Origin of the sequence: Marinibactrum halimedae (assembly GCF_021234875.1) — a bacterium.
In the GTDB taxonomy this organism is placed as follows: domain Bacteria; phylum Pseudomonadota; class Gammaproteobacteria; order Pseudomonadales; family Cellvibrionaceae; genus Marinibactrum; species Marinibactrum halimedae.
The window spans coordinates 57,672-115,342 of sequence record NZ_JAJQVM010000007.1; the positions used below are offsets into that span (position 1 = coordinate 57,672).

Below are 57,671 nucleotides of genomic sequence, written 5' to 3' on the forward strand. Positions count from 1 at the left end.
CTCGAACGCAAATGATGGGGATGAGTATGAGTTAAGTGCTGAGGTTATCAACCTCATATCTGGTAAAGAGCAAAAAGTGATTAACTATCGGATGTTCGTTGAGCCCGGTGAAGAAGTAGTATTAAACCAAGACCCAGTGATTATCTTCTTATGTGAAAGTAAGGGCCAATATTACTGGCCTGGTGTTGGAGCAGAGTTCCCTGCCACCGAAGCTTTTCTCAAGACGGTTGGCAAAGCTGCCAAAATAAAGTCACGCCAATCTCCCAGTGAAGTAGACCGTCATTGTGAAAACTAAGCATGACTACTTGGCGCGAAAATAAACAAATTTTTAAAGATGTAGAGAAGGTCTAGTTTGGGTTTTTCTACAGTCTCATTACTACCTCTTCTATTTTTTCTCCAGCTATCTTTTTTATTGATGTGCTTTCAGGCACTTTATGGGGTGATTGTTGTCACAGTCGCGTTGTAAAGTCAGTGGTTAACCATCGGCTTTTAATGGTGATAGTGATTGACACACGCCAAGGGTGTGGGATTAAAACGCAATTGATAATGCTCAGTAATTGAATGGCTCAATAAAAAAGGGTAACGATTGAATGAACGTAATGATAAAAACAATGATGATGACTGCCGGTGTGGCGGTGTTGAGTAGTGCGATGACTTTGCCAGCTTGGGCGGGCAAAATGGAGCCTAAAGCGACCATTGAAAAGGCGCTAAAAGCGGACGTTCGAACCGATAAAGAGCGCAAACGGGATGCTGAGCGCTTGCCACTGGAAACATTAACCTATTTTGGTTTAGAGCCGGATATGACGGTTATTGAACTCATGCCGGGCCGTGGTTGGTACACTAAGATTTTAGGTGATGCTTTAAAGGACGAGGGTAAGCTTTATGTTGCGCTTGGTTTGGGGTATTTGGGTGACGGGTTAAAAGAGTGGGGTTACGACCATGTTGGCGTATTGGCTAAAGATGCCAAATTCACTCGCACCGAGAGACGCGGTGTTTCGGATTTGGAAAACGTTAAGTTTGGCGTCAAAAAAGTGGATATGGTGTTAACTTTCCGCAATGCCCATAATATTTCTGCTGAAGGCCGTGCGAATTTGAATAAAGCGGTATTCAAAGCGCTTAAGAAAGGCGGTGTTTACGGTATTGTAGATCACACCCGTCGTCATATGGAGGCAGATAATGCCGATAACTGGCGTCGTGCAGATCCGGTGCAAATTATCAAAGAAGCGTTGGATGCGGGCTTTGTATTTGAAGGTTACACCGACATGCATGCACAGTCTGAAGATACTTTGGCTTATGATACTCGTGATGAGCGAATGAAAGCAGCGGATAGTGATCGTTTTACGCTTAAGTTTCGTAAACCGAAGTAATGGCTATCTATGTAGTACTGATGAAGTAGTAGTGACTATGAAGTAAAACAGACCTGAGAGGGAATTAATTTTCCCTCTCAGACCGATGAATATCCAATACATAAGAACTGCTAAGTCTATCGTGAATTAAGTTGCCTCGAAGAAAGGCATTAATCCAAAAGATAAACTTAGACAGCGGTAAGGTTAAGGTAAAAATAAACGTTCGCCACAAGCAATGAACCCAATTTAAACGCTTGAAACGTTTGTTGGTGACTTTTAATCCAAATAAGGATTTCCCCGGCGTGGCTTGCATTGGGGAGGCTTCAAATAGAAAAGCGCCGATGAGATAACCGATGATAATGCCCATAAATTCTTCTATTCCCGCAACAGGAGTAGCCCCATCGGTAGCGTGAATTTTTTTCCACATCATCATGGTAGTAACCACTACGGTAGAGGTGAGTAAGAGATCAATACTCCCTGCTAATAATCGTTTCCAGAGGCTGCCGAAATAATAAACCGCCAGTGGTTGATTGTTTCGACGTTTTTTATTCACCAGTTTGCCGCCACGCAAACCGTCCTCGGCCAATTGCGTTTCGTTTGCGTGCCGATGATGGTCGGGGATATATTGAAGTACTAATTCAACCGTACTTTTACCCAACACTTCTTTGAGTGGTGTTTCATATTCACACCATTGCAAAATGGAGTTTAAATAAATAATGCTGGCGGGGCTAACGTGATGTCGTGCTTTTCGATTATGGTGGTGCTGAGCAATGCGCTGCAATATGGCTTGGCTGAGCGCCCAATGAAAATCCGAATCCAATAAAAATTGTGTGTGCTGAATAAATTCCCACTGGGCTGGGTCATTTTTTTTCTTACTCTGTGTGAGTAAGTGGTCGGTATTTTTCAGCAGTGCCTCGAAGATAATCTTTCTCTCCGATATTGATGGCACTAATGCGTCTTGAGCGTTTGCATCACCATTGCCTGAGGTTTCTTCAGGGGGCTTTTCATCTTCAACGATGGTGTCCAGCGTTGTATTGACCTCACAGCTTTTTTCTCCCATGGTTTCTTCAAGCAAGGTATAAACACGATTAGAGAGGGGTTCTTCTTCTGGGTAAGGTGCTTCCTCTTCTTGATTTGGTATTTCTTCTTGTTGCTTTGACGAAGGTACTTCCGCTTCTGTGCATTTGATAACGTCATTTGAGTCATTACAAGCACCGGCGTTCTTCTCTATTGTTTGAACGGGTGTATCGGCTTGAACGGGTGTTTCGATGAGAGAGCGTTCTTCTACGGTGTGCTCTTTCGTTTGCTCGTAGGCTTGTTGCTGTTTTGCGTACGCCAGCGCATTTTCTTTTGCTTGATAAAGCGCTTGAAACTCTTGCGGTTTTTCATCGGGCTTGTTTTGTTTGAGCTGCTTGGCGTACGCGCGTTTAATGGCACGCGCGTCGCTGGTAGGCTCAATGCCCAGTAAAGTCCACATTTGATTGTTCCACATTGAGGTCACAGCCAATCCTCATTGTCTAAATCGTCCAAGATTTGGCTGAGTTTTTTGCGCTCTTGCTGAATTTCAATGGGATTTTGCCGTTCAAGCACCGCATCAAATGCCTTAAGGATTTGCGCGATCCATTCTCGTTGTTCTCCAATAAAGGATTCGTATAGGCGTTCCCCTTTGGCAACTAAGGCTTTATTTTCTTCTTGGTCTCGTGGATGGAATTTTAGTTGAGCCAGTTTTTCTCGGCATTTTCCGATTTCTTCTTCACTGAGGCTGCCTGGCGCGTTGTGAATGACTTTATTGACTTTTTCGCCCGTGCTGACCACTTCCACATCGATTTCTAGTAGACCGTTCATGTCATAGCTATAGCGAACGTCAATGGCTTCCTCTCCGGCCTTTTTCTTGGGGACTTTTACATCTAGGTCACCGAGAAAGATATTTTTATCAACGGTACGGTTTTCCCCTTGGTATACCCTTACGTTAACAGACGTTTGATTATCTTCAGCGGTGTATAAGCGCTTTACAATGCTGATGGGAACAACGGCGTTGCGCTCAATAATCGGGAAAAAATACCCGGCTTCTTTAGTATTCGAATTGTGAATGGCGGTGCCCAAGGTATACGGGCAAACATCCGTTAAGACCACATCATCAAGAGCGGCGTCTTTGGCGACTAAACCGGCTTGTACGGCAGCGCCTTGTGCCACCACGGTATCTGGGTCGATATTGGCCGATGGAAAACGGCCAAACATGCGGCCAATGGTATTGCGGAATAATTTCATGCGAGTGGCGCCACCCACCAAAATAATATCATCGATGTCGTCAGCGCGCGTTTTGGCATCGCGCATGGCTCGCTCAATGGGAATTTTGGCTCGCAACAATAAAGGCGTTGAGATTTTTTGAAACCAGTCGGCAGTGGGAGTCCACTCTACGGTGTGTTTCCCTAAATTAAAAGAAAAGGGTGTACCGTCTAGCACATCCACTCGGCGCTTGATGGTTTCCATTTGCATATACAGGCTGTTGAGCTGGGCTTTATTGAGGGTGCTGGATTTTACTTCTTGCTGCTGTAAGAAGTCGTTCACCATGGCGGTAACGAAATCTTCTCCGCCTAAGAAGTTATCGCCAGCACTGGCGTGGACTTCCATAATGCCGTCAAAAAATTCAAGAATGGAGACATCAAAAGTGCCGCCGCCCATGTCCAATACCAAAAATGTGCCTTCTTGTTTTTCATGTAAACCATAGGCAACGGCAGCGGCGGTGGGTTCGTTAATTAAACGATTGACCTCAAGCCCGGCTAATTCCCCGGCCAGCTTGGTGGCGTGGCGCTGGTTGTCGTTAAAGTAGGCCGGCACGCTAATCACGGCGGCGTCCACTGTGGCGTTTAAATGGGCTTCCGCATCTTCTTTTAAGGCTTTGAGTATTAGGGCAGATAATTCGATGGCGGAAAATTCTTTTTTCCCTAATTTGACTTTATGATTGGACCCCATTAACCGTTTAAAGACTGCAACGGTCAGGTCGCTGTGGCTAATTAAACGCTCTTTTGCCCGGCGTCCGACGATGACTTCTCCGGTATCGTCGAGCCCAACAACGGAGGGGGTAAGGGTGTCGCCAAGGCGATTTTTAATGAGAGAAAGTTCGCCATTAGCCCAAATGCCACAGGCGCTATTGGTGGTGCCGAGATCGATTCCTATTATTGCCATTCCTATACTGCCTTACGTTTTTCGTTCTAAAAATTACCCTCTTAAAAATCATCTTCTAGGAGGGCTTTATAACAATTGTCATTATAAAAACTACGACTACAAAGCCCTTGTTATAAAGGTCTATGCAGTAAGAATGATTATTGTGACAAATATTGTTGTGAAAGTATTTGTTGTGAAAATTGTTGCCGTAAAAAAGAGATTCTAACGGGACTGGCGGCAATGAGGAAGAAATGAATGAGACGATTTACACGCCAATATCTTCGTTCCAAAGGGCAGGCTTTTCACGAATAAATTGCGCCATCATGTTGATGCAGGTGGTGTCGTTCAATACTGTCACCGTTACGCCGCGAGATTGCAACCAGTCTTCTTCACCCTGAAAATTTTGGTTTTCGCCAATGACGACATGTTGAATGCCGTACAAAATAATGGTGCCACTGCACATGGGGCAGGGCGAGAGTGTGGTGTATAACGTGCTGGCACGATACACCGCCGCACTTTGGCGTCCGGCGTTTTCTAGCGCGTCCATTTCGCCATGCAAGACAGTGCTGCCTTTTTGAACCCGCTGGTTATGACCCCGGCCAATAATGTTTCCGTCATGGACCAACACTGAACCTATAGGAATACCACCATGGTCTAGTCCTTTTTGTGCTTCATCAATGGCGGCTTGTAAGTATTGCTGATGATTCACGGTCATGGTGGCTCCTATGGTGTTATTGGGCTTATTTCGTTCTTTATTTTTTCATTAAGTCCAGCAAGGCATAAACCGTGGCGGCGACGCCTGCTTTAACGGACGATTCTGGCTCAATTTTAAATAGAGGAGAGTGGTGGCTGGGTACGGGAGGGCCGCCAGCTTTTGCTCGCTCAAAATCGGCTTTGGGTGTGCCCCCGACCTGAAAATACACACTGGGGATGTACGGCTCTGTGGTAAAGAAAGGGTAATCTTCCGCGCCCATGCCTTTTATGGGGTGCTCGGTTAGGGCATCGGCGCCCATTTTATTCGTCCACACCGTATGTAGGCGTCGGGCCAGTTTGGTGTCGTTAATGGTGGGTGGTACGCTTTCTTCGGAGACCACCACTTCAGGTAGTTTATCGTCGGGCAGGCCAGCGGCGCGACCGAGGTTTTCGGCAATTCGCTTAATACCACTGAGTAGCGTTTCGCGGGTCTCGAAACTGGTGTTGCGTACGGTCAGCTGCAACGTGGCTTTGTCGGAGATGATGTTGTGTTTCGTACCGGAATGGAAAGAGCCGATGGTAACGACACCGGGGTCTCGGGGTGGCAGCTCGCGTGAAACCAGTGTTTGCAATGCCAGCACTATTTGAGAACCCAGTACGATGGGGTCTTTCCCGGCGTGCGGGTAGGCACCGTGAGCCCCTACACCATGAATGGTAATATCAACCGTATCGGCACCGGCAAAAGGGCTGTCTTCGGTGACGAAAATTTTACCGGCTTCGATATTGGACGAGACGTGCAGCGCCATGGCGTAATCGGGTGTCCCGAAGCGCTCCCAGAGATTGTCTTCCATCATTGCTTTCGCCCCTAATACACGTTCTTCCGCCGGTTGGCCGATCAACATGAGCGTGCCCGACCATTGATCTTTCATGGCGGCCATTTGACGTGCGGTGCCGACTAGGCTGGTGATGTGCATGTCGTGGCCACAGGCGTGCATAACGGGTACGACGTTACCGGTAATTAAATCTTTTTGGGTCGCTTTTGAGGCGTAGTCAAGGCCCGATTTTTCTTCCACAGGCAGGCCGTCCATGTCGGCACGCATCATCACCATGGGGCCGTCGCCATTTTTCATTATGGCCACCAAACCGGTGCCCCCCACGCCCTGTGTCACCTTAAAGCCCGCCGCCTTTAATTCTTTGGCGAGGCGTTTGGCCGTCTTGTGTTCTTGCAGGCTCAGCTCAGGATTTTTATGAAAATATTCGAACAAGCCATCGAGGTGTTTGTTGTAATCTTTGGCAATGGCGGCATTAATCTTGTCGTCGGCAAATACCGAATACGACAGTGACGCGCAGGTGGCCAGTGTTGCAGCTTTGGCCCAGTGGGAAAATTTCAATTTCATTGTGACCCTCTTTTATTTGTTATTGCATTACTTTTTATTGCATTCGTTGTTTGTGGTGTTCGTTGTTTATGGTGCTCATTGTTTATGGTACTCATTGTTTATGGTGATATTGGCAGGGGCAGGGTATGGCTACCATAAAAAAGCAGCTTTGATACATACTATGCTCAAACCATTGGTTGAGACCAATTATTACTCAACACTTCTGCTTGTTGTAAACATAACTCAACGGCTTCATCCGCTCCATCTGGTGGATATTTCCACTTTCTTAATGCGCGTCTAACCAGGTTTCGCAATTTCGCTCTTACACTATCCCGTATTTGCCAATCGACAGTGGTCGACTTTCTCAGCTGCTGTGTTACGTATTTGGCTAGGTCTCTTAGGGTATTGTCACCTAATTCACGTACCGCCGATTCATTTTGAATTAAGGCTCTATAGAAAGCGATTTCATCCGCGTTTAAACCTGATTTTTCGGCAAGTTCCGCATCGTTAGCCATATCCTTGGCCATTTGAATCATTTCTTCGATAACCTGCGCTGTTTCAATGGCACGGTTGTGGTACTTTCTAAGAGATTCTAATATTCGATCTGAATATTTCTTCTCGGAAACCACATCGTTTTTCATACGCGCTTTTATTTCATCACGCAGTAACCGCTCTAGGAGATCAACAGCGAGATTTTTCTCTTTCATGTTGGCAACGTCTTCCATAAATTCCGGCGAGAGTAAACCGACGTTTGGTTTATCTAAGCCCACCATTTCGAAGATGTCATCCACGCCTTCAGCAACGATGGCGTTATCAATAATCTGCTTTAAAGCCGAATCTTTTTGGTCTTTATTCAGTTTTTTGTCGACATTTTCTCGCTTTCTAAACGCCGTATTAATCGCATCAAAAAAGGCAATTTCTTTGCCGTAGGCTTTGGCTTCTTCCATAGTGGAACACAAGGTAAAAGCGGTGCGAATATTCGCGAGAATATCGCAGAAACGCTTTTTACCCTCTAGCTCACCATTACTTGGGTTGGGTAATGACAAAATATGGTTCATCACCCTTGGCATTAATTGCAGTGCGTTATCTTCGTAACCGGAATAGTCACAACCATGCATCAGCGCGTGGAGCTTTTCGATGTTCTCTAATAAAACCGCGAAGGCTTCTCGCGTATCGACGGTGGGTTGCCCTTTACCATTAGAATTGGTGTACGTTTTTAAGGCCGCTTTTAATTCGTTAGCAATACCAATGTAATCCACCACCAAGCCACCGGGTTTGTCTTTAAACACCCTATTTACCCGCGCAATGGCCTGCATTAAGTTATGGCCTTTCATGGGTTTATCGATATACATGGTATGGCAATTGGGCGCATCGAAGCCGGTTAGCCACATATCCCTTACAATCACGATTTGCAATTCATCGTTGACATCTTTAAAGCGTTTTTCAAACGATTTTTTTACTTCTTTGTTATAGATATGCGGTTGCAATTTTGACTTATCAGATGCTGAACCGGTCATGACAATTTTTACTGCACCTTTGGCCGAATCTTCTGAGTGCCATTCGGGTTTAATTGCCGTTAACGCATCGTACATTTCGACACATATATCTCGGCTCATACACACTACCATCGCTTTACCGGGCATAGTGGCAGTGCGTGCCTCAAAATGGGCAACCAAATCTTTAGCCACTTGCTGTATTCGCGGCTCACTCCCCACGAGTTTTTCTAATGTAGCCCACTTGGATTTGGTTTTTTCCCGCTCGGATACATCCTCTTCATCTTCAATTACTTCGTCTACATCGTCGTTGAGGGAATCTATTTCGGCTTGCTTAATATCCAACTTTGCCAAACGGGATTCGTAGTAAATCGGTACGGTGGCGCCATCGTCTACGGCATCTTGAATATCATAAATCGATACATAATCACCAAATACCGCTCGGGTGTCTTTATCGGCACTGTCGATAGGCGTACCGGTAAACCCAATAAATGACGCTTCGGGCAACGCATCGCGCATGTGTTTGGAATAACCGAACGTGTACTTGCCCGTCTTTTGGTTAAATTTAGCTTTATCGCCGTATTGGCTGCGGTGGGCTTCATCACTGACAACCACAATATTGTGTCGATCACTTAAAACAGGGTGTCGCTCTTCCTTTGCCCATAGCGCGAATTTTTGAACGGTCGTAAAAATAATGCCGCCCGACTGACGCGACGCGAGAATCTCCCTGAGGTCGTCTCTATCTCCGGCTTGCACAGGCGTTTGTTTAAGGGTATCTGCCGCCATCGAAAATGTATTAAACAACTGACCATCCAAATCGTTACGGTCGGTCACGACAACAATGGTCGGGTTATTCATTTCAGGTTGGGCCAAAAGCTTCCCAGCGTAACACACCATAGAAATAGATTTACCCGAACCTTGTGTGTGCCAAACCACACCCGCTTTACCAGAACCGGGCTCGACCCTTTCTCCATAATTTGCGCGAGGTTCAGCAATGGTATTTTCTGGTGGCCGGTATGCGGCAATCACGGTTGCTTTTACCGCTTCACGTACCGCATGAAACTGATGATACCCGGCGATTTTCTTGATGGTTGCGCCATCGCTTTCTTCAAATAAAACAAAATGGCGGATATAATCTAAAAACAACTCTGGCTTAAAAAAACCTTTCACCAACGTTTCTAAAAAAAATTCAAATAGCGGTTTATCGTTTTCATTATTCACCACTCGCCAAGGTAAGAAACGTTCTTTATTCGCGGTAAGCGAGCCCACACGGGCATTCCAACCGTCACTCACCACCAAGGCTTCGTTAAAAATAAATAAATCCGGTATTTCTTCTTTGTAGGTTTGTAACTGATCAAAAGCTTTCCAAATATCCGCACTTGCATCCGCCGGATTTTTCAACTCCAGCACCGCTAACGGCAAACCGTTAATAAATACAATCACATCTGGGCGGCGTAAACCTTTACTGCCAGAAATGGTGTATTGATTGACCACCAAAAACTGGTTGTTGCTGACATTGGAAAAATCGATTAACTGAACGTAATCGGTCTTTTCCTCTCCATCGTCTTTGTATTCAACCTTTACGCCTTCCAATAACCATTGGTGAAAGGCTTTATTGTTTTTAATTAGAACAGGAGATTCAGGCTTGGCGATTTGCTGGGTAATTTGCTCAAGAACAGAGACGGGGGTATTAGGGTTGATTTTTTGTAGGCTATTTAACAAACGATCATTCAGTATGACTTGGCGATAATCGCTTCGTTCTGGAGAGATTCCGTCTGGAGCAATATCATACCCGTTTAAGTAGCTGTATCCAGTTTGTTCAAACCATGCAATACATGATTTCTCTAGCAAGTCTTCAGAAATCATTCTACACTATCCTCCATTCCTTCCTCCCATTCTTCAAGAACACTTTGATACATATTCGGAGCCACATTAAAAAGAATCTCAGAAGGAAGATATGTATCTTCGTATATAACGACAGAATCAAACTCAGAGTCCAAGAACTCGTCAAATCCTGAGTTTTTTACTGGCTCTGATTTCGGCTCAGCGGTTAGATACGATTCTCTTAAATCGAAAATAAATCCAACTATTGAATCTGCTTGCTTTGCAATAAACTCAGCATAATGCATATCGAGCGGTATATGGTCTGATGATTTACCATGAGCTAACGGACAAAACTCATTTCTCAACTCCCCAATCCCTTGAACAGCTGTTTCAAAGTGGTTCGTAGCACTACTTATAATTTTTTTAAAAGCTTCTACTGTTTTTCCCTCTTTCTCAACACCTTTAGCGAGACTAAAAATGCCAGCAGTTTTTTTAGCCAGATTAGCAATCTTAATATCCGCCGCATATTCAACACGATACTCATCCAACATCGATTTACATACGCTTTCAATTAACGCTTTAGAATGACCAATCACTAGGCCAGATTCTTTTTCTTCTATTGCTGCTTCAGCAGCAATAAGTGTTCTTTTTAATCGATATCGGTCAGCAGTCCTTTCAACTATGTCATTTGTCTTGACAAACATCAAAGTGTCCACTTGTCATTAGCCTTAATCCCATATTTTCCACTTAGTAACTTTGGCAGCAGAGAATCACGAATATTAGAAAGGGTTTCGTTCTCATTAGATAAATATTGTATTTTCTCAAAAAATGGAAATACAAGTGCCTCAAATTCACCGACTAAATCAGCACGCGGAGACAAAACGGTTACTTTACGTAGTTCTGACTGACGTATTCCGACCACTGTAGTGCCAGTGGCTCTTCCTTCCAAATCTGATTTTGCTTTGGCACTTTGCAACCAAAGGTATAAAAAGCTACTTCTAGTCTTTTCTAGATTTGGTCTCAGCGCATAAAGGCGCTGACTTAGGCAGTACTTAGTATTGTTAGCCAATAAGAATAATTCCCCCATTGGTCCTTCAGAAGTTAAAAGAACATCACCTTTAACAAGCTCTTCCTTCATCCATTTTTTATACAATTCTTCATCGACAAATCGGATACTTTGTTTATTAATAATATTTCCGGATTTAACATTTTTAGCCGAAACAGCAGGATAACCTTCATCGCTCCAATCGCCCCCGAGTTTCTTTGGGGTTTTACCCCTATGATCAATAATTAAAGACGTTACACTACTTATATCAGAAGCACCCCACCCCTCAGGAATCTCCCCCAACTCCGATTCAACCAACGCATCAGGAAATAAATCGGCGGTGGTTTGGAGTTGTTCTAGGGTCGCACTTGCCTGTACGTCATCATCCGCTTCTAGTGCTTCAACCGACTTTCCGGCAATGGCGGCCATGGCGGCGCGTTGGATGTATTTGGCTTCGGCGTTTTTGTCGTTTCTTTCGGACGCGTTTTTATTGGTCCATTCTTGTTTGGCTTTTATTTTTGCGCGGGTGGGTTCGAAATCGACAAACCAGCTTTTGAATATGGCTTGGGCTATTTGTTCTAGGGTTTGGTTGATTTGGCGGTTTAGTTCGATTTTGTCGTCGAGAGAAGTCAGAGCCTCTTCAATTCGATCTTGAAATTCTAACGGCGGCAGTCTGAACTCAATACCTTTTAATGATGTTAATGGCTGGCCTATTCCAGGTGTACCAACTTGCGAAGCATTTTTTAGTAGTTCATGACGACCCAACCGACTCTTGAAAAAATAATACAAAAACTTCGGATTAACTTTCGATCTATCGCAAGTCAATTTCATTAGGCTAGAAGATAAAACATAGCGTTCATTTTCTAGAATTATCCCTACTTCACCAATTGAGCCTCTATGTGGGAAAACTAAGTCATACTGATACACATTACTGGAACCGAGCGTATCTGCTTTTTCTTCAGTTATATAGACGAAGTCACCTTCAAATGTTGGCCCTCCCGTGATGTTCGTACCACGAATGACTGGAATACCTTCATCAACGTAGCAATCACTCTTCATTCTCGACCCAAAAGGTCCGATAGCAATAGAGCCTTTACTATCAGCTTTTATCTCATCAATAGTAACAAGCGGCCAATCAGATGCCATAACCCAACCCCGTCAAGTTCTTTTTAATCTCCGCTTCTAATCGATCTGATTCTTCAAACTGTGTTTTTAATTGCGATGTTAACCTTGCCATTTTTTCGGCAAAGGGTTCGCCATCGTCTTCTTCCGCCGCCGCGCCAACATAACGGCCGGGGGTTAACACGTAATCGTGTTTTTCTATTGCGGCTAAATCGACACTGGCGCAAAAACCGGCTTCGTCTTCATAGCCTTTGCCTATCTGCCAGTTATGGAACACCTCAGTAACCTGATTTAAATCGTCCTGAGTAAAATCCCGTAATACACGGTCTTTCATGTAGCCTAAATTACGGGCATCGATAAACAGCACTTTGCCTTTTCTGTCGCGGAATTTTCTACCGGCGGCACTGGTGCGCTTGCCTTTATTGCGGGTTAAAAACCAGATACAGGCGGGAATTTGGGTATTGGTAAACAGTTGGCCGGGTAAGGCAACCATACATTCCACCAAGTCGTTTTCAATAAGCGCCCTTCGTATACTGCCTTCATTGTTAGTATTGGAACTCATGGAGCCATTGGCCAATAACAAACCCAAGCTGCCGTTGGGCGCCAAGTGGTAAAGCATATGTTGCAACCAGGCGAAATTGGCGTTGCCACTGGGTGGCGTGCCGTATTGCCAGCGGGGGTCGTTGGTGGCGACGCCCGCATCCCACTCTTTCATGTTAAAGGGTGGGTTGGCCATCACGAAGTCGGCCCGTAGGTCTGGGTGTTGATCGTTGGTGTAAGTATTGGCGGGTTCTTTACCAAAGTTAAAATCGATGCCGCGAATGGCCATGTTCATGGCGGCCAATTGCCAAGTGGTATGGTTGTATTCCTGCCCGTAAATAGAAACATCTTCAATGCGGCCTTGGTGGGCGCTAATAAAATGTTCCGATTGCACAAAAAACCCACCAGAGCCCATGGCCGGGTCGTAAACACGGCCTTTAAAGGGTTCGAGCATTTGCACAATTAAACTGACGATGGATTTAGGCGTGTAGAATTGGCCACCCTTTTTGCCTTCGGCCAAAGCGAATTGACCGAGCATGTATTCGTACACATGGCCGAGAATGTCTTTGGAGTTAAGGCTGGCGTGGTTGAATGGAATGGTAGCGATTAAATCGATCAACTCCCCCAATTTGGCTCGGTCGATTTGCAAACGGGTGTAGAGTTTATTCAGTACGCCTTTCAATTTCGGGTTGGCGACTTCGATGCTTTCTAAAGCATTATCGATTAACTGGCCAACGGAGCTAATGCGTTTGCACTTGCGTTTTTGCTCTTCGTCTGCGGGGGCTTCGAGTAACACGTCGCCTTCTGGCGTAATCCAGATAGTGCCGTTGATCACGACTTTGTTTTGGTTTTGTAGAAATACCCAACGGGCCACACTGGGCACCCAGAAAGTGTTGGTTTCTAGATAGTAGTCGCGCACTTCCAGTTCGTAAGCAACATCCTTTTCGTATTCTTCGCCTTCACCGCCAAAATCTTCCGGGTCCATGTAGTATTCGTGGTCAGGGTCACGAAACTGGGTATCCAGTTCTTTGTGGCGAATATCAAAGGCATCAGAGACGTATTTTAAAAAAATTAGGCCCAGCACGGTATGCTTGTATTGTGCGGCATCTAGGGTGGAGCGGAGCTTATCAGCTGCTACCCATAGTTTTTTGTCTAAATGGTTAAGAAATTGCTGTTCTTCTTCGTGGGTCATAGATAAATCGTTTTAATATTTTTTGTGTAGGTGCCAAATTAGATAAAAATTCATACAAATTGGCATCGATAACTTTTATTTGTCTCTATATGTTATAGGTGCCAAGTAAAATAAAGGTGGTCAGTCTTACAATGATCAAAATGCCATCATTTGCAGGGCTTTTCCCTCTTGTTTCACGAGAGCGTAATGGAAAAGTGGGGCAGGGACAATGTAGCGAGGAGCCACTCGATTTTTGAGTGATCAATTAGGCCTCAATAGAAAGGGTTCCTTGAAGATAATCCACCGCCGAACCCGTCAGAATGACTCGATCACTTCGCACTTCACAACCCACCATGCCGGTTCGTTGGGATAATTGCTGCGCGATTAAATGTTTCTTATTGAGTCGTTGACTCCAGTAGGGTGCAAGCTCGCAGTGGGCAGAGCCGGTTACTGGGTCTTCATTGACTCGCAAGCTTGGGAAAAAACAGCGGCTAACAAAATCTACTGACTCGCCTGGTGCGGTAATCAGTACGCCTCGATAATCCAATTTCGACATCAGCAGAAAATTCGGTTCAACCTTTCTGACTTGTTCTTCGTTCTCAAGTACAACAATATAATCGAAGGCAAGTAGAGTTTCCGTTGGAGAGACGCCTATGGCTTCTAACAGTGTATTGGGTGGCTCAATGACTTGCGGGAGTGTGGCAGGAAAGTTCATTTCGTAACCGGAATCGGATTGTGTTACCACCAATTCCCCGCTACGGGTGGAAAACGTTATCGCATCATTTTGATAATCGAAGTGTTTAAATAGTACATGTGCAGTAGCGAGTGTGGCGTGCCCGCAAAGATCGACTTCTTCTTCAGGGGTGAACCAACGCAATGAATAATGCTCGCCTTCGCAAATAAAAAACGCCGTTTCAGACAAATTATTTTCTTCGGCAATGCTTTGCAGAGTGGCATCGGATAACCACGATTCTAACGGGCAAACAGCAGCGGGATTGCCTTCAAAGCTTTTGGAGGCAAAGGCGTCGACCTGATAAATGGGGAGTTTCATTGTTTTGCCTCTAGTCAGTGAGAGAATGCCAGTATTGTATTCTTGAATAACGAGAATACAAAAGGGTTACAATGATCACCCTAATAAAATCTGATGACTTTTCGCGCGTAAAAACTGAACAGCGCCGTAATAAAGACAATAACCGTAATAAAGACAATAAAAAGGAGCCATTAATGAAGTTGAGAACCTTGGGCAAAAGTGGGTACAGTATCTCTGAAATGGGTATCGGCTGTTGGCAGTTGGGCAATGACTTTGGCCCGATGGAAGACGAACGTGCCACCGCGATATTGCAAGAGGCAGATCGTCAAGGAATGAATTTCTGGGATACCGCTGATGTGTACGGCGGTGGCGTGAGTGAATCGCGTATTGGTGGATATTGTCGTGAGAATCCGTCAGATCGATTTATTGTCACGAAGGTGGGGCGCGACGGGACGTTGTATCCAGGGGCTTATACTAAACAAAAAGTGCGAGCCAATATTGAGGGTTCTCTTAAGCGTTTGCATGTGGAGGCATTGGATTTAGTCCAATTGCATTGTATTCCCACTGAGGTATTAAAAGCGGGAGATATGTTGGCGTGGATGGAAGATTTTCAACAAGAAGGATTAATCAAACATTTTGGTGCCAGTGTCGAAACGATGGATGAGGCATTGTTTGCCATAACGCACCCGCAGTTAACGTCCATTCAAACGATTTTTAATGTCTTTCGCCAAGATCAGGTCAATGAACTGTTCCCTAAAGCCATCGAAAATCAAGTGGGTATTATTGTGCGCTTACCACTGGCCAGTGGTGTTTTATCGGGAAAAATGCAAAAAAACCATCAGTTTGCTGAGAGTGATCACCGACATTATAACCGTGATGGCGCGTTTTTTAGTGTGGGAGAAACGTTTTCCGGTATTCCTTTTGAGCAAGCGGTGGAGTTTGCTGAGACTCTAAAAGCGTGGTTGCCAGAAGGGATGAGCTTGGCACAAATGGCAATGCGCTGGGTTCTTGATCATGACGCCGTAAGTTCTGTGATTACAGGAGCAAGTCGCGTGGAGCAGGTGGCTGAAAATGCGTCTGTTTCTAGCCTTGAACCCCTTAGTTCACAATTGCATGAAAAACTCACGGAGTTTTATTTTAATACTGTGAAAACGCATATTCGAGGTGTGATGTAATGTGTAAGCCATCTCATCCGAGCAGCTTTTTTAAAATTTGAAGCTGTAAGGTTCACTATTTAGAATATTTTCGTATCAGATCATTGCTTGTCATTGGATGCCCATGACAAGCAATGACTATAGTGAGGCTACTGAGCGGAGAGTAACTGCAAGCCAAGTCGATATATGCGCTTGAAATCAGTTAAGCCATGACTTCCACCGTTGACCGCTTTCCTTGCATCACGTAGGTCATTATCTTTTAATGCAGCTTTAATTCGACTTTCTTTGTTTTTCAGAAAGCAAGCCAATATATCAGCGGCTGTTTTCGGGTCATTGGCTCTTTCAGGGTCTTGTTCGAGCATATCCCCCAGCCCTAGTTGATGACCAATATGATAATAATTTGCACGACCGGTTAACTGAATATAACCCCGCCCTTTGTACCTAGCGCCATCCGGTTTGCCTGTATTTCCCAAATCATTACGATCATCATATTTATCAAAAGGGTGTCCGTTTGGGCTGGTATTATAGTGGGATATATGTTCATCAATTGGGGCGAACCTGCCAGTTTCGACATAAACTGTAGCGATGGTCATAAGAAACATTTCTCTATAGGCCAAATGAAATTTATCTAGTGATGCGTAAAGAAGCGGCCAATTTTCTGTAATATTCGCATGAGAAGAGTCATGGCATATTCTTACTACGAGTGAATTTGGGCAGGCCATCACCAGAGAGTCTTTCAGCTCAGTCTGCTGGGGAATCATTTGATCAATAGGATTAAGTTCTATAGCTAATTCAGAGTGAGTTCGTCTACCCACAATACCGTCATCGTCAAGCCGGTTGTCACGCTGAAACAAAATAACGGCATGTTCAGTTTCATCACCAAAAATCCCATCAACTGCAGAGATTGGATAACCTAAAGCCTTCAGTTGCTTTTGAAGCCTTTTAACCAGTAAGCCTTTGTGGCCTTTGCGAAGTGTTGTCATGATATTATAAAGGCAGTTTGAGTCCTGCCATACTCCCAGCAAAATTACCGATGGCGGTGCCGACTTTGGTCAGCTTTTCCCGCTGTGATTTAATCCGACTATCTAGCGCGTTAGAGAGATGTACAAGCTTATCAGTTTCTATGATTAAACTATTATCAGCTTTACTGGCTTTGTCATGTAATGCATTAGCAGCTGCTCTCAACGAATTGATCTGTGCTGTTAACGCTTCTTTTTCTTCATTGATTTGTTGTAATGTCAAAGATAATTCTGTTTCGAAGTTGGAAATGTCTTTCGCCGTATTCTGTTTGAAACTCTCCAGTTTTTTAGCTTGCTCTTCTTCGTACTGATCAAGTAAATCATCGACCAAGCTTTCCGCTTTGGCCGCTACATTATCGACCACATCAGCTATGTCGTCTGGTAAATCATCCTTATAGATTTGCATCAATTCCGGACTAGGTTTATAACGCGCCATTGGGTTCTCCTGCTAGTTGAGTAACGCCAGGTTACTGTGGTGAAAGTGTCTCTTTCACTTTGTTTTTAAGGTTGTCAAAGATGCCATCTACGGCTTTGTTGATATCTTCTTTGTAATTGACTTTGAGCTTATCCGCTTTTGGTCCATAGCTGCTGGAAAAATTGGGAATTTCTTGTTTAAGGTCATCGATTGCAGCTTGAGCAAGAGTCTTAACGGCTTCAGTGTTGGCGTTTTTATCTGGAAAAATTAAACCGTTTGCTAATCCGGAAGGTATAGCTCTTAAAAATGAAAAGGCACCAGACCCAGGGCCTAATGAGTTATATTTCAGATAGGTGGATAAACTGTTACCAGCGGCTTGGTTTGCCTGAAAGGCAACACGAAGTTTTTCTTTACTGCTCTTTATATTATCAGCGTTACTGCTGGATCTTAACACTTGAGTCATCTCCATAAAACCGTTTACCAAAACCTGATGTTTGGCCAGAATTTCTTGGTTCACCGTTTTGCAGCCATCAACGACTTTATTGGTAAGATTGTTATAACTGGCATCGAAAGTATTACTGATCTCATCAGCATATTCTTTTGAGATTACTGAAATAGTCTCGGTAATTTTTTCCGATTGCCCTAAATAAATTTCATTGTACCGAAGATATAGGTTGAGCTGGATATTTTTGAGGCGGGCAAGATCTTCAAATGTGCCCTGAGTAGTATCGTCTCGTCTTAATCTGTCGGTCAACATCAAGATGTTCTTTTCATTGGACTCAAGCATCGCGTGGATTGGGAATATGACTTCTTCCATTTTTTTATGCGTTTCTTGTTTACTTGAGAGTGCGTCCTGATTAATGCGTTGAATGTCTTTGGTGTATTGTGAAACCAATGATTTCAGCGCATTCGTGCCAGTTTTTAAGCACTGCACATGCGGGTTGGAAGAGTTTGAACTTAACGTTGAAAGGGTTTTCTGTGTTTCTTCCAGTAAAGCATTTCTGCTTCTTTCAATGTTTTCTAATTGGGTTAAGTAGTCTTTAATATTGATTTCGCTTTCTTCGTTGAAATATTGCAATCCATGAGCCATATCAACCGCCTGTTGTCTCCCCGCGCAGCCAGAAAGAAGCGTTAGGGCAGTAACCAACAACCCAAGTGTTCTGAGCCTTACGATTTTTACCAAGTTCATTACTCACTCTCCTTTGCATACATTTTCAACACCTGTTTTTCCGATTCTGGTTTAATCCGTACTTTTGCATGGTCTCTGATTTCGCTCATTGTTGCAGAAGTGGGTCGAACATTTTTTAGTTCATCCTGGAACTTGGGCAAATAACGTATTTTTTTGTTGGCGGCCAACATTTTCTCCTTGGAAAATGCCAAGGGTTGCAATAGCTTATTGGAGGTGTTTTGAATTATGGCATTTAAGCTTTCGCTATTGAATCCTAGGAAAAAGGCTAACGCCAAAAAGTAGGGGAAGTTATTTAAGTTAGAGTTGTACTCCATATATCCAGATGAAATTAAAGCTACGACGACAACCGACATGATAGGAGCAAGGAATATTCGAGGAAAGAACAGCGTATATCGTTTGGCGTTGTATTCGTTATTTCTGACATCTCGAATGTTGTTGACCAAAGTACAGCAACATAAGCCAAATAAAGACCAGAATACCAATTCCACAATCCAGCCTGAGCCAGGGTGATAAAGCCACAAGAAATTGAGTTGAGGTTTCAATGTTTCAATACGTTCTTCTAGTAATTTTGCTGATGCTTCCTGGCGTTGGATTAGAGATTTAATGTCAATCTGTAAATCATCTAGTTGTATTAAATAAAGATTACTTTCACTATTTGTCCAGTTCAGTTGGACATCTTTTTTTAAAAGAGCAATTTTTGCTAAAAAATTGTTTAGTTTCATTTCTTCAAAAACTTTTCTACCTTGCTCAGATGTAAAGGTGTCGAGAATTGGAATGTTAATTGGCATTGGTTTGTTTACATAGTGTGGTGAAATTGCGCGGCTTGCTTGACGAAAAAAATAAGCTCTTTTGTCAAGTAGTATGTTTTTTTCCTGGGATGCCTTGTGTTCAAAGTCTTCAATAAATTCCTCAACACTCTGAGAATCATAAAATTTTTCCAATACTGTTTCATGAATCTCGTACTCTAAAAGGCCGTCTTTATAAAAGATGATGGGGGGTGTGAGTTGGGTGCAGGGTGTTAACTCTTTCAACTTGATGCCCATTTTGCACCGCTCTACTGTTGTTCCCTGTGCGACCTGAAAGAATAAATACATAAGAATAAATAGTAAGAATAAGAGTATAGTTGTGACAGTTGCACGCTCTGAAGAGTTAAAAAAATTTTCAAGCAGCGCTTTGTTTTTCAACGTTTTTGTCGACATGCTATAAATCCCTTATCTCTTGATGGTTTGTCATTTCTTGAATGCTTGTGTTAAAAATTTTTGAGCTTGATAAAAGCCGTTAAGATTTCTGGTTAATGCTGAATTTAACTTTATGTTTTGATGCTGCCTGTAAGGCTTGTTGGCTATAATTTTAAATTTTTTTAGATGTTATTTTGAATTTCTGTGACGGCTCCACCATCCATTTTCAGCACTTTTAACTTCCTCGAGCTCAATATTTTTAAGCTCTTCTTCTGTCCAGCTATTGTTTTCCGATTTTCTTAATATCCATTTTTTAGGGAAGGCGGCATTCGCAATCTGATATAGGCTCGGAACATCCGGGAAGTCGACATTCTTTGTTTTTTCACAGTGAGGTTGGATGAGAGTAACCTGTTCGGAGTCTTTAACCTGAACACAATGCTCGGATTCAAGCATCAGGATCGAGCTTTTAGGGAGAAACTCCCAGTACATGATTGTAGCTAACGGAACCCCAAAGCCTTCTCTATTGGGGTGGTTGTTAAAGTCGATAATGGGTGGGTGCTTTATTGCTTTTTTTCTCAGCCCAAAAAGACTTCGTTTATAATCTACCCTCAAGAAATCAACATGTCCCAAGAGAAGGTCATATGCTTTACGCTTGTATGCTGGAACTGCCACTATGGGTTCTGTTATTTCTGGGTCTATTGTGTTTGTGATTTCAAAAGAAGTTTTTTCGCGAATTTTTTGATTTTCATGTAATTCACTGGTTATTGATAGTTTGCTTTTTAATTTGCTGGCAAGTTGTGTTTTAATCTTGCTTGATAGTTTGTTTTCTTTTGAAAGTTCAATTTTCGCGGCTAGTTCGGTGGCAAAGGACGCGGTATGTTCGTTCTCTGTCAAGAATTTTTCAATGGATGAGATTTGCTTTATTTTTTCCAACTCAAAACTGGAGGCTATGACATGTTGAGATCCGACTCCTTGAGGTGACTTGTAAACAGCGAGAGCATCCCCGACTTGATGATGTTCATCTAAAAAGCGCTCGTTTAACTGAAAGTGGCAGCGAACAATGCCAAAGGATGTTTGACTCTCATCAAGGATTTTCCAAGATTTTTCTTTGGTTAAATCTACAGAATAAGGTATTGAAAGTGAAATCCTTTTCATTGTTATAACCTATTTTTTATCGTTTTCGTTAAGTTTGAGCAGAGTTCAATATTAATTAAAAAATAAGCAATCTTATTGAAAGGCAGAGCTGTTTAACATTTTTTTAGATTCCTAAAATCCCTGGATCGCCGCTTTTCAAACCAGCTTTTGGCAGCGTTTTTATTTTGAGGTATTTAGTAATATCCCTTTAAATTATCAACTCCAGCATATATCAGGTTGCTGCCGAATTATGTTCTGTGGCTCGGTTTGCCCAAAAATAAAATGGGTTTAGGTTCGCCTGTGCTCTGCGTTTTTTCATAAAAAATATAAGCGCTAAGGAGCGCAAGTGTTAAATTGGTTGAGCCGTTATAAACGCACTTTATTATGCAAGCATCTAAATAATCTTTACCTAGGTAATGTGCGTTGGCTAGTTTGTGGTTGACTATAATGTCGACGGCTCGAATGCCATTAATGCTTGTTTTCACGGAATTGCGTAGGGTATCTGATAGACTCGAGTAGGCGTTTTCTACTTGGCTGATTGCACTGAAAGGTAGCGTGATTATACAGAATGTGCCAATGCCGACTGTAGTAATGCGAATTCCAGTAATACCGAGTCTCAACCTGATAATGGGGGTTCGTTCCATCGATTTTCCTCTGTTTTAACGTCTTGTCGTCAAATTCCTTATATCCTTAATACCTGTGTAGGGTAATGATGTTAATGAGTTGTCGCCAAAGAGGAAGAAATGAATTGGCATTAGAGCTAAGGGTATTTATGAGGCGGTGGGGAAGAATATACAGAGGTCGCGTTTTGGTGAGGCTATGGCATAATCTCCCCAGTCATTAATGAGTGCAGGTGAAGTTAAACTATGATGTCTAAAAACCGTTTAATGTGGGCAAGCCGTCGAGGTATGTTGGAGCTGGATTTGGTGTTGCAGCCCTTTATTGAAAATGTGTATGACTCTTTGAAAGACGACGATAAATTGCTGTTTGAAAAATTATTGGAGTGTGAAGATCAGGATATGTTCACTTGGTTTATCGATAAAGTCGACCCTGAGGCCTCTGACATTTTGCATATCGTCAAGATTATTCGCTCTCACACAGGGCTTCAGCCTGACGCTTGAATTGCCTCTTTCGCCACCTCTGGTTGTCCAACGTATCGGTTGGGGTGTGAGGTGGTTAATTCTTCTTGTTAGCCTTTCCGGTATTTTCCACTCTTTTTATCTGTCTTCGTTTGAGGGTGCATTATGGCCTTCTACTGATAACGCACTATTCACCGCATTGGTTGTGGTTGGGTGGGGCGTTTTGGGTGTGTTTGGGTGGAGGCTTGTTCAATGGTTTATTCAGAAGGTCAATTTAAGGCACCACGGTGCTTTACTGTTTGATGAGGAGGGTTGGACGCTTTCGCCTGTTGAGGGTAACCCGCCGCAGTCACTTATGCTGAATGAATTTTGTTATCTCGGTGAGCACTTTGTTGTGCTCGGTTTTTCGCCAACAGAGGGATTAAGTGTTTGGCGGCGATGGGTTATTGCGTTTTTCGGTGAGTATACTTTTTTTATTGAACGAGCGGCGATTGTGAAGCCGGAGGGCGCTGAGCGCCGGTTCCGGCATTTACGTGCTTTGTTAATCACAGGTAAAGCTTTTAAATAATCGTTTAGGGGCAAGCGGTTTTAACACTCGGCCCCACAATGACGTCTTGGCCTGCGAAATTATTGGGCACGAGCACGGTATCGCGCGCAAATGTTTTGAGGTTAGGGTAATCCAGAGAGTAGTGTAAACCCCGACTTTCTTTTCGCTCTAGGGCTGAGCGAATAATCAATTGCGCCACCATGGCTAAATTTCGTAATTCAATTAAATCGTTTCCGACTTTGTAGTTACTGTAATAGTCGTGAATTTCCCGTTGCAGTAATTCGACACGGTGGTTCGCTCGTTCTAAACGTTTGCGGGTGCGCACAATGCCCACGTAGTCCCACATAAAGCGTCGTAGCTCATCCCAGTTGTGGGAGATCACCACGTCTTCGTCGGAGTCGGTGACTCGGCTTTCATCCCATTCTGGTTGGTAGTGGGGTTTGTCGATGTCTTCGATAATGCGGGAAATTTCATCGGCAGCAGAGCGTGCGTAAACGATGCATTCGAGTAGGGAGTTGCTGGCCATGCGATTGGCACCGTGCAAGCCGGTGAACGAGGTTTCGCCAATGGCGAATAGGTGTTTTAGGTCGGTGCGGCCATTGTGGTCGACCATGACACCGCCACAGGTGTAGTGCGCCGCAGGCACGACAGGAATGGGTTCTTGCGTGATGTCGATTCCAAACTTCGCACATTGCGCCTTCACAGTGGGGAAGTGGTCTTCGATGAACTCAGCGGATTTATGGCTGATGTCTAAATACACGCAATCGCACCCCAGCCGTTTCATTTCATGGTCGATGGCACGAGCGACAATGTCGCGGGGGGCGAGCTCTTTGCGTTCGTCAAAATGCGTCATAAAGCGCTCGCCGCTGGGCAGCTTCAGGTGTGCTCCTTCGCCACGAAGCGCTTCGGTGATCAGGAACGATTTGGCGCTGGGGTGGTAAAGGCAGGTGGGGTGGAATTGGTTAAATTCCATGTTGGCGACTCGACATCCGGCACGCCAGGCCATGGCAATGCCATCACCGCTGGCTCCGTCGGGGTTGCTGGTGTAAAGGTAGGCTTTACTGCTGCCGCCGGTGGCGAGAATAACGACTTTGGCTTGCCACAAGTTAACCGTATCGGTATCGATATCGTAAATGTACGCGCCTGTGCAACGGATTTTTCGGTATTGGGCATCCGCTTGTGTGACTAAATCAACGGCAACGTGGTTGCTGTGCAATTCGATATTATCGCGTTGGGTGGCGCGCTCGACTAATGTGGAGTGCACGGCCCGGCCAGTGGCATCGGCACTGTGAATAATTCGCCGGTGACTGTGGCCGCCTTCTTTGGTCAGGTGATAATCGTTTGATGAATTTTTGTCTGACTCTGATTCATTGCCTTGGGTGTCATGAGCGTTCTTGGTAAAGCTGACGCCTTGGTCGATGAGCCATTCGATGGCGCTTTTGCTGTTCTCTACCGTAAACCGCACAGCATCTTCGTGGCACAGGCCCGCACCGGCTTTGAGGGTATCTGCTACGTGCATGTCGACGGAATCGCTGTTGTCCAATACCGCTGCAATACCGCCCTGAGCCCAGAACGTGGAACCGTCTTTCAGCTCGCCTTTACTTACCATGGCGATGGATAAATGCTCAGGCAAATGCAGCGCGGCGGTTAATCCTGCGGCACCAGAGCCAATAATAAGGACATCGTGATAAAACGTATTGGTCATAATGTTTACTTTCGAACAGACAAAGATTCAAACATCACACAGAGCTTGTTTGAGCGCAAAGTACCCCAAATATTCCGTGTGCAGGTCGTGTTTTCGATGATGGTCGATGCGTCATCGGTGCCGGATTTACGCACGCGATGTTTATAAAGTCCATTTCTAGCACAGAATCGAGGCGCGCTAGTATATACATCTGTTGGTAAATGAGTAACATTTTGACCTTAGGGGCTAAAAAAACGTCCAAAATACAAAAACTTATCTCGGGTTTTGAACTTCTCTTCTAGAGTTGAGTCTAGTGAGCTTGCAAGCAATGGCGTCGAATACCATTGCAAGGCATGAGTTCTGCCAAGTGGCTATATGGGAGTAATGAATGACAGCGCAAGCGGCGCCTGAATCAGATCAGCAGTTGGTCGAACGGGTACAAAAAGGGGACAAGCGCGCCTTTGATTTGTTGGTGCTGAAGTACCAACACAAAATCATTGCCATTGTTGGGCGCTATATTAAAGACAATGCAGAAGTGTATGACGTGACTCAAGAGGCGTTCGTGAAAGCCTATCGTGCGTTAGGTAACTTTCGCGGAGAAAGTGCGTTTTACACCTGGCTGTATCGAATTGCGATTAATACGGCAAAAAATCATTTGGTCTCTCGTGGGAGACGCCCTCCTGCGTTTGATGTGGATGTGGACGAAGCAGACTATTATGACGGTAGTGAACCTTTGCGTGATATTGAGTCGCCAGAGGGCAGCATGATGCGTGATCAACTGCACGATGTGGTTAAGAAGACCATCACAGCGTTGCCAGAGGACTTGCGTACGGCGTTAACCTTACGAGAAATGGAAGGTCTGAGTTACGAAGACATTGCTGAAGTGATGGAATGCCCTGTCGGTACTGTGCGTTCACGAATATTTCGAGCCCGTGAGAGTATTGATAAAGCCATTCGACCTTTACTAGATGGTTAACTGTAGGTAAATGACTAATTGTAGGTAGACGGTTAATTGCAGGTTGATTTATTGAATGTTCAATGCGGTGGTGATTGGTCGTCGATAAAGCATTAAATTTTATAAAAAAATATCGATTGAACGAACCATTTGGAAATTTCTCGGTCAATAAGAGCGTAACCTATTCAGATTCTGTTAATGAATTAAAAGAAGGTCTGAAACCAGCCTTGAGGCTTGGTGTTGTGAGTCAGTTTTAAACGCTTTACTCACTGTTTGCGTTGGTCATTTGTGTTCGTCGATTTTTTAGGGTTATTGCCTTAACGTCAGCACGATATTTAGACAAGTGATATTTAGATAAACCGTATTTAGAAAAGCAGTATTTAGATAAATAGTATTTAGATAAACCGTTAAGATAAAACAATTCAGGTAAACAACGATGTCGGTTGGACCGGCGAAGCATTGAGGTAACAAAGCGTATGGCACAGCCCAATGGCAAAGAAACAATGGCCGAATCTTTATCGGCCTTGATGGATGGAGAAACCTCTGAGTTTGAGCTGAGGCGAGTACTGTCTTCGCTTGACGATACCCCCGACTTGAAGCGCTCTTGGTCTCGTTATCATCTCGCTCGCGGGGCTATGAAGCGTGAGTTACCACTGGATATTACCGTCGATTTATCGGCCGCCATTGCCGATTCTATTGCGGATGAGCCAGCGCATACCGTAGTACTTGATAGCACTGTGGACAGCTCTACTGCGAATAGCACTCCTGCTACATCAGAAAAGTCAGTGAAGTGGTTGGGGGGCTTGGGTAAAATGGCGGTTGCTGCGTCCGTTGCCATGGTGACTGTATTGGTAGCGCAACAGGTTGTGAATGATGCGCAACAAACCCCATCCGTTGATAAAGACATTGTGGCCGATGCCACGCCTGTGACGCCTACGGTCAATGAGCCGGTAACAGCGCCGGTCAGCTTGCCAATTGGCTATGGTACGGATTCCATTGCAGCACGCACAGTGAGTGCGGGGGCAGGGAATAACGCCGTACGAAGAACGTCTAGCTCACCATTGGTGTTTGTACCCAGAACGGAAGCCAAGGTATCTCACCCAGGGCTAGAAGAGTATCTGAATCAAATTATGGTTGAACATGCCCAAACGGGCATTGCGGCACCCGGTTCATTACCGTTTAATCGTGTACCGAGGGTAGAGGCAAAACCGTAATGAGGAATGCGCCATTAGCCGTTTTGTAAGCCATATGGTTGAGCGGCTGGGTTGATTTCGTTTATCTTAACATTCTGTTTATCGTCGGTTTTTTATCGTGAGTCTTTACTGTTGCGTTATTGAAAAAGAAAGGGGGCATTAGCCCCCTTTCTTACGTATGTGTGATGCGAAATTTGCCCAGCTTGCCGAGGAAAGTTCATTCAAAATATGAAAATTATGTCGAGTCATTTTGTTTTTCGTACCCCAATCAGTTTTGGAATGGGGGTGTTATTGTGTTTGATGTGCGCCATGTCTGCTACGGCTCAAAATGGGTTGAACCCTTCTGTCTCCCCCGTATTGATCGAAATGCTGTCCCATGCAGAGCAATCTTTAAAACAGCTCAGTTATGACGGCACATACACTTATGAATACGCAGGAAATTTGGACACGCTATCCGTGTCCCATCGCGTGGATGGCGATCGGCAATCGAACCAAATTACCCATTTAAATGGATTTGCAGATTCGGTGCGTTACGATTCCGCTCGCCACGTTTGCCAAAGTGATCCACAGCAATTTGCGGTAACCGTAGGCCCGCATTTGGCGCAATATTATCAGTTTCAAATCGTGGGAGAAGATCGTATTGCGGGCCGCAGCGTGGATATGTTGTTTGCTCAGCCTGCAGACGAATATCGTTATGGTTTTACTTTGGCGTTAGATCGGGACACACGTATGCCACTGATGTTTACGATGTTGGCGGGTAAGCGCATCTTGGAGCGTTTCCAGTTTGTGCATTTTGACCCAGTATCTGACCCATCAACGGCGGCGCCTATGCCATCGGATAACCAAGGCACCACTTTCTCGGTAAACGGAGGGTGTGCCGAAGTGGCGGAAAGTGCCCGTTGGCGGTTGGGGTGGTTACCACTAGGGTTCAGTTTAACCACCGCCAAGCTTAACCAAACGGCGGATATGTTGTCGTTCAGCGATGGCATCACCCGTTTCACAGTCTTTGTCAACCCTGCCCAAGGCGCGCATACTTTAGAGGGCGAAGGAAGAAAAGGCAGTACGTTGGTGTACTTGGATAAAGTCATTGCCAATGGTGGTTTGTATCAAATTTCTGTGGTGGGTGAAATTCCAGTAGAAACGGCAAAAAAAGTGGCTGCCTCGTTGATTCCTTTGTCGAATGTGAATTAATGAATCTGAGTGTAACGAAGTGTGGATATGAACAGCAGAGCCAATGATTGCGGCATAACGCAATCAGGAATGGTTAAAGAAAGGGGCAGAGTCGTGGCCATTGAAGCCGAAGCGCTTTGGGTTGAAACGCGTCAGCAATCTGCTTGTGATGGCTGTAATGCAAAGCAAGGGTGCGGTCAATCGTTATTGTCTCGCCTTGGGAGTTCGCCAACACAATTAAAGGTGTTGTTGAATGGTCAATCGCCTGAGGACTTCAGGGAAGGCGACTGGGTGGAGATTGGCATTGCTGAAACGCTGATCGTGAAAGCGTCTTTGCTGGTGTATTGCGTTCCTCTTCTTACATTGTTGATAGGGGCTTTAGTGGCCAACAATGTGTGGGGAGGGGAGTTGGGTAGTATTATGGGTGCGTTAGTGGGGTTATTCATTGGAGGGTGGGTTGTGCGCTGGCATTCTGTTCAACATGAGCACAACCCAAGTGTGCAGCCGGTGGTGCTGTCTGAGGCAGCCGTAACGTTAAATTGGCAGCCTGAGTCATAGCTCTCTTAGGTATGACTAGACAATAGGTATGACTAGACAAGCATAAGACGCCGTTACCTAAAATGATCGACTATTGTTCAGTGTCGCTCTATTGAATGTGACAAATTCTTTAAGAAGTCTTACAAATTTTATTCTACGGTGGAATTTTTATTCCCAGTCCCCAACTAAGACGTTGATTAAGTGCAGTGCTATTAAGAAAAATAGCGCTCATCCGTTTTTTTCGTCGATAACCAGAGTCGACGTTTTACGCCAGAATGTTAGAGGAGAGTGCCCATGCTATGGCGACAAGTGCCGTTAGCGTTTGTATTAATGATTGGTGCGATGATAGTCCACGCACAACGCCTGCCCGATTTTTCAGAATTGGTTGAAGAATCAAGCCCGGCAGTGGTGAAAATTACAACGGTTGCAAAGTCGGGCCGAGGAATTACCTTAAACCGACCAGATATGGAGCAGATTCCTGAAATTTTTCGATATTTCTTTGACCCTCGTAAAATCCCAGAGCGGGAACAACGTTCGATGGGCTCGGGGTTTATTTTGTCACATGATGGGTATGTGCTAACCAATAATCACGTTATTGATGGTGCTGATGAAATTACCGTACGCTTGCTCGACCGTCGGGAATTTGAAGCCACTTTAGTGGGGACGGACAAGCGATCGGATTTAGCGCTTCTTAAAATTGATGCAGAGCGCTTACCGCATTTGGATTTTGCCGATCCGGAAGAAATTCAAGTGGGTGAATGGGTGCTGGCGATTGGCTCTCCATTTGGTTTGGATTTTTCTGCCAGTGTTGGCATTGTGAGCGCCATTGGCCGCAGTATTCCCACCGAAGAAAACGAAAATTATGTCCCGTTTATTCAAACCGATGTGGCCATTAACCCCGGTAATTCAGGCGGCCCTTTATTTAATTTGAAGGGCGAAGTGGTCGGAATTAATTCCCAGATTTACACCCGTTCGGGGGGGTCCATAGGCTTGTCTTTTGCCATCCCTGCCAGTGTGGCCATTGATGTGGTGGAACAGTTAAAGTCTAAAGGCGTGGTAGAGCGTGGCTGGCTTGGCGTGATGATTCAAGAAGTAGACAAAGATTTGGCTCGCTCCTTTGGCCTGAGAAAACCTCAAGGCGCATTAGTGGCAAGGGTTGAGGCCGGAAGCCCTGCGGATAAGTCCGGTTTAAAAGTGGGCGATATTATTTTGTCGTTTGATGGAAAATCCATAAAACAATCTGGTGATCTTCCCCATGCGGTGGGGATGGTAACGCCGGGTGAAAAAGCCATTGCCGAGATTATTCGAGAAGGCGATCGTAAACGTGTTCCTGTTATGGTGGGGGCGTTAGGAGGTGGTGCGACTGTTGCTGGTTTATCCAATTCATCGAAATCGGTTGATTCATTACTGGGGGTGCAGGTGGAGTCATTGCCTGATGAGCTTAAACGTGAGTGGAATCTTGATACCGGAGTGTTGGTAAAAGCCATTGATCCCAACGGTGCGGCAGCGGGTGCTGGCTTACGTGTGGGGGATGTGATTACCCAAATCGGGTTTACCGCGATTCAAAACGTTGATGATTTTGGCTTAGTGGAGTCTCAGCTTGAACGAGAGGCATTATTGCCCATTCGTTTTATTCGACAAGGTCGTCCGGTCTTTCGAACCATTACCACACCAAAATAGATCTATTTGATTCTTCCATTACATTAGCGTGCCTCGGTTGTGAATGATTACTGAGGCACCGCCCAACGACTTAGCGATCACATGGTCTTGGGTCGCGTCACTGAGGTCCAATGTTTGACGACAGTAAAAACAACGACCGGCTTGCAAAAATAAACGGCGCTTTATGGTGTTCGACATAGTGTTAAAGTTCGGTTGTTGGGATCTGCAACTACCACTGTAAATGATCTTGGCCGGCGGTAGCTTTCCAGGCCTTAGGAATATTTCGTCCGTATCCGCCATATTTGATGACGAAATCTTTCAGTAACACCGCAGAAGCCACGCCAAGTCCAAGCATAATATCAGGGTTCGTCATCGGCGATTTTGCCATTTCATACAATGGCTCAAGGTATTGAGCCCCTGTGAAAGTGACGATGCCACTACCCGCTATTTTAACAACGGAAACCGAGATGTTATGACCAACTGCTCTCAACGCATCTTCATTTCGCCAATCATACGCGTTAATACGCGTGCCGTGATACGTTAATCCTGAAGCGTTACAGAGTGCTTCCAATTCTTCTTCTCTCACTCCTTTGCCGCGCGGGTTGGAGAAGAAAACACGTTGTTTTTTCAAATTGCTTTCGAGGCTATTTCCATCCATAGGATGAGGTGAAGTTTTTTCTGCTTGTAAGCGCGGGTGTTTCGATAGTGCCTGCATGACGTTTGCAAAAGTTTCACAGGCATTACCTTGAATCAGCCAGTCTACGCTTTCGCCCTGAGCCGCAATGGTGATAATGGCATCGAGCACTAATTTAATGCTATTGGGCTTGTGAAATTCTCCATTTAACCAAGCTAACGTATAAAAGTTATCAGGGATGTCTGACATTTTATCTTGAATAGCATAGGCATTTTTGATGTGCTCAATAAGCGTGCTTCCTGCGGATTCTTTATTTTCATATTTTCCACCAATGGCTATACGATGCGAGCCATGGAGACCATCCCATTTGTGAGAGAGCATTAATCTTGCTGTAGGGCTATCTTTGGTATTCCATTCAGGCTTCCCTTCTTCATTCATACTACAGATAACTTCGTAGATATTTGGGTTTTGTTGAATACTTTCTGGTTGGAATTGATCCCCAAATAAGATGCTTTCTATGTAGGTGTCACCGCCCCCATTGAAGCGATAAATTATTTGAACACCTGGTTTGGTGATGCTATGTATTTGGCTGTCTCTTTGCTCGGAGATGCCGCCAAGGTTATACACCATGCGAAAAATACTGGCTCGGTAAAAATTGGTTTGGTGGGTCGTTTGTAGCTCCTGCCATCGACTCAAGTGCTTTTTACTGACAAAAACATTACGAGAAACATTAATATCTCGACCTTTTTCTAATATGGTTGTGTATTCGGTAGGGTTTAGAGGTTTCATTAATTATCCTTAATTTCAGAGATTAATTGGGTGTAAATTCTGGGGGAGGAGATCCAGGCTCTAGGAGAACAATATTGGGTTCGCCGATACTGTTGTCTCCTCTGCGCACTATGGGATAAATCCAGGGTTCAGGAGTTCGATTTTCACAGGCTTGTGCATTGGGCCAGCGTTTTTGAGCGTGTTTAAGCTTGTCTTGTGACTCATTACTAAGAGTGAGTTGAACACTATTGAACACAGAATCTCGAATTGAATTCATCGAGCGTAAACAGTCTACAACGGGTTTGTATCCAATATATCGATATCCCATACTGAGCATATGTCTATCAGTCAAAGCCATCAGAAGAACTGATCTAATAAAGGACGATTCTTCAGGTAATGGTGAGTCGTCATCAGGCTCCCTATTTTCGAGCCTAGGGTGAGTTTCGGTGTATAGCCATGTACCTGAATCGGTTTCTCTAACCTGCCAATTGACGGGCCCTTGAACATGTCTATTTAATGGATTGCCTGGGCCATTAAAATAAATATTGCGGAGTGTGGCTTGTTCTAAATGCTCAGGGTTAAACAAGCTCATGCCTTCAGGCATGGTATCCATATGACGAACACCCATGCTAAAGTCCATGAGTCCTAAGGTAGGTTGGGGATGCCATGGTGGGCCAAGTAATTCTAAATGACGTCCCATAATGGATCGAACGCTAACCCCCTGCCGTCGCCAACTCGGTAAATCTTCATCACTGATGAAATCACTTTTCTCGTAAAGATTGACGACTTCTGGGATGGGCTTGTCTTTCCCTAAGCCTTCGCTGTAGTGGCTCGGTGGCAGCTCTAGGGTCAATATGCTGCCGGAAAAATTAATGGTGATTTTGTCCCGCTTGTTCTTCCCCGGAATGTAGGGGCGACGGCGGGAGGCGAAAAGTTGATGAATAAAACTCATGCAATATCCATATTTAGAAATTCAGTGAACATTGGTTAGTTCAACCTCTGTTGAATTTAGTGCAGGCCATTATCAATGATCGGAAAAGTGTAGTGCAAATCTTAAACAAACAATGTGTGTCAAATTTAAAATCTATTATGCCAGTTTTGAGACGTTCCCCACTATTCCGTAAGGATGTCGCATCATGCCACATACTGGGTGTGGCTAAAGTTTTCATCAATTTACCAACCTCAATAGGTTAATATCTTTAACCTATATTCAACAATAATGTTGTATTTTTTAGCCTATGACTGGCGTTGAATATTCACCTACATCAAATATCGGAAGAAACATTGAACATTAAAACGAAAAAAGCACTGATCGATTTCGTTAATCAAGGCAATACGGTGAAATATATCTTTTTCTGGGGGCATCAAGAAAAAGGCAACCAAGTGACAAAGAGCTGCTTTAGTCAGTGGTATAGTTCAAAATTCGAAGAAGATGGAAATGAATTTATCACGGCTGAGCACTACATGATGTATCACAAAGCAAAGTTGTTTGGCGATACTAACGCGTGTGAGAAAGTGCTTTCTGCTAAGAACCCAGGAGAAGCTAAGGCCATTGGCCGTGGCGTGCTGGGTTTCGAACAAAAATTATGGGATGAGAAACGATTCGAGATTGTAGTCAATGCCAACCTTGCGAAGTTCTCTCAAAATTCAGAGCTTAAGGCGTTTTTGTTACATACCGAAAATCGAGTATTAGTCGAAGCCAGCCCAGTAGATAAAATATGGGGCATTGGTTTGGCTCAAGACAATCGGGCATGTGAAAACCCAAACTTATGGAAAGGTCTTAATCTTTTAGGGTTCTCGCTCATGGAAGTGAGAGATCAACTTACCTATAAAGCAGGTGCATAAATTAGGTTGCTGAGCTCTCATCACGGCATTTTTAATCAGATTTCTGAGCCATTGGCTCCAATACTTCTTTCAAAAACTTAAAATACACGGTATGAATTTCCGGTGATTCACCGTCTTTCTCAATCATAAAAAAAGGCGCACGTTCGACGTTGTGGGCTTTGGCAATTTTGAGGCCTGCACTCTCTGGGTCGCGTTCGTCGGCGACGACCACTTCGTCAATTAAGCCCATGTGGCCCGATTGCTCCAATTTGGCGATGACTTCACCACACTTTTTACAAGGGGAGCCGTCGGCCAATATTTTTTTTACTAGAGTGATTTTCACGATTGCTCTCCTGTCTTTGCGCTAAATACCCTTAAATAGGCGATTTAACGCTGATGTATTGTCTTGTTTGAGGGCTGCCCCTCGTCATGTGTAGTAAATGGTGGAAGATTAAAAAAAATCAATGGCAGGGGGAGGGATTCTTTTTATGTTCTGTATCGAAACGTTTGAGCGTCTCCAGCAGCTTGTTGATTTTGACGAGGCTTTCGGCGTATTCACTGTCGGTATTGGAGTCCGCGACGATACCGCCGCCGCCCCACAAGGCAAGGCGCTGGCAGTCCATGCCGATGGTTCGGATAGCGATGTTGGTGTCCATATTGCCGTCACAACCTACGTAACCGATGGCGCCGCAATAGATTCCTCGCTGGAAGCGTTCAAGCTCGTCAATAATTTCCATGGCGCGTTTTTTGGGTGCACCGGTGATGGAACCTCCGGGGAAGGCATCTCGCAACAAATCCAGCGGATGGCTGCCTTCGATTAAATCGGCCTCAATGGTGCTCACCAAATGGTGAACGTTGGCAAAGGTTTCTAAATCCCACAATTTGGTGACATTAACGCTGCCCACTTGCGCGTGTTTGCTCATGTCGTTGCGCAGTAAATCCACAATCATCAGGTTCTCTGCCTGATCTTTAAGGCTGTTGCGCAGGGCGTGTTGATGTTCATGATCTTGTTGTGGGTCGCTAGCCCGTGGTCGGGTGCCTTTAATGGGTTTGGTGTTGATGTGTCCATTCTTCACTTGAATAAAGCGTTCGGGCGATAGGCTCATGATGGCGCCGCCGTGTGGAAGTCGCATAAAACAAGAGTAGGGAGAGGGCATGGATTGCCTTAGGGCTTGATAGGCTTGCCATGGGTCGCCTTTCCATTGAGCTGAAAACGGATGCGTGTAGTTTACTTGGTAGCAATCGCCACTGTGAATGTACTGGTGAATACGTTCCAGTTGTTGGACGTAATTTTCTCGCGGTTGTGCCTGTTGCAGCTCCCACAATGAAAAAGAAGAGGGTTGGGTTGTGCGAGTTTGATTGAGGCAGTCACGCAAAGGTTGAGCAAAAGACTCAAAACCTTCTAGGGCATAAAAGCGGCAAGTGCGATTATGGTGATCCATTACAATGGCGTGAGGATAAAGCCCCCAAACATAATCGGGTAAGTCCACAAGCTTTGGGTTGTTGGCAGCAACGCCGATGGCTTGCTGCGCCGATTCGTAACCAAAATACCCTAATGCACCGGCAATAAATGGGGTGTCTTTATGGTTGGGCAGCTCGGGTAATGCGGATAATAATGTCTTAAGGCGATCAAATGGGCAGTCTTTTTGATGATGGTTAAAGGGTGAGATTACCTCTATCGGGAGAGCGCTAAAGATATCGTATTGCCCAAGTGTGCTGAAAGGACGGCCGCTATCAAGCCAGATGGCGCCAGAGAGATGAGCGATGGCGTTAAAGAGTTCACAGGGGTTGTCGAAATAAGGGAGGTCGGTAACCGAATACAAAGGGGGTGTCCTATAGCTGTTCATCGCTCGTCTGATGTGCGGCGCATTTTACCTCTCGAATAAAAGCGAGTACACCATAATTCGTACACGAAAATGGTGGTTTCTAAGCTAGGAGAGAGGGGTTATCAGTTTCTAAGCGCCTTGGTGGTTTATTGTGCATTTATTTGCCAAGGTCAGTGTTTATTTATTCAATAAAGGAAAACAAAATGGCCTTTCAGCCATTGGTGAAATTGCATCAATTGTATGATGGGTACGTCGGTGCCTTCAAAATTGATCACCTTGAAGTGTTGTTGATTCAAGATTGGGATGGCAAACGCTATGCCTTTCACAATCGCTGTCCACATCAGGGGGCGCCGCTGACCTTTGGTAAATTAAGTGAAGGCTGCATTCATTGCCCTTTGCATGGTTGGGCATTTCATCTCAGTAGTGGTCGTCCTACCTTGGGTCAGCCGGGGCAGCTTGATGGTATTCCGCTGGTGTACGAGGGCAATACCATCGGTATTAACCTTTAGATTGGCACCCTCTCTACTACTCAAGCTCTTAACTAGGATGAGGGTGCACTTAAATGGCGCCACATTCGTTATTTTTTCCTTCGTTTCCCTCCCTTCGAGATTTTTTTGATTTATACTCATAATCTTTAGTATTCATATAAGAAATTTTGGTGGTGTTTTCTCAGTAGTACTTCCTCAGTAGTACTTTCCATAAAATGAGTAGACGGCTTTAGACGCGAGTGAACTGAATGCAAATTGATCGAGTTGACCTGAATTTATTGGTGTATCTGGATACCTTACTGCGTGAAAAAAACGTAACAAAAGCGGCGACCATATTGGGGATTAGCCAGCCCGCTATGAGTAATGGCTTGCGTCGTTTGCGAGATTTATTTAATGACCCAATCTTAGTGCGCACCAGTGATGGCATGACGCCTACAGAGCGGGCGTTGGAATTGCAGCCGGTGATTCGCCGCAGCCTTTCAGAGTTAGAGCGTGCTATTCAGCCTCGGGCAGACTTCGACCCAGAATCCAGTCATCGTGTGTTTCGTATTATGGCCAGTGACTATGCGGAATCGACTCTTTTGCCTGAGGTGCTGCTCAAAATGCGAGACTTGGCACCCAATGTAACCTTGGATGTGATGACTCCCAGTGATGTGAGCTTTCATGATTTGGAGCAGGGTAAGGTGGATCTGGCGGTGAACCGTTTTGATTCCTTACCGCAATCGTTCCATCATATTCCGGTTTGGCGCGATCGCTTCTTGTGCATGGTGAATGCCGATAACCCCATTCGAAACCACTTTGATTTGGAGGTCTATTTAGAAGCCAAACATGTTTGGGTGAGTAAGACCGGCATGGGTATTGGCGTGGGGGTGAACCCGGATGATGTCCAACGCTTAGGGTGGGTGGATGAGGCTCTAAATAAAATAGACAAAAAGCGCAACATCAGTGTATTTACCCGGCATTATCAGGCTGCCATGCTCTTGGCCGAGACCTTAGATTTAATCGTCACTTTGCCCTCCAAGGCGGCTCGCTTGCATGAAAATAACCCGAAAGTGGCCTTGTTGGAGCCGCCGTTTGAAATCCCGCCGTTGGAGTTGACCTTAGCTTGGAGCCCTTTGTTGCAACATAACCCGGAGCATCGCTGGATTCGCCGATTATTGATGGATGTCGCGAGGGGGATGGACGACTATTCGGTGCTTTAAGAGGCGTTTCTTTTATCGAGCCCCGTCACCGTTGGCATTAAAAGTGTCTATTTTCAAAAGGAATAGCAAAGATAACAATGATAAATTAGATAAATCTTTCCCGCCTCCATAGACTTTTTCTTATCGAGTGAGCGCTATAGTTAATGCGCTTACCGTCATTTACATAAAAACGATAATCACCAGCCTATCAATGGCCGCGACTGGCAACGATTCATCAATGCGCAGTCTCACGGCCTTTGATTAACGAGAGTTCATCAACAAGAACTCGTCAACAAGAGTCTGTTAACAAAGAGGGGAATACGATGGCAGCAAATGAGCCAACCCACGCCGGTCAGGAACGTATTGAGCATTCTGGATTACGCATCGCACCAGAGATTTATCAGCTTGTGGTGGAACAAGCGATTCCGGGTACGGATGTGGATGCCGATCACTTTTGGTCTCAAGCCTCTCAAATTATTCATGACCTCTCCCCCGTCAATAAAGCCTTGTTAGCCAAGCGCGATTCCCTGCAAGCGCAAATCGACCAATGGCACAAAGATAACCCGGCTCAACAAGGTCAGATTGATCAGGCCGCTTACACAGCCTTTTTAACCGACATCGGTTACTTGGAGGCCGAGCCTGAGCCGTTCAGTGCGACTACAGAGAATGTCGATACGGAAATTCGTGAGCAGGCGGGGCCGCAATTGGTGGTGCCGGTAAAAAATGCGCGTTTTGCGTTAAATGCGGCGAATGCGCGTTGGGGCAGTTTGTACGACGCCCTTTATGGCACCGATGCCATCTCTGAAAGTGATGGAGCCGAGCGTGCCGGCGCCTACAACCCAGTGCGCGGCCAGCGTGTGATTGAGTTTGGCCGCCGCCTATTGGATCAGGCCGCCCCGTTGGCATCAGGCAGCCATACCAATGCGACAGGTTATGCCATTGAGAATGGTGAATTGTCCGTCACCCTAGAAGGAGGCAGTACTTCCACTTTGGCCCAACCGGAAAAGTTCGTGGGCTACCAAGGGGAAATCAATAACCCTTCCTCAATTTTATTGAAAAATAACGGCTTGCACTTAGATGTATTAATTGATCCACAATCGCCCATCGGCAAAACCGACCCCGCTGGTGTGAAAGACATTATTATGGAAGCGGCCATTACCACCATTATGGATTGTGAAGATTCCGTTGCCGCTGTGGATGCCGAAGATAAAGCCGAAGTGTATGGGAATTGGTTAGGATTAATGCGCGGTGATTTAAGTGCAGAATTCCAAAAAGGCGGCGAAACTCTTAAGCGCACCATGAATGCCGATCGTGAATACACTTCTGCGAAAGGCGAAAGTTTTTCATTGCACGGTCGTAGCTTAATGTTTGTCCGTAACGTCGGGCATTTAATGGATATTGATGCGGTTCTTGATAAGCATGGTAATCCAGTACCAGAAGGTATTTTAGACGGATTAATTACCTCATTAATTGCCATTCATGATTTAAAAAATACCGGCGGCAATTCTCGAACTGGCAGTGTGTATATTGTAAAACCCAAAATGCACGGCTCAGAAGAAGTGGCGTTTACCGTTAATTTATTCGAGCGCATTGAAGCAGCATTAGGGTTACCAGCAAAAACCCTAAAAGTCGGCATTATGGATGAAGAGCGTCGTACATCGGTGAATTTAAAAGCGTGTATTGCGGCGGCGGATGATCGTGTTGTCTTTATTAACACCGGCTTTTTAGATCGTACGGGCGATGAAATTCACACCAGTATGCAAGCCGGTCCGGTTGTACCGAAAGCGGACATGAAACAACAAACGTGGATTCATGCCTACGAGGCATGGAATGTGGATTGTGGTTTGGAAGCGGGTTTGCAAGGGAAAGCGCAAATCGGTAAAGGCATGTGGCCCATTCCTGATGAAATGGCGAATATGTTGGAAGCCAAAATAGCGCACCCGAAAGCCGGTGCCAATACTGCTTGGGTACCATCGCCTAATGCGGCAACCTTACACGCAACCCATTATCACCAAGTGGATGTGCGCGCAATTCAAAATGAATTAATGGGCAACCCTCGTGGTTCGGTGGATGAAATTTTGCAAATTCCCTTATTGGCCGACCCAAGCCAATTAACGCCTGAAATTATTCAAGCGGAATTGGATAATAATGCACAAGGTATTTTGGGGTATGTAGTACGCTGGATTGATCAAGGTGTAGGTTGTTCGAAAGTCCCTGACATTAATAATGTGGGGTTAATGGAAGACCGGGCCACACTTCGGATTTCCAGCCAGCATATGTGTAACTGGTTATTCCACGGTATTTGCAATGAAGCCCAAGTGGTTGAAACGTTAGAGCGTATGGCCAAAGTGGTTGATGAGCAAAATGCCGGCGACCCACTATATCAACCTATGAGCCCCAACTACGATGACAGCGTTGCTTTCCAAGCGGCAAAGGATTTGGTGTTAAAAGGCGTTGAACAGCCAAACGGATACACTGAACCCTTGTTACATCATTATCGTCAAGTGGCGAAACGGAAAAGCAATACATAGAAGAATAAATTTACTGCGTTATGTTAACTTTCAAGAAACGTCCTTTTGGGGCGTTTCTTACTTTTAGGATATGGATATTAATAAATGCAAGCGCTAGCATGATAAATTGAGATTAAACTGTTAACTATCATGGTCTCACAATCTAAACTGGTCGCACGCTAGTTGATTTATCATGAACCATGCTTTCATGGTAGTGGTTGAATCAGTGGCGATTGGGTGAAAAATGACGACGGAATAGTAGATGAGGGCGCAATGTTTTTTATACTGGGGATTTGTATAGGGGTGTTACTTCTCGTGGTATTAATGATCCGAAGTGATCGAGAATTTGAAGCGCGTCGGCTTAAGATGGTACAAAAAAAGCTGGAAAAATCCGTTTCCGCAAGGCGGGCTACAGATGAGAATACATGAGAGACGAGGCTGGGTGCCTATTAATGCACGACATAATTCAAAGGTTCATCGTCGCAGGCCATGCCCAGTGTGAACCCGCCTAAGCCGATATGAACGGTGCTGGTTAGGCTCATTTGTGCCAATAATATCTTGATGTGTCTCTCTTTTGCCTTTTGAAGCAGTTGTTGGTAGCTTTCTCGCTCTGTTACTTCCTCTAAGCCACCTGCATAAGTAATGGACAAATACGGGCAAAGCAGTGGTTTACGCTCAATAAAATTGGACACGCTGTTGAGGACTTTATCAACGGCATTGTTAAACCCTTTCACCTTATCCAGTGTTTTATTTTCTTCGTCTTTGAATAGCACAATAGGACATACATCAATCGTACTGGCCAGTGCAGCAGAGAGCCAGGATACGTCGGTGTCGCCTCGTTTTTGAGCGCGCTCGCGAACGTGCATTAAGTCAGCCGGCACCATGTAACAATAAATTTTATCTGATATGGCATCGAGTTTTCGGCGAAGGCCGGTGAAATCGTGTTTTCGCTGCCATAGTGCCAGTGCGTGGGCCGCCAGTACACTTTCTCCTGCAAAGAGAGATCGACTATCAACCACTTTAATTTTAGCGGCAACCGTATCTTGCAGAGATTGAATAATTGGTTGAATTCTAAAATAAGTTTGGCTGCGCTTGCGGCAGGCTGTAATAACTAAAACATGATCGTTTGCCTTGGCCGCCTCAGTTAACTCTTTTGTAAGAACATCTTGAGGGGCGGGTTCGGTATCCACTTTTTTTCCAGACACGTATTTCTTCTGCCGATAAAAACCGGAGTATTGATCACCACGATAATCTAAAAATTCTTTACCGTTGAGTTTAAGTAATGTCGGTAAGATTCGTGCATTGTATTTTTCGTAGATGCTGGTTGGCAGGTCGCAGGATGGATCAATTAACAGTTGCATATTCATGATTTGCCTCCAATAGGGAAGTCATGTCATATAACGGATGCTTTTATTTTTCGATCTCTGCACTGATGTCACAGACGCCACGCAGTGCGGCTGCCATAAAGGGCACCATATTTTCATAAGCGGCGTCAAAATCAACCGATCGACACTTCCCATTAGAAATACGATCAATCCTTCCGGTTTGGGCCAATGTGAGAGCCAGTGCACCAGACATATAGTGGTAGCACCAGTGCAACTTGGTTTCATCCGCATGGGGAAAGACTTCTTGCAGCGCACTAATAAATTCTGAAACACGTTTGTCGAACACCGATGGCATCAGTTCGGTATTCCAAACAGGAGAAATCATCACTTGAGCGAGTAAGGCCAAGTAGTGTCGCCAACCCGCGTCACCTGTTTTTTGCGCCATTTTTAAGGGCAGTAAAAATGCCTCTATGATTTGTTCCAAGGTTTGAGGTTTGTCATTGTTGCGATGCAATAGCATTTGGCGCGTTTCGCTTAATAGTGTTGCACGTCGATCAAACACGGCATGAAATAAATCCAGTTTTTTACCAAAATGGTAATTGGCCAGTGCAACGTCGACGGCAGCGGTTTTGGCTATCTCTCGAAGCGTGACGCCATCGTATCCATGTTGAGCAAATAAGATTTCAGCGGCATCAAGAATGCGTTCTCGCTTGGAGATGTTCTCACGGGATATTGTTGGGGTGTGTGAACTCAATATTGTTTCATTCTGTTCTGTTGAATGCGGAGTTTTAGGGTGTTGTGTTACCGCATTTTGCTTTATTGAGTTGGTCTTGTTCACTGAGTGGTTCAAAATCTTCTCCAAAACGCTTTCCACAATGACCTGGATAGGGTAAATGGCGTGAATATTTATAATGATGAATGGCATACCTTTTTCATTAACACAAACGCATTAACACAAAAAATTTTTATGGTGTTAACGCGTTTAAAGAAGTTTAAGATGCCATTTTTTCATTTTTTGTAAAGTCGATAAAGCCTTGGTGTTGCGTATTCAACGTATGTTGAATATAGTTTAAATTACATAGAGTGGCTGGAAAGTAATCACCTTATGTTTTCTTAATCGGGCCGTCCTTTAATCTTAATCAGATTGCTCTTTAATCTTAAAGGATTGATAACGATTACGCACAAGAGCTTTGAGATCTGAACTCGTAGCTCTGGTTATTTGTTTTCGGTCGTTCTTTTGTTGTTGCTCTAATATTGTTGCCTTAATGTTGTTGTTCTAATTTTTCGTATCTCTTTTGTCGTGCTTGTTCATTATCGTGCATATTTATGGCGCTGAAATAGCTTTGCTCATTGATTTTAACGACGGTATAGGTTTGAAATACAGTGTTATGTCTATATAAATTAGTGGCATTTGATAGTTTATTGCGATGTTTCTACTTGCAATACCTCTCTCTTTGCAAAAGCCTAACAAAATATAATAAAACCGTTAACGGTCTGCGGTACCATTTAGCTATCAAGTGATTTGTTTTAACTTCTTTTATCTATTGTTTTACCTTACGGCGATTATGCCGGTACAAAGTACAAAATGGAAAAAACGCACTAATGACACCTGAGTTATTTAAGTATGTATTGTGTGGGCTTTATGTTGTGGTCATTTACACATTATCGTGGCGTGGCATGAGAAGAACCCGAGATATTAAGGGTTTTTCAATTGGGAATAAAGACATGAGCCCTTATTTGGTGGGAGTGACACTGGCGGCATCCGTGGCGTCTACGGCGACATTTGTCATCAACCCTGGTTTTGTTTATGCCCATGGAGCAGCGGCGTATTTGCATTATGGTGTTTCTGCCATTCTAGGAATGGCAGTTGCTTTTTTAGTGTTGAGTAAAGGTTTTTTGCGTCAGGGCAATGAATATGTGGCATTAACCATTCCAGATTGGATTTATCATCGTTATCAAACCCGCAGTTTTAGTTTGTTCTTTGCCTTTATTAATTTATTGTCGATTACGTTTGTCGTTTTGATTTTGGTCGGTTGCAGCTTGCTGATGAGTGGATTATTTCCAATTGATCAAAAAACCTCCTTAATTATCACATTGTTGTTTGTGTTTTCCTACGTGCTGATGGGAGGGACTTATGCCCATGCCTATACGAATACGTTACAGGGCATCATGATGTTATTGATTGCGGTTTTGTTGTTTGTGGAAGGTCTGCCGTACTTTTCCGGTGGTGTGGTCACGGCATTGGAGTCGGTCAGTAAAGATTATGCGTCTTTTTTAAATCCTTCTAGCGATTTGTATTTTAGTTTTTTTTCTGTGTTTGCCAGTGGTTTTATTATTACGTTTGCATTAATGCTTCAGCCGCACATCCTAACCAAAATATTGTATTTAAAAAGCGAGAAAGACATCGGAAAGTTTATAACGACGACGGTGGTGGTCGCCTTTTGCTTTTCTCTCATTCTTTGTATCGGCTTTTATGCTCGATTATCAGGCATTGAAACACCAGATCAAGACGTGGTGGTGCGTGAATATCTGTTGGCTGAGTTCAGTGAAAGTACCTTTGGGCAATACCTGTTGGCTTTTATTTTTATCACACTATTGGCAGCGGGAATGAGCACGTTGGATGGTATTTTGGTGGCACTGTCTGCCATGGTGGTAAAAGACATTGTGATTCCTATTACTCATGATGAAACCCGCGCGTTGCAGCTTTCCCGATGGGTATTGGTTGCCGTGGGTGTTGTGGGAGGGTTTTTGGCTTGGAACCCGCCTCCGTTAATTGGTTTGTTTGCGCAAAAAGGGGTGTACGGCTTGGCTGCGGCATCGGTTGTTCCGATTTTATTTGGCGTTATTTTTAAAGAAAAGCTACCTCTGTGGGCGGTCTTTGTGCCAGCGGTAATGGGGCTGGTGATTCATCTTATTTTGAATACGGTGGGGGGGGTGACCAACCCTGCTGTTTCAGCGAGTTATGCCATTTTGATGGCGTTATTATTTGGTGGTGTGGCGTTGGCAATAGACCGTCAGGGATGGTTTGCTGTGGCGGCACGTAAATAAATCTTGTTATTAAAAATAAAAAAGCGGTGTCTAGGGTGTGTTGGGCGCCCCAACAAGTGAGGGTTGGATAATGGAACACGGTGTACCTAAATACGATCTAGCTAAACACGATCTAGTGAAAAACAAGCTAGTTAAAAACAATTTAGTTAAAACCAATGCATTTTTAAAGAGCACGATGCCTGCATCACTTGTCATGTCTTTACTGGCCGTGTCGATCACGTCTTCGTTTTCAGTGACGGCGGTTGCCCAATCACAAGTGGCACTTGAAGAAGTAGTGGTCACCGCACAGCGCCGAGAGCAGTCGTTGCAAGATATTCCTGTCGCTGTAACGGCGTTAAGTGCGGATGCTTTGGCCGACAGAGGGGTGGCCGATATCACTGAAATTCAACGCATAGCGCCTAACACCACTTTGCAAGTCAGCCGGGGCACAAACTCGACATTAACAGCATATATTCGCGGTGTTGGGCAGGCAGACCCGCTTTGGGGATTTGAGCCTGGTGTAGGGCTTTATGTGGACGATGTGTATTTGGCGCGCCCACAGGCGGGGGTGCTGGATGTGTATGATGTGGAACGTGTTGAAGTGTTGCGTGGCCCCCAAGGCACTTTGTATGGAAAAAATACCATTGGCGGGGCGTTAAAATATGTGACGAAACGGCTCAGCGGTGAACAGGAATTATCGGTAACCACTTCGGTGGGGAGTTATCGGCAATTGGATGTGTCAGTGGCCGGGCAAATGCCTCTGAGCGATACCGTGGCGGTAGGAGGGGCAATTGCCCGATTTACTCGTGATGGGTTCGGTGAATTTATTCTCAATGACGATGAAAATTACAATAAGGATATTGTGTCTGGTCGGTTCAGTATTGAATTTACCCCAAATGATGCGCTATGGATTCGAATTGCCGCCGATTCCACCGAGGACGATTCCAATGCGAAAGGTGGGCATCGTTTAACACAAAGCTTGCGTGTGCCCGATGAGGGAATCCCCAGCAGTGTTTACGACTCCAATGCAGACATGAGTACGTTCAATAGCGTGGAGAGTTCAGGGGTTTCTTTAACGGCTGAGTGGGATGTCACAGACTCGGTGACGTTAAAATCCATCACGGCGTATCGTGAAGGAGAGACCTTCACCAATATTGATTTTGATAATACCTCGTTGCCGTCGGTGCACGTTCCCGCCATTTATGAAGACGATCAAACCACACAAGAATTCCAACTCAACTACACCAGCGATCGTTTAGCCATCGTCAGTGGTGTTTATCTATATGAGGGCACAGCGTCGGGAGCGTTTGATGTGTTATTGGGTGCGTTCGACAGTACCGACGTGTTTGGTGATGGCAGCAATGTAATAGGCAATTTTAATGCGGTTACATCCGGCACGGTGGATACGACCAGTTACGCGTTGTATGCCCATACCACCTACGATGTGTCTGAGGCATTGGCGCTCACGTTGGGTGCTCGTTACACCGTCGATGAAAAAGACGCGTCGGTTTTTCGTTCCTCGTTATTTGTAGAGGGTTTATCTTCACGTTTGGGAGGACGAGACCTTTCGACGCTTTCAGTGAGTACGGATTATTCGAATGATGAGCAGTGGAGTGAGTTTTCTCCACGCGTCAGTGTGGATTATCGCTTTAATGAAATGTTGATGGCTTATGGGGCCTTCAGTCGAGGCTTTAAAAGTGGTGGGTTTGATATGCGTGGTAATGCCACGCTGAACCCCGAAACGGTAAATGGGTATGACCCAGAAACCGTAGACAGTATTGAGCTGGGCATGAAAACGGAATTGTGGGACAGCCGCTTGCGTATTAATGCCGCCTTGTACAGCATGGATTACGATGATGTACAAGTGACGGTGCAAAATTCTGCCGATGGCGGCACCACCTTTGCCAGTGCAGTGGTGAATGCCGGCAAAGCAGAAGTGGATGGTGCTGAATTGGAAATCTCGGCGCAATTAACTGAAGGCTTAAGCTTAACCGGCAGTGTGGGCTACACCAATGCCGAATTTACCGAGGTAATTACCGACACCGAAAGTGGGCCTGTGAATGTGGCAGACGAGTGGGAATTTGCTTTCACGCCAGAGTGGACGTCTTTTCTTGCGGTCAATTATTTCCATACAGTGGCGAATATCGGCAGTATCAATTGGAGTGTGTCCACTTCTTATCGGGATGAGACGCGTATTTTCCCCAATAATGCCTCCTTGGTGGATGAAAAAGGCTACAGCCTGTGGGATGCCAGTATTGTTTGGACCAGCACAGATGAAAATTGGACCGTTGGGTTGCACGGTAAAAACCTTACCGATGAAGAGTATCGGGTAGGGGGCTACAACTTTTTAGGGCTGGGTGCGGAAGACTCTATTATTGGTTATTACGGTAACCCTCGCACCTATTCGTTAACAGCAAATTATCGTTTTTAAGTATCCTGCTTTTTGAGGTCAGTGTTATAAGTTCTTTTTTGAGAATAAATTTGTAAATTTTTTTTAACGAGTGGTTTAACTTTTCGGATGCCATTGAATTAAAAATCAACAGATGAATTTTTCATGGACTCAATGTTGAAATTTTATGAACAAGCGCCATTGATTGGCGCTTTTTTTATGGAATAGGAATAGAAAACGAAAACAGAGAGCAATTTTAGAGATACAACGGTTGGAGTTGTTTGTTTTTTATTCTTTTTTGCAGAGGCAGGTCAATTTATCACAAAGACTGTGTCTCCTTTTCACAAAACAGTCATTAAACAGTCACCACTAGCCATTACATTGCCCCCGCAGTGAATTAACAAACGCTCGTTTTACACTGCGTTCATCATAAAAACGAAATCAAATTTTCCACATCACCGGGGTTGAGTCTTATGGCCATTTCAAGGCGGAATTTTTCAAAGTCTGTGTTAATTGCAGGGGCTGGCGTTGCTGCGTCGGGTGCCGTCAATGCAGAAATTACCGATCGTACCGTTGCAACCTTTAATCATGGTGTTGCCAGTGGTGATCCATTAAGTGATCGAGTGATTATTTGGACCCGTGTGACACCTCTTGACGATATTCCAACCACGTTATTTGTGAATTATCGTGTTGCACGTGATATTGACTTTCAACAGGTGGTGATTGAACAACAAACCATCACCGATCAAAATCAGGATTACACCGTCAAGTTGGATATTACCAACCTTGACCCAGATACCACTTACTATTACCAGTTTGAATGCGAAGGACAGGTGTCTCAAATTGGCCGCACAAAAACACTGCCTGCGGGTTTTACTGAGCATTTACGTCTGGCTTTTGTGTCTTGCTCTAATTACGCTTACGGTTATTTTAATGTGTACGGCATGTTGGCAGAGCGTCCAGATTTAGACGCAATATTGCACTTAGGCGATTACATCTACGAGTATGGCGATGGTGAATACGGTGATGTACCGGGAAGAAATCCAGAGCCCCGTGGAGAAACCACGAATTTATCGGAATATCGTCAACGGTATGCGCAATATCGTACCGATGCAGACCTGCAAGAGGTGCATCGTCAGCATCCGTTTATTTGTGTGTGGGATGATCATGAATCCGCCAATAACGCCTACCAAGACGGTGCCGAAAATCACACAGAAGGCAGTGAAGGGCGTTGGACTGATCGTAAAGCCGATTCCGTTCGTGCGTATTATGAGTGGATGCCAATTCGTCAGGTAGACGCGAATGATCCTGCGCGTATTTTCCGTCGTTTTACCTTTGGTAATTTGATGGATTTAATGATGTTGGATACGCGTTTGTACGGTCGTGACCGAGCACCGTCTTTCCCGTCGAACAGTCAATCTCGTCGTTTGTTAGGGGACACCCAATTTAATTGGTTGGCTGATCAGTTGTCAGATTCTAAAGACAATGGCGTGCAATGGCGTATTCTTGGGCAACAAGTCATTATGGCTTTTGTTCGTGCTTTGGGAACGCCTTATAACTTAGATCAGTGGGACGGTTACCCAGGAGAGCGTCAGCGTGTTATTGATCATTTAAAAGATAACGATATCGATAATACTGCCATTATCACCGGTGATATCCATTCCTCTTGGGCATTGGATGTAGCCGATCGCCCTTACCGTAGCCTACGTCGTGACCCTCGTAGAGGCTACGATGGCGATACTGGTGAAGGCTCTGTAGCGGTAGAATTTGTGTGCCCAGCGGTGACCTCTCCCGGCCTTTCTAATAATGCGTTCCGTGGACTTTTATTGGGCGGTAATCCCCATTTAAAAGAAGTGGAATTGACCCGTCGTGGTTACGTGTTGTTGGATGTGAATGCCGATCGTATTCAAGCAGAGTGGTATCATGCGCAAAGCATTACCCAGCAAGGTAATCGTAATCAAGAATTAGCCTTTGTTTTCCAAACCAGAGATGGCGAAAACCGTTTAACTAGAGTCAATAATTCACAGGTCAGCACACCAAAATCAGAGAGCGCGCCATTGGTGCCGGATTTTGTTGAAGAAATTTTAGAGTCGATTTGGAATCTGGGTAATCTTTCTTAAAGAGTTTTAAGAGAAAAGTACTCAAAAGGCGTTACAGTGAATATCTGTAACGCCTTTTTTTATATTATTTAAATATTCTTAGCGTTTTTTTTGAATTTAAAAAGTCGCCCTTTGCAAATTGTTACTTTAGTGAGTATGTGATGGAGGAAACCCGAAAAAGCGTTTGTATTCGCGGCTGAATTGAGAAAAACTGTTGTAACCAACATGAAAGCTGGCTTCGTTGGCTTGCATTCCTTGCTTTAATAAAGCTTGTGCTTTTTGTAATTTGGTGGATTTGACATACTGCATGGGTGGAACATGCATTAAGTTTTTAAATGCGTTAAAAAAAGAAGTTTTACTCATGTTGGCAATATTGGCCAATTCGTGGATTTGTATTGTTCGATCCATATTATTATGAATAAAATTGACCGCTTTCGAAATGGGCTGAATTTGACCATATTGATTTAATAAAATACGAAGCGCGTAGCCATGTTCGCTGGTTAATATTCGATAATAAATCTCATCTACAATCGATTCACCTAAAATGGCTGCCTCTAATGGGTGGTTACTTACGGTCAAGAGTTTGATAAAGGTATCTGTGAGAACCTCAGAGGCTTTACCCACCACAACACATGAGGTCGAGTGTGACTTTTCTGCTCTGGCCACATCAGGATGAGCTTCTTCTTCGCGCTCAATACGAAGGACCATGTCCGCCAGTTTCACTAAATTAATATTGAGTGTGGCAGAGAGTATTTCATTGGAGGTGACTTCGGTGCTAACCGGCATGGGCAAAAAATTGATGAAAAAATCGCCCGCCTGATATCGAAAAGTGGATTCACCTACATGACAAAGCTTTTCTCCGCTGCTGACAAGGCAGATTAAGGGTTCATAAAAATGAGGGGCGCATTTAGGTGATTTAGCTGAACGATACACGCCAACACCTTCAATCATTGAAGAAGATGAGCCTTCATTGATGGCCATTTGTTCAATAAGCGCATTCAGTTTAGATAAATTCTTTGACATGGGTAATAAGAGGTTGCTGGTTTAGGGGTAACAATTTAAGCCGTGTGGTTTAAGCAATAGATAGTTTAAGCAATAGATAGTCTAACCCGTTGCGAAATTGGGTTCACCATCGAATTGGTAATAAAAACCTTAGTTTGAACGATTGTGCATGATAAAAAGTCTATTGTGTATCCAAAGGTGGTATTTTATTTACTATAGTGCATGTGTATCGTTGATAAGACCTGAGAGAAAAGACCATGCTAGATTTTGATTACTACAATCCAACCCACATTGTTTTTGGCCAAAATAGATTGGCAGAATTGGATAAGCTCATTCCTTCAGACGCAAAAGTGATGATCACCTTTGGTGGTCAAAGTGCAAAAAAATTCGGCACTATTGATAAGGTTCGTGAAGGGCTACAATCCAGATCAGTTGTTGAATTTGGCGGTATTGAGCCGAATCCGCGTTATGAAACGCTGATGCGAGCAGTGGAAATCGCTCAGAAAGAAGGTGTCGACTTCTTACTGGCCGTGGGGGGTGGTTCGGTTATGGATGGTACTAAGTTTATTGCGTTGGCGGCTAAAAAAGACAGTGAGCATCATAATCTGTTATTTCATGGATTTACCCCCGTTCCTGAAAAAGAAGCTTTGCCGCTAGGTTGTGTTGCTACGTTGCCGGCAACGGGGTCCGAAATGAACATGGCGGGTGTGATAACTTACAACGAACAGAAATACCCATTTATGTCGCCGTTGGTTTACCCGACATTTTCTTTCCTTGACCCGGACTTCACATTCACCTTGCCCAAAGAGCAAATTGCCAATGGTGTCGCCGATGCCTTTGTGCATGTTATTGAACAATATTTAACTGTACCGGTGAATGCTAAAATTCAAGATCGCTTTGCCGAGGGTGTATTAAAAACTTTAATTGAAGATGGACCGGTGACGTATCGTGATAATGACAATATTGAGGCTCGTAAAAACTTTATTTGGTCTGCCACATCGGCATTAAATGGTGTGATTGGCGTTGGTGTGCCACAGGATTGGTCCACACATATGATAGGCCATGAAATGACGGCTATGTATGGTATTGCTCATGGACGTACATTGGCTATTATTCTTCCGCATCTTTTGCGTGAGCGAAAAGCGAAAAAGTACGAAAAGTTAGTGCAATTCGCAGAACGAGTGTGGGCCATTACTGATGGCACAGACGATGAAAAAATTAATATGGCTATTGATAAAACCGAAGCCTTTTTTAACTCCTTGGATATCGTTACGAATATTACCCACTATGGCATTGACGATAATGGTATTGAGACCATCGTAAATAACATGGAAAAAATGGGGTTAACGGCTTTGTCAGAAAGTGGTGATTTAACATTGGATATCGTGAAGAAAATTTTAATTGCCGCAAAATAATCTGAAATCAGATACTTCAATACTGTTCGGTGCGTTAGCACTGGGCAGTGTCTTATAAAGTTTTTTATCGATTCACTCAAAAAAAATTTGGGCTGCTAGAATAAAGCTTATTTCAGTATTGTCGCTGATCACATTCCTTAAAAATAATAGTGAATAAGACGACAAAACCCTCGTAACTGTGTTGCCATTACATTGTAAACTTTAGATGTAAGCACTAGACTCTCTCGCTGGGGCAGAGTGCTGCCAATTTTCCAGTAAGATACCCTCAGGGAGCTTTCGCTTTTTGAGTGTGTTTAACGCTTCTATCCAAAGATGACAAAAAAGGAACTGTGTATGACGTCACCTAACTTTCTCAAGGCTGCTTATCAGGCCGGTTTTAAAGATAACAATAACGGAAATATCGTTGATAATGGTGGGTCTTATGCGTTACTTCACCCGACAACAGATGGCCGCAGTGGCCGAAAAGTCTTTATTGATCTCAGCTTAGCCCCCAAATTTGGCGAGTTAAAAGAAGACGAGTTGTTCAAGGTTTTTCATGAGTTAACCAAACTCAAAGCAGTAGCAGGTAATATTAACAGTTACACGTCACAGCGGCATGCTGGAAGTCATATTTCGGTATTTGGTATAACCCATGTGACTTATGAGATTATACAGCAAGAAGTCAATGGAAACCCGGGTGGAGTTTATATCACTGATATCGATATTGGACGCTTTGGAGATGATAACCCTGGGGTTTATCATGTGAGGTTGGAGAATAGGCATGATTGGGTGGTTACCAACCGTAAAAAACCAATAAGGAAGGTTAAAACAAAAGTGGCGGCGATTAATGGCTTTTGTGATGGAATAACTCAAGCGGCTCAGGAGGTTATGCCTCCCATTTTAGGTAAAGCTTTCTCGTATTCAGATTTTGATAATGGTGTGAATATTCGTCAAGAAAAAGAGTACAGCCTGTTTTTTAACCCGCCGGTGATGTATAGCAAAGGTGAGCCGTATAATTGTAATAGTGTAAATAGCCATGTGGCAATGAATAGCTTACGCGAAACGTTAGTAAACTCTGATGAAAAAATTCTCTGGGGAGTATTGGGTGATGGAGCTCATCTTTTGTATGAAGCCCTTAGATTCATGCCAGAAGGGAAGCGTTTGGGCAATCACACAGTGTTGTTTTTAAATCCAAGCAAAGATTTAACTGAGATACTTCCCTTAATGCGTAGGCACAATATGAAATTACATATGGACGTGCAAAAAATACAGGAAAATGACCAGATTGCTATAAAAGCGCAGTTTGACAATCAAAAAAAGTTGCAAAATGAACTGAGAAAATGGCCTGGTTTTGAAAAAAAAGCGGCAGCACTCTATCAACAGAATTTAAGTATGCGAAATAAAGTCATGTCGACGTTTACTGGTGCTTTTGGCTGGGCTAGCGGTGCAGCCTCAGCTGTTTCCGCAGGAATGTATATTGCCCTTTACACCAGTAGGTGCGGCTATGGCTGGAATGGCAGCGGCTTTTTCTGGTTATAAAGCGTACCACTCTGTAAAATCCAGTGTTACCGGTTTTCGAAATATGCAAGCGACCAAAATTGCCGACCCTAAAATAAACCCTCACCTTAACCCGTTTGCTGATACTGCTGATCTTAATGCCACAATGGATAAGCAATTTGGAGGGTTTGGGAAAAGTTTATATTGCATGCTTAAGCATAAAATTACGGGGAAAATATAATGGGGTTTTTATCTTCAATCTTCAGTAAGAAATCTAAAGAACGATTTAGTAAGCCAAATTTTGATAGCTCACCAAAAGTAGATATTGATTTTTCTGGAACACATATACAGCTCACAGATCCACCACATAATGCTAATTTTCCCGTGTATGATGAGCCTTGTAATTTAGATATCTATGATGTTTTTGAAAATGGTTTTTTTGAAGATGAAGATGGAAGAAGTAAGCGATTTTATGTAAGAGGTTGGAATTTTTTGGATTATTCTAACAAAAAAAAACATGCAGGCGGTGTTCTTGTTAAAATTGTTATTTCCGATTTTGGAGTAACTTATTGTAGTGAAACTAATAAACATAGCTTGTCGAATTATAGTGGTCAAGTATTTCCGTACCATGCGTAATATTTTTCAAGCACTCAATTCTTCTGCCGCTGCCGGTGTTACATAGCCGTTGTAACTGTGAAGCCTATGATGATTAAAATGTCGAATAAATTGATAAATATCCGTCTTCGCTTCTGAGTAGCTTTGATACCTTTCTTTTGGCATCCATTCTGTTTTAAAAGTCCTAAATGTTCGTTCAATAATGATGTTATCCCAACAATTACCTCGACGACTCATGCTCTGCCTAACTCCGTACCTGCGAAGCATATTTTGGTAGGCAAGGCTGGTGTAGTGACACCCCTGATCGGAATGAAAAAGGATTCCTGTAGGCTTTCCCCTAGCTTCATAAGCTAATAAAAAGGCGTTCATGGTCAATTCTGTATCTGGACTATCTGAACAAGCCCAGCCAACTATTCGGCGTGAAAATAAATCAATCACCAATGCCAAATACAACCACTGACTACCGCTCCAAACATAGGTCACATCACCACACCAAACACGGTTTTTCTGCTCTACATCATAGCCTCTCTGTAAATGGTTATCGGCGATTGAAGACGTTTTATCGGCAATTTTATAAGAGTGCTTTTTCCCAGGCTGCTTGCTTTCAATTTTGGCCTCCTTCATCAAACGAGCCGCTTTAAAGCGACCGACAGAAAACCCTTGTGCTTTCAAGTTGGCTGAAATCACACGTGAGCCTGCCGCCGCACGACTTTGAGTGTGTATTTCCACTACTTTTTCACGCAGTTGTTGACGTTCAGAATCCTGTTTGGTCGACATCTGCATACGATATTGATAACTGCTGCGAGTTACGCCGAGAGTTTGGAGTAAAGTGGTTTGCTTATACTGCTCTCTCAATGTTCGAATTATTTCGCACTTTTGAACGAGTCCGACATCAAGAGAGCTGAAGCTTTTTTTAAAATATCTTTCTCCAACTCTAGCTGTTTGACTTTCGCTTTCAGCTGCTGAATTTCTTGCTGCTCAGGACTCAGTGCTTTTCCTGATGGCGGGGGAGTTCCTCGGCGCTCATTCTTTAGCTGTTTAACCCATTTTTGAACACAAGACACGCCCACGCTCATTGCTTCACTAGCTTCTTTGATACTATACCTTGATCAATTACCAGTGCCGCCGTATCAGCCTTAAATTCAATAGAAAATGTTCTTCTTTTTGTCATATACCATACCTGTCTTTGAGGGTAATATACCATCTATTGGTTGGTACGGAATTATTAGGCCACTATAAATCGTTTTAATTTTTATAAGTCTAAGGATTTGTTTTTTGAGGTGTTGAATTATTGTCATTCAGTTTGGGGTGCTCAAAATGGGGCAGCTAAGGAGGGGGGGTCAGCTGATGGATTGTTTGTATATCCTACCTCATCAGATGAGTTATCTGTTAGTATTCATAATGGCTGCCCGTGTGTAAAAGTAGATATTGATTGTGAGGGTATGCCTCCTCAGTTTGTATATTTTTTTCCTATTAGTAAGAGACATCTAATTGTTTTAAAAATGGAATTTGATGTGTATGACTCTTATGATTTTTACGATCCAACTCTTCCGCTTGAAGAATATAGTTTTGAAGTGAAAGATCGTTTTATGCAAGATTTTAGAATTTCCTTGTCGGAGCGCTCTAAAAAGGAATTGGCCGCAACTCGACCTTCTATTATGGACGAGGTGGTTGAGACTTGATTGCGGCCATGGGTTTTTTATCTTCAATCTTCAATAGAAAACCGAAAGAAAGGTTTAGCAAGCCAGATTTGGATTCGGCCCCACATGTAAAAATAGATTTTTCAGGCATTCAAATAGAGTTTCTTGATGCTCCGCATAATGCTCATTTTCCTATTCACGACAAGCCTCGTGACTTGGATATTTATGATGAATATGGGCATGATTTTATATGTGATGAGAATTATAGATATAGAAAAATTTATGTAACGGGGTGTGATTTTGTTGATCGCTTACAAAAAGAGCATGCTGGAGGGCTTATAATTGAGTCTACGCTTGTTGATTATGGCTCTCATTATTGCAAAGAGACTAATACGCACAGCTTATGCAACCGTTTAAATTTTTTCACACCTAATGATTTATTCGATTGGATTCTAGACGATTGTCATAATATGTGGGGGAAACAAAATGGCGCATCTAAGATAGGCGATTTAGGTGATGGCACCTATGTGTACCCAATTTCATCGGACGAGTTATCGATCACCCTGCATAATGGGTGCCCATGTGTAAAAGCATATATTGATTATGTAGGAATGGCTCCAGAATTCGTATATTTTTTTCCTATCAGTAAAAGGCACTTAATCGTTTTGGAAATGAAATGTGAGGCATACATCTTTTACGACTTTTACGACCCAACTCTTCCCCTTGAGGCTTACAGTTATGAGGTGATGGAGCGCTTTATGAAGGATTTTAAGATTACTTTATCTGATCGCTCTAAAAAGGAATTGGCCGCAGCTCGACCTTCTATTATGGACGAGGTGGTTGAGTAATGAAATTTATTCAGCAGTGTTTGAGAAAACTAGGGATGGTGTCGTTGGTGCAGCCACCCGCAGAGGATCATGCCCCAGAGCTTTATGAGATTTTATTATTTAGAACGAAACTTCAATTAGCCCTGCCTAAGTTAACCTTACCCCCGTGGGAAGAGTGGGGGAGTATTGGCGGCCCAAATAAAGACTGGCGGCCCTATGTAAATACCAAAGGTAAGCCCCATTACACAAGAGTTGATGAGTTGGGCTTTTACGGTATGGGGTTTTACGGTTGTGGTTGGCAGTTGCCGGTTGAAGACGGTGAGCCTGCGGCAGCTCTGCGTCTATTTTTAAGTGCGTATACGCCCACCGATGACGACCGACCAAAGTATTCAAATATGATGGACGAGACTGTATCGCTTTCTTGGTTGCAAAATTATTATTCCAATAGGTTGAAGAAACCGATTTCCCTTAGTCGGACTACAGAAGGGCATATGGAAATCCTTTCTGAAGAGACAAGTGGTGGTGGCGAGATAGCGTGTGCAGAGGAGTCTGTCAGTATTGAGACATCGTTAGTGAATGGTCATACCGTACATCATGTGATGTTGGATGCAAATCATGCCCATTATTGGGTGCCTTTTTCTAAGGTGGATTTGCTGTATTTAGAATTCCGAATCACAGGCGATGGCTTGTGGACGCCGGTTACCAGTCGAACTGCTTTAAAAGAAGCCGACCGAATCATGCACGCAATTCTTCCTACGTTATCGTTAACCTACCCAGAAAATGAACAGTTGTCCCATCAAAAGGTTATTAAATAGTCGCTAACAAATCCGGTGTGATTCAAAGAAACCCAGCAGCTGTAAAAAGAAAAAGGCCAGTAAAAATACTGGCCTTCTTTGATACTACCTAAGTTCGATTAGAACTGATAAGACGCACCGAGGTAAATAGTACGGCCACTGTTGGTGATGTTGTAAGCACGTTGGAAGCCGGCTTTGCTAGAGTATTGCTGATCGGCTTCATTGGTTAGGTTTGAGCCTTCCAAGGTGATTTTTAATTGATCGTTTACCTGATAGAACGCGCTCATATCAAAGAAAGTGGTGGGTTTAAAACCACGGAATTCTTCGTCACTTCCATCGCTGGTACGTTGAATGTAGGAACCTCGATAAGACTGTGCTACACGCACGCCCCAGTTATCTGTTTCGTAATACAACGTTACATTGCTTGAGTGTTCAGATAAGTTCGGGAACGCGGCTGTTTCCAGTGTTTCGCCATTCGGGTAGTAATTTACTTCACCATCGGCATAGGTGAAGTTACCCATCATACCTAAATTGTTGAATGGCTCTGGTAAGAAATCGAAGTCACGCTGTAAGGTAAATTCAACCCCTTCTAAAGTTGCGTCTTCTGCATTGACTGGACGCTGGACATTTACAGGTGTATCTAACGTAATACTGTTATCACCAGAAAGTGCACGCAGTGTATCCAAATTGATACCGGTTTCAGCAAGGCTCACGGTGCGATCTAAGGTAACGATGTAATCTTCGATGTCTTTACGGTAGAACGCTAATGCCACATAACCCGCGTTGTCAGCAAAGTACCATTCAGCACCCAAGTCAAAATTGGTGGAAAGGTAGGGATCTAGAGTTGGGTTAGCGCTCTCCATTGTCACATCGTCATTGTCTACTTCGATTTCGAGCTCATCTGATAAGCTCGAGTAGGACGGGCGAGTGATGTTTTGGCTTAATGACAAACGCAAAACAATATCGTCTGTTGGTTCAAGGGAAACGTTTAATGCGGGCAAAACACCGTCATAAGTATTGTCAATAGAGCCAATGAAGTTACCGTCTTCATCAGATACTTGAGTATCGGTATCGGTAGTGTAGTAACGCAACCCTACATTTCCTCGTAAGGCCATACTGCCAATATCACGTTGCCATTCGTACTCTATGAAAGCGTTTAACGTTTCTTCTTCAACGCCATTGACGGAATCTCCGAGAGTGGTGGCGACGTCTAAAGATTGTCCTGTTCGCGCCAACGCATTTTGAACATAAGTGCTGTTCACAAATTGTCGTGGGTTGACTACGGCCCAATCCAATTGATCGTTATTTGATTGGACGCGGAATAAATCATCATCAATTCCAGCGGCAATATCGGCTAAATCTCCAAAAGCACCGCCAAAATCATCGCCTTGAAGGTCTCTTAAGCGGTTATTTTGATCGCCTTGCGCTGTGCTATTTTCTAACTGTTTTGCCGCAACCCCAACGCGTAAAGTATCTCGATCATCTAAGGCAATATCAGCGCTGAATTTTGCTGTGCTATTCTCGGTTTTATTAAATCGTTTACGCACATCAATTTCTTGCAACCAAAACTGCGATGGATCAGTCATATCTTGCCCGTAGGTAAAGCGAGGGCTCATGATGTCTGAATAATCGTAGCGGAAGTCACCCCGAGTTTCGGTATAGACTTTTAAACTGTAGGTTTCTAATTCAGAGCTTTCGTAGCCGATTAAACCATGAAGAGTGACGTATTGGTTAAGATTGAAGTTTCCGCTTAACACCACTTGTTCAAATGTGGTTTCCACGTCTTGAGCACGGCTTTCTACGTTAAAAACGGAGTTAGAGAAATCGGCACCCAGCACTTCATGGGTAATTCCTGCATCGTTAGTGGGTAGCGCACGTAAATTAACGTTGCTCATGGTGACGTCGCTACCGTAAGGCATTGAACCGTTATTGTTACGCGGGTTGATGTGGTATTCACCACGGTCGTTATTCAACTCACCGTATAGCGCATCTAAAGTGACATCAAAGACATCGCCTTTGTATTGAAAGGCAGTAGTAATGCCCAAACGCTCTTGGGTATTTTCCCATACCGATAAGCGGTTACCGCGTGGGGCGATAACTGTACCCTCTTGAA

Annotated in this window: 49 protein-coding genes and 1 pseudogene (2 of these 50 cut by a window edge); 24 read left to right on the forward strand and 26 right to left on the reverse strand. The window is 44.1% G+C overall.

Translation table 11 applies throughout. From position 1 onward, the window contains the following. A protein-coding gene (locus tag LU351_RS05855; RefSeq protein ID WP_232593129.1) for a hypothetical protein crosses the window boundary here: on the forward strand, window positions 1-295 show its 3' portion. 191 nt of this gene lie to the left of the window's left edge; 295 of the gene's 486 nt are visible here — the last part of the coding sequence; its start codon lies off the left edge, out of view; its stop codon occupies window positions 293-295. Between the two features lie 295 nt (window positions 296-590). Further along, window positions 591-1,367 carry a class I SAM-dependent methyltransferase gene (locus LU351_RS05860; protein ID WP_232593130.1) on the forward strand — a complete coding sequence of 259 codons (777 nt, stop codon included), beginning with the start codon at window positions 591-593 and terminating at the stop codon, window positions 1,365-1,367. 64 nt (window positions 1,368-1,431) lie between these two features. Here the strand turns inward: LU351_RS05860 and LU351_RS05865 are convergent, their stop codons facing one another. From LU351_RS05865 to LU351_RS05905, 9 genes are all read right to left on the reverse strand, one after another. Beyond that, window positions 1,432-2,838: an RDD family protein gene (locus tag LU351_RS05865; RefSeq protein WP_232593198.1), complete on the reverse strand. Its 1,407-nt coding sequence runs from the start codon at window positions 2,836-2,838 to the stop codon at window positions 1,432-1,434. A 5-nt stretch (window positions 2,839-2,843) separates the two neighbouring features. Continuing rightward, window positions 2,844-4,532 carry a molecular chaperone HscC gene (locus tag LU351_RS05870; RefSeq protein ID WP_232593131.1) on the reverse strand — a complete coding sequence of 563 codons (1,689 nt, stop codon included), beginning with the start codon at window positions 4,530-4,532 and terminating at the stop codon, window positions 2,844-2,846. Window positions 4,533-4,776: 244 nt separating this feature from the next. Beyond that, window positions 4,777-5,226 (reverse strand): nucleoside deaminase, encoded by a 450-nt coding sequence (locus LU351_RS05875; protein WP_232593132.1) that lies wholly within the window; start codon window positions 5,224-5,226, stop codon window positions 4,777-4,779. A 37-nt stretch (window positions 5,227-5,263) separates the two neighbouring features. Then, window positions 5,264-6,601, reverse strand: a complete 1,338-nt coding sequence (locus LU351_RS05880; RefSeq protein ID WP_232593133.1) for an amidohydrolase — start codon at window positions 6,599-6,601, stop codon at window positions 5,264-5,266. A gap of 164 nt (window positions 6,602-6,765) precedes the next feature. After that, entirely contained in the window at window positions 6,766-9,939 is a 3,174-nt protein-coding gene (locus LU351_RS05885; protein ID WP_232593134.1) for a type I restriction endonuclease subunit R, read from the reverse strand. Further along, entirely contained in the window at window positions 9,936-10,601 is a 666-nt protein-coding gene (locus LU351_RS05890; protein WP_232593135.1) for an abortive infection family protein, read from the reverse strand. Before LU351_RS05890 ends, LU351_RS05885 begins: the two co-directional genes overlap by 4 nt. Further along, window positions 10,601-12,088, reverse strand: coding sequence for a restriction endonuclease subunit S (locus LU351_RS05895; RefSeq protein WP_232593136.1), 1,488 nt, complete (start codon window positions 12,086-12,088; stop codon window positions 10,601-10,603). The genes LU351_RS05890 and LU351_RS05895 overlap by 1 nt, the downstream gene beginning before the upstream one ends. Next, window positions 12,078-13,796, reverse strand: a complete 1,719-nt coding sequence (locus tag LU351_RS05900) for a class I SAM-dependent DNA methyltransferase (protein ID WP_232593137.1) — start codon at window positions 13,794-13,796, stop codon at window positions 12,078-12,080. Before LU351_RS05900 ends, LU351_RS05895 begins: the two co-directional genes overlap by 11 nt. A gap of 244 nt (window positions 13,797-14,040) precedes the next feature. After that, window positions 14,041-14,826 carry a PhzF family phenazine biosynthesis protein gene (locus LU351_RS05905; protein ID WP_232593138.1) on the reverse strand — a complete coding sequence of 262 codons (786 nt, stop codon included), beginning with the start codon at window positions 14,824-14,826 and terminating at the stop codon, window positions 14,041-14,043. Window positions 14,827-14,897: 71 nt separating this feature from the next. On the opposite strand from LU351_RS05905, the gene LU351_RS05910 reads away from it, so the two are divergent. Then, window positions 14,898-15,980 (forward strand): aldo/keto reductase, encoded by a 1,083-nt coding sequence (locus LU351_RS05910; protein ID WP_232593139.1) that lies wholly within the window; start codon window positions 14,898-14,900, stop codon window positions 15,978-15,980. A 128-nt stretch (window positions 15,981-16,108) separates the two neighbouring features. Here LU351_RS05910 and LU351_RS05915 read toward each other — a convergent pair whose 3' ends face one another. The 5 genes from LU351_RS05915 to LU351_RS05935 all read right to left on the reverse strand — a co-directional run bounded on the left by LU351_RS05915 (window position 16,109) and on the right by LU351_RS05935 (window position 20,915). Beyond that, the gene (locus tag LU351_RS05915) at window positions 16,109-16,942 is read right to left on the reverse strand and encodes a peptidoglycan-binding protein (RefSeq protein ID WP_232593140.1); all 834 of its coding nucleotides are present in this window, start codon (window positions 16,940-16,942) and stop codon (window positions 16,109-16,111) included. A 4-nt stretch (window positions 16,943-16,946) separates the two neighbouring features. Continuing rightward, a complete protein-coding gene (locus LU351_RS05920; protein WP_232593141.1) occupies window positions 16,947-17,414 on the reverse strand; it encodes a hypothetical protein in 468 nt (155 codons plus the stop codon). A gap of 31 nt (window positions 17,415-17,445) precedes the next feature. Continuing rightward, entirely contained in the window at window positions 17,446-18,582 is a 1,137-nt protein-coding gene (locus tag LU351_RS05925) for a hypothetical protein (protein WP_232593142.1), read from the reverse strand. Then, entirely contained in the window at window positions 18,582-19,781 is a 1,200-nt protein-coding gene (locus LU351_RS05930) for a hypothetical protein (RefSeq protein WP_232593143.1), read from the reverse strand. The genes LU351_RS05925 and LU351_RS05930 overlap by 1 nt, the downstream gene beginning before the upstream one ends. 168 nt (window positions 19,782-19,949) lie before the next feature. After that, window positions 19,950-20,915 carry a hypothetical protein gene (locus tag LU351_RS05935; protein WP_232593144.1) on the reverse strand — a complete coding sequence of 322 codons (966 nt, stop codon included), beginning with the start codon at window positions 20,913-20,915 and terminating at the stop codon, window positions 19,950-19,952. 848 nt (window positions 20,916-21,763) lie between these two features. Between LU351_RS05935 and LU351_RS05940 the strand changes: the two genes are divergently transcribed. Beyond that, window positions 21,764-22,015 carry an FAD assembly factor SdhE gene (locus LU351_RS05940; RefSeq protein WP_232593199.1) on the forward strand — a complete coding sequence of 84 codons (252 nt, stop codon included), beginning with the start codon at window positions 21,764-21,766 and terminating at the stop codon, window positions 22,013-22,015. Between the two features lie 46 nt (window positions 22,016-22,061). Beyond that, window positions 22,062-22,541 (forward strand): hypothetical protein, encoded by a 480-nt coding sequence (locus LU351_RS05945; RefSeq protein WP_232593145.1) that lies wholly within the window; start codon window positions 22,062-22,064, stop codon window positions 22,539-22,541. A gap of 4 nt (window positions 22,542-22,545) precedes the next feature. On the opposite strand, the gene nadB is transcribed toward LU351_RS05945, so the two are convergent. Beyond that, window positions 22,546-24,225, reverse strand: a complete 1,680-nt coding sequence (nadB, locus tag LU351_RS05950; RefSeq protein ID WP_232593146.1) for an L-aspartate oxidase — start codon at window positions 24,223-24,225, stop codon at window positions 22,546-22,548. A 367-nt stretch (window positions 24,226-24,592) separates the two neighbouring features. Between nadB and rpoE the strand changes: the two genes are divergently transcribed. From rpoE to LU351_RS05975, 5 genes are all read left to right on the forward strand, one after another. After that, on the forward strand, window positions 24,593-25,180 hold the full coding sequence (gene rpoE, locus LU351_RS05955; protein WP_232593147.1) for an RNA polymerase sigma factor RpoE: 588 nt from the start codon (window positions 24,593-24,595) through the stop codon (window positions 25,178-25,180). 455 nt (window positions 25,181-25,635) lie between these two features. Continuing rightward, entirely contained in the window at window positions 25,636-26,373 is a 738-nt protein-coding gene (locus tag LU351_RS05960; RefSeq protein WP_232593148.1) for a sigma-E factor negative regulatory protein, read from the forward strand. A 207-nt stretch (window positions 26,374-26,580) separates the two neighbouring features. Further along, complete coding sequence (locus LU351_RS05965) at window positions 26,581-27,543, forward strand: MucB/RseB C-terminal domain-containing protein (RefSeq protein WP_232593149.1); 963 nt, start codon at window positions 26,581-26,583, stop codon at window positions 27,541-27,543. Between the two features lie 27 nt (window positions 27,544-27,570). Beyond that, window positions 27,571-28,080: a SoxR reducing system RseC family protein gene (locus LU351_RS05970; RefSeq protein WP_232593150.1), complete on the forward strand. Its 510-nt coding sequence runs from the start codon at window positions 27,571-27,573 to the stop codon at window positions 28,078-28,080. A gap of 273 nt (window positions 28,081-28,353) precedes the next feature. Next, window positions 28,354-29,739: a DegQ family serine endoprotease gene (locus LU351_RS05975; RefSeq protein ID WP_416053935.1), complete on the forward strand. Its 1,386-nt coding sequence runs from the start codon at window positions 28,354-28,356 to the stop codon at window positions 29,737-29,739. A gap of 18 nt (window positions 29,740-29,757) precedes the next feature. Here LU351_RS05975 and LU351_RS05980 read toward each other — a convergent pair whose 3' ends face one another. From LU351_RS05980 to LU351_RS05990, 3 genes are read right to left on the reverse strand one after another with little or no spacing between them, the layout of a single operon-like run. Continuing rightward, window positions 29,758-29,916: an HNH endonuclease gene (locus tag LU351_RS05980; protein WP_232593151.1), complete on the reverse strand. Its 159-nt coding sequence runs from the start codon at window positions 29,914-29,916 to the stop codon at window positions 29,758-29,760. 31 nt (window positions 29,917-29,947) lie between these two features. Continuing rightward, window positions 29,948-31,141, reverse strand: a complete 1,194-nt coding sequence (locus tag LU351_RS05985) for a hypothetical protein (protein ID WP_232593152.1) — start codon at window positions 31,139-31,141, stop codon at window positions 29,948-29,950. Between the two features lie 22 nt (window positions 31,142-31,163). Then, window positions 31,164-32,072, reverse strand: coding sequence for a hypothetical protein (locus LU351_RS05990; protein WP_232593153.1), 909 nt, complete (start codon window positions 32,070-32,072; stop codon window positions 31,164-31,166). A gap of 332 nt (window positions 32,073-32,404) precedes the next feature. Here LU351_RS05990 and LU351_RS05995 point away from each other — a divergent pair, with 332 nt between their 5' ends. Further along, window positions 32,405-32,965, forward strand: coding sequence for an NADAR family protein (locus LU351_RS05995; RefSeq protein WP_232593154.1), 561 nt, complete (start codon window positions 32,405-32,407; stop codon window positions 32,963-32,965). Window positions 32,966-32,996: 31 nt separating this feature from the next. On the opposite strand, the gene LU351_RS06000 is transcribed toward LU351_RS05995, so the two are convergent. Both LU351_RS06000 and pabB read right to left on the reverse strand, forming a co-directional pair. Beyond that, window positions 32,997-33,287: a hypothetical protein gene (locus LU351_RS06000; RefSeq protein WP_232593155.1), complete on the reverse strand. Its 291-nt coding sequence runs from the start codon at window positions 33,285-33,287 to the stop codon at window positions 32,997-32,999. A 118-nt stretch (window positions 33,288-33,405) separates the two neighbouring features. After that, entirely contained in the window at window positions 33,406-34,791 is a 1,386-nt protein-coding gene (gene pabB, locus LU351_RS06005) for an aminodeoxychorismate synthase component I (RefSeq protein WP_232593156.1), read from the reverse strand. Window positions 34,792-34,973: 182 nt separating this feature from the next. On the opposite strand from pabB, the gene LU351_RS06010 reads away from it, so the two are divergent. The 3 genes from LU351_RS06010 to LU351_RS06020 all read left to right on the forward strand — a co-directional run bounded on the left by LU351_RS06010 (window position 34,974) and on the right by LU351_RS06020 (window position 38,970). Beyond that, window positions 34,974-35,279, forward strand: coding sequence for a Rieske (2Fe-2S) protein (locus tag LU351_RS06010; protein WP_232593157.1), 306 nt, complete (start codon window positions 34,974-34,976; stop codon window positions 35,277-35,279). Between the two features lie 227 nt (window positions 35,280-35,506). Next, entirely contained in the window at window positions 35,507-36,460 is a 954-nt protein-coding gene (locus LU351_RS06015; RefSeq protein WP_232593158.1) for a LysR family transcriptional regulator, read from the forward strand. A 302-nt stretch (window positions 36,461-36,762) separates the two neighbouring features. Next, the gene (locus LU351_RS06020) at window positions 36,763-38,970 is read left to right on the forward strand and encodes a malate synthase G (protein ID WP_232593159.1); all 2,208 of its coding nucleotides are present in this window, start codon (window positions 36,763-36,765) and stop codon (window positions 38,968-38,970) included. Between the two features lie 428 nt (window positions 38,971-39,398). Here LU351_RS06020 and LU351_RS06025 read toward each other — a convergent pair whose 3' ends face one another. Together LU351_RS06025 and LU351_RS06030 are read right to left on the reverse strand one after the other, a co-directional pair. After that, a complete protein-coding gene (locus tag LU351_RS06025; RefSeq protein WP_232593160.1) occupies window positions 39,399-40,316 on the reverse strand; it encodes a DegV family protein in 918 nt (305 codons plus the stop codon). A gap of 43 nt (window positions 40,317-40,359) precedes the next feature. Then, complete coding sequence (locus LU351_RS06030) at window positions 40,360-41,199, reverse strand: TetR/AcrR family transcriptional regulator (protein WP_232593161.1); 840 nt, start codon at window positions 41,197-41,199, stop codon at window positions 40,360-40,362. A 677-nt stretch (window positions 41,200-41,876) separates the two neighbouring features. On the opposite strand from LU351_RS06030, the gene LU351_RS06035 reads away from it, so the two are divergent. The 3 genes from LU351_RS06035 to LU351_RS06045 all read left to right on the forward strand — a co-directional run bounded on the left by LU351_RS06035 (window position 41,877) and on the right by LU351_RS06045 (window position 47,810). Further along, complete coding sequence (locus LU351_RS06035; protein WP_232593162.1) at window positions 41,877-43,322, forward strand: sodium:solute symporter family protein; 1,446 nt, start codon at window positions 41,877-41,879, stop codon at window positions 43,320-43,322. A 175-nt stretch (window positions 43,323-43,497) separates the two neighbouring features. After that, entirely contained in the window at window positions 43,498-45,732 is a 2,235-nt protein-coding gene (locus LU351_RS06040; protein ID WP_232593163.1) for a TonB-dependent receptor, read from the forward strand. 431 nt (window positions 45,733-46,163) lie between these two features. Next, window positions 46,164-47,810, forward strand: coding sequence for an alkaline phosphatase D family protein (locus LU351_RS06045; RefSeq protein ID WP_232593164.1), 1,647 nt, complete (start codon window positions 46,164-46,166; stop codon window positions 47,808-47,810). A 126-nt stretch (window positions 47,811-47,936) separates the two neighbouring features. Here LU351_RS06045 and LU351_RS06050 read toward each other — a convergent pair whose 3' ends face one another. Continuing rightward, on the reverse strand, window positions 47,937-48,812 hold the full coding sequence (locus LU351_RS06050; RefSeq protein ID WP_232593165.1) for an AraC family transcriptional regulator: 876 nt from the start codon (window positions 48,810-48,812) through the stop codon (window positions 47,937-47,939). Window positions 48,813-49,048: 236 nt separating this feature from the next. Between LU351_RS06050 and LU351_RS06055 the strand changes: the two genes are divergently transcribed. The 4 genes from LU351_RS06055 (at window position 49,049) to LU351_RS06070 (ending at window position 52,318) form a co-directional block, all read left to right on the forward strand. Further along, window positions 49,049-50,206, forward strand: coding sequence for an iron-containing alcohol dehydrogenase (locus LU351_RS06055; RefSeq protein ID WP_232593166.1), 1,158 nt, complete (start codon window positions 49,049-49,051; stop codon window positions 50,204-50,206). Between the two features lie 333 nt (window positions 50,207-50,539). Next, entirely contained in the window at window positions 50,540-51,724 is a 1,185-nt protein-coding gene (locus LU351_RS06060; protein ID WP_232593167.1) for a hypothetical protein, read from the forward strand. Beyond that, window positions 51,690-51,923 carry a hypothetical protein gene (locus tag LU351_RS06065; RefSeq protein ID WP_232593168.1) on the forward strand — a complete coding sequence of 78 codons (234 nt, stop codon included), beginning with the start codon at window positions 51,690-51,692 and terminating at the stop codon, window positions 51,921-51,923. Before LU351_RS06060 ends, LU351_RS06065 begins: the two co-directional genes overlap by 35 nt. Further along, a complete protein-coding gene (locus LU351_RS06070; RefSeq protein WP_232593169.1) occupies window positions 51,923-52,318 on the forward strand; it encodes a hypothetical protein in 396 nt (131 codons plus the stop codon). The genes LU351_RS06065 and LU351_RS06070 overlap by 1 nt, the downstream gene beginning before the upstream one ends. 6 nt (window positions 52,319-52,324) lie before the next feature. Here the strand turns inward: LU351_RS06070 and LU351_RS06075 are convergent. Both LU351_RS06075 and LU351_RS06080 read right to left on the reverse strand, forming a co-directional pair. Then, window positions 52,325-53,194, reverse strand: a pseudogene (locus LU351_RS06075) (IS3 family transposase); the annotation flags it as partial. Beyond that, window positions 53,161-53,361 carry a hypothetical protein gene (locus LU351_RS06080; protein ID WP_232593170.1) on the reverse strand — a complete coding sequence of 67 codons (201 nt, stop codon included), beginning with the start codon at window positions 53,359-53,361 and terminating at the stop codon, window positions 53,161-53,163. The pseudogene LU351_RS06075 and the gene LU351_RS06080, both read right to left, overlap by 34 nt. Window positions 53,362-53,577: 216 nt before the next feature. Between LU351_RS06080 and LU351_RS06085 the strand changes: the two genes are divergently transcribed. From LU351_RS06085 to LU351_RS06095, 3 genes are read left to right on the forward strand one after another with little or no spacing between them, the layout of a single operon-like run. After that, a complete protein-coding gene (locus tag LU351_RS06085) occupies window positions 53,578-53,979 on the forward strand; it encodes a hypothetical protein (protein ID WP_232593171.1) in 402 nt (133 codons plus the stop codon). Then, complete coding sequence (locus LU351_RS06090) at window positions 53,976-54,785, forward strand: hypothetical protein (protein WP_232593172.1); 810 nt, start codon at window positions 53,976-53,978, stop codon at window positions 54,783-54,785. Before LU351_RS06085 ends, LU351_RS06090 begins: the two co-directional genes overlap by 4 nt. Further along, complete coding sequence (locus LU351_RS06095; protein ID WP_232593173.1) at window positions 54,785-55,579, forward strand: hypothetical protein; 795 nt, start codon at window positions 54,785-54,787, stop codon at window positions 55,577-55,579. Before LU351_RS06090 ends, LU351_RS06095 begins: the two co-directional genes overlap by 1 nt. A gap of 98 nt (window positions 55,580-55,677) precedes the next feature. Here LU351_RS06095 and LU351_RS06100 read toward each other — a convergent pair whose 3' ends face one another. After that, window positions 55,678-57,671 carry the 3' portion of a TonB-dependent receptor gene (locus LU351_RS06100; RefSeq protein WP_232593174.1) on the reverse strand. It continues 781 nt past the right edge of the window, so only the last 1,994 of its 2,775 coding nucleotides appear in the window; the start codon falls outside the window, past its right edge; it ends in the stop codon at window positions 55,678-55,680.

Excerpts from the sequence above, each read along its gene's own strand:
- LU351_RS05870 (WP_232593131.1), bottom strand. The coding sequence starts at position 4,532 with ATGGCAATAATAGGAATCGATCTCGGCACCACCAATAGCGCCTGTGGC.
- LU351_RS05915 (WP_232593140.1), bottom strand. The coding sequence starts at position 16,942 with ATGACAACACTTCGCAAAGGCCACAAAGGCTTACTGGTTAAAAGGCTT.
- LU351_RS06095 (WP_232593173.1), top strand. The coding sequence starts at position 54,785 with ATGAAATTTATTCAGCAGTGTTTGAGAAAACTAGGGATGGTGTCGTTG.
- LU351_RS05940 (WP_232593199.1), top strand. The coding sequence starts at position 21,764 with ATGTCTAAAAACCGTTTAATGTGGGCAAGCCGTCGAGGTATGTTGGAG.
- pabB (WP_232593156.1), bottom strand. The coding sequence starts at position 34,791 with ATGAACAGCTATAGGACACCCCCTTTGTATTCGGTTACCGACCTCCCT.
- LU351_RS05980 (WP_232593151.1), bottom strand. The coding sequence starts at position 29,916 with ATGTCGAACACCATAAAGCGCCGTTTATTTTTGCAAGCCGGTCGTTGT.
- LU351_RS05965 (WP_232593149.1), top strand. The coding sequence starts at position 26,581 with ATGAAAATTATGTCGAGTCATTTTGTTTTTCGTACCCCAATCAGTTTT.
- LU351_RS05905 (WP_232593138.1), bottom strand. The coding sequence starts at position 14,826 with ATGAAACTCCCCATTTATCAGGTCGACGCCTTTGCCTCCAAAAGCTTT.
- LU351_RS05935 (WP_232593144.1), bottom strand. The coding sequence starts at position 20,915 with ATGAAAAGGATTTCACTTTCAATACCTTATTCTGTAGATTTAACCAAA.
- LU351_RS05895 (WP_232593136.1), bottom strand. The coding sequence starts at position 12,088 with ATGGCATCTGATTGGCCGCTTGTTACTATTGATGAGATAAAAGCTGAT.
- LU351_RS05890 (WP_232593135.1), bottom strand. The coding sequence starts at position 10,601 with ATGTTTGTCAAGACAAATGACATAGTTGAAAGGACTGCTGACCGATAT.
- LU351_RS05970 (WP_232593150.1), top strand. The coding sequence starts at position 27,571 with ATGAACAGCAGAGCCAATGATTGCGGCATAACGCAATCAGGAATGGTT.
- LU351_RS05960 (WP_232593148.1), top strand. The coding sequence starts at position 25,636 with ATGGCACAGCCCAATGGCAAAGAAACAATGGCCGAATCTTTATCGGCC.
- LU351_RS06025 (WP_232593160.1), bottom strand. The coding sequence starts at position 40,316 with ATGAATATGCAACTGTTAATTGATCCATCCTGCGACCTGCCAACCAGC.
- LU351_RS05875 (WP_232593132.1), bottom strand. The coding sequence starts at position 5,226 with ATGACCGTGAATCATCAGCAATACTTACAAGCCGCCATTGATGAAGCA.
- LU351_RS06060 (WP_232593167.1), top strand. The coding sequence starts at position 50,540 with ATGACGTCACCTAACTTTCTCAAGGCTGCTTATCAGGCCGGTTTTAAA.
- LU351_RS06070 (WP_232593169.1), top strand. The coding sequence starts at position 51,923 with ATGGGGTTTTTATCTTCAATCTTCAGTAAGAAATCTAAAGAACGATTT.
- LU351_RS06035 (WP_232593162.1), top strand. The coding sequence starts at position 41,877 with ATGACACCTGAGTTATTTAAGTATGTATTGTGTGGGCTTTATGTTGTG.
- LU351_RS05880 (WP_232593133.1), bottom strand. The coding sequence starts at position 6,601 with ATGAAATTGAAATTTTCCCACTGGGCCAAAGCTGCAACACTGGCCACC.
- LU351_RS05900 (WP_232593137.1), bottom strand. The coding sequence starts at position 13,796 with ATGACCCACGAAGAAGAACAGCAATTTCTTAACCATTTAGACAAAAAA.
- LU351_RS05865 (WP_232593198.1), bottom strand. The coding sequence starts at position 2,838 with ATGTGGAACAATCAAATGTGGACTTTACTGGGCATTGAGCCTACCAGC.
- LU351_RS05885 (WP_232593134.1), bottom strand. The coding sequence starts at position 9,939 with ATGATTTCTGAAGACTTGCTAGAGAAATCATGTATTGCATGGTTTGAA.
- LU351_RS05990 (WP_232593153.1), bottom strand. The coding sequence starts at position 32,072 with ATGAGTTTTATTCATCAACTTTTCGCCTCCCGCCGTCGCCCCTACATT.
- rpoE (WP_232593147.1), top strand. The coding sequence starts at position 24,593 with ATGACAGCGCAAGCGGCGCCTGAATCAGATCAGCAGTTGGTCGAACGG.
- LU351_RS05920 (WP_232593141.1), bottom strand. The coding sequence starts at position 17,414 with ATGGCGCGTTATAAACCTAGTCCGGAATTGATGCAAATCTATAAGGAT.
- LU351_RS06030 (WP_232593161.1), bottom strand. The coding sequence starts at position 41,199 with ATGCCATTCATCATTATAAATATTCACGCCATTTACCCTATCCAGGTC.
- LU351_RS06020 (WP_232593159.1), top strand. The coding sequence starts at position 36,763 with ATGGCAGCAAATGAGCCAACCCACGCCGGTCAGGAACGTATTGAGCAT.
- nadB (WP_232593146.1), bottom strand. The coding sequence starts at position 24,225 with ATGACCAATACGTTTTATCACGATGTCCTTATTATTGGCTCTGGTGCC.
- LU351_RS05975 (WP_416053935.1), top strand. The coding sequence starts at position 28,354 with ATGCTATGGCGACAAGTGCCGTTAGCGTTTGTATTAATGATTGGTGCG.
- LU351_RS05910 (WP_232593139.1), top strand. The coding sequence starts at position 14,898 with ATGATCACCCTAATAAAATCTGATGACTTTTCGCGCGTAAAAACTGAA.
- LU351_RS06040 (WP_232593163.1), top strand. The coding sequence starts at position 43,498 with ATGCCTGCATCACTTGTCATGTCTTTACTGGCCGTGTCGATCACGTCT.
- LU351_RS06010 (WP_232593157.1), top strand. The coding sequence starts at position 34,974 with ATGGCCTTTCAGCCATTGGTGAAATTGCATCAATTGTATGATGGGTAC.
- LU351_RS06015 (WP_232593158.1), top strand. The coding sequence starts at position 35,507 with ATGCAAATTGATCGAGTTGACCTGAATTTATTGGTGTATCTGGATACC.
- LU351_RS05860 (WP_232593130.1), top strand. The coding sequence starts at position 591 with ATGAACGTAATGATAAAAACAATGATGATGACTGCCGGTGTGGCGGTG.
- LU351_RS05985 (WP_232593152.1), bottom strand. The coding sequence starts at position 31,141 with ATGAAACCTCTAAACCCTACCGAATACACAACCATATTAGAAAAAGGT.
- LU351_RS06055 (WP_232593166.1), top strand. The coding sequence starts at position 49,049 with ATGCTAGATTTTGATTACTACAATCCAACCCACATTGTTTTTGGCCAA.
- LU351_RS05925 (WP_232593142.1), bottom strand. The coding sequence starts at position 18,582 with ATGAACTTGGTAAAAATCGTAAGGCTCAGAACACTTGGGTTGTTGGTT.
- LU351_RS06050 (WP_232593165.1), bottom strand. The coding sequence starts at position 48,812 with ATGTCAAAGAATTTATCTAAACTGAATGCGCTTATTGAACAAATGGCC.
- LU351_RS06065 (WP_232593168.1), top strand. The coding sequence starts at position 51,690 with ATGGCTGGAATGGCAGCGGCTTTTTCTGGTTATAAAGCGTACCACTCT.
- LU351_RS06045 (WP_232593164.1), top strand. The coding sequence starts at position 46,164 with ATGGCCATTTCAAGGCGGAATTTTTCAAAGTCTGTGTTAATTGCAGGG.
- LU351_RS05930 (WP_232593143.1), bottom strand. The coding sequence starts at position 19,781 with ATGTCGACAAAAACGTTGAAAAACAAAGCGCTGCTTGAAAATTTTTTT.